The sequence below is a fragment of the Mesorhizobium erdmanii USDA 3471 genome (genome assembly GCF_000472705.1).
Lineage (GTDB): Bacteria > Pseudomonadota > Alphaproteobacteria > Rhizobiales > Rhizobiaceae > Mesorhizobium > Mesorhizobium erdmanii.
Map to the genome: position 1 here is coordinate 56,234 of NZ_AXAE01000026.1, position 53,201 is coordinate 109,434.

Sequence of the window (53,201 nt, forward strand, 5' to 3'; positions counted from 1 at the left end):
GTTTCGAGCACGCGTCGGCTGCGCCGGCCGCCGTCTCCGCGGCGGTGAGCAACAGGCCGCGCAGGCCACCAGGACAAGACTGGTGCCGAAGAACGTCGTGTCAATGTTCATCGTGTATTACGTATTGTTGCCGGGTGGGCGGGAGAAGCGGCGCGCCAGGCCAACGCGGCCAGGATGACAACCGCAATATGGGCGAGCGCCGTCAGTCCGGCGAGGCCCGCGACGGTTGCGTTGGCCCGATCGAGTTGCAGGAATATCTCCCGACCATCGAGAATTGCGGCGACGCCCGCAAGCAGGATGGCCAGCAAAAGCGTCGTATTGCCAAACGGTGCGACGACCCCGAAGCGCATCACGGCGACTGCCAGCAAGATTGAAACACCCACGAACCCCCACACCAGGCGAGAATCTTCGAGGTTGATGCCAAGAAGCGTCGGCTCGGCACGACTGCCCGTTTCGCTGGTCGCGGCGCTGTCCTGATGTTTGGAGGTCTCGCCAGCTTCATCGCCCTGCTCCTGGGACTCGGCCGCCTCGTCATGGGCGACGACGCTGGCGGACTCCCGATGCCCGCTGCCTTCCACCGACACGGCAGCGGCAAAGAGAAGCGCCGATATCGCCAGCATTGCCGACGTCCAACGGATCAGGGCGACGCGATTTCCGAAAAGGTCCATCGGCAGGATTTTCCTTCCACATGACTAAGGGGAAGCGTACTCCTTCAAGTAACTTGAGGTTCAAGGAGTGTTTTTGAGATGAACCTTCACATCCGCGTGTTCACCATTGGGGCGCTCGCCAAGGCTGCCGGCGTCTCGACGCCGACAATTCGCTACTATGAGGAGATCAGGCTGCTGCCTCCCGCGCCACGAACCGCCGGAGGTCAACGCACCTATGACGACGAGGATCTGGGCCGGCTGACGTTCATCAAGCAATGCCGCGACTTCGGCTTCGGCATCGATCAGGTACGCGTGCTGCTGGAGCTGTCGATCAGCACCAACCGCGATTGCGTCGAGACGCGCGACATCGCCCAGACGCATCTTGACGAAGTCCGCCAGAAGCTTGCCGAACTGCGCGTGCTCGAACGACGGCTGGAGAGCTTTGTCACCCGCTGCGACATCGCCTGCGCCGGCGGCCCCGGGCAAGACTGCGTGATTTTCAAGGATATGGCGGCGCCGGCCAAGGGCAGCTGCTGCGGTTGACGGTCAGCCGTCCAGGGACCTGGGTTCGCTGCGCTTGCGTGCCGGCACGAGCAGCGCGGTTGCCACCGCCACGAGGCTCATGGCTTTGTCGAGGATTACGGCTTCCAATGCCGCAAACCGAAACGTCCCTATGAGAAGCGGCAAGGCATGGGCCGCGCGAACTACGCTTCGGCGCGGTGTTCTTCCCGCGCCGCTTGCCACACCTCGCGTGCCGCATCGGCATTCATCGCGGCGATACCCAGCCCGACGATGAGGTCCGGCCACGCGGAACGCCAGAGAAAGGCCGTGGCCAACCCCGCCGCTATGATGGCTATGTTGGCGATGGCGTCATTGCGGGCCGACAGGAACGCGGCCTTCGTGAGGCTGCCGCCGTGGTGACGGTAGGCGGCGAGCATGTAGGCGCAGGAGAGGTTGACGGCGAGCGCGCCCAGTCCCGCCAAGGTCAAGGCGACAGGCTGCGGCGGCACGGGCATGTTGAACTTCTCCCATGCCGTCCAGAGCGTTGCCAGGCCCGGCACCAGCAGGATGAGCGCCAGCGCCATGCCGACTTGGGCTCGAGCGCGCAACGACCAGCCGAGCGCGAGCAGGATCAGGAGATTTACCGACGCATCCTCGAGAAAGTCGACACTGTCGGCGAACAGAGACACCGATCCGATGGTGAGCGCCACGGAGAACTCGATCCCGAAATAAGCGAGATTGAGCAGCGCGACGGTGAGGACGATGCGACGGAGCGGGAGATTCATCATCTGAAAGTAACCGAGACCGGTGTGTTGGGCCACCGGCTTTGCGGTCCGCGGTGGAGGTTCATTCAGGGCAGCACGACATGCTTTACCGCATTCGGTCGGGGCAGGGCGCCTCGAACTCATCTATCGATGCGATCAGATAGTCGTGATCGTGCGGTCAGGGCCCTCGATGCACAAACGCCGCCCGATGAGCATGTCATCGAAGGCGGCGCCGCGCACTTTCTGGACTCGCCTTACTGATTGATCTCGGGCTCGACCAGCTTTGCCAGGTTGCGGAGCGATTCCTGCCAGCCGAGATAGCAGGCCTCGACCGGGATGACGTCCGGGATACCGGCCTGGGTGATGTCGATCTCGGTGCCGCACGAGACTTTTTTCAGCTTGACGGTGACCTGGATTTCGCCGGGCAGGTTGGGATCGTCGAACCTGTCGGTGTAGCGCAGGCTTTCGCCGGGAACGAGTTCGAGATATTCGCCGCCGAAGGCATGGCTGCCGCCGGTGGTGAAGTTGCGGAACGACATCTTGAACGTGCCGCCGACCTTGGCCTCGAGGTGGTGGACGGTGCAGGTGAAGCCGTTCGGCGGCAGCCACTTGGCCAGCGCGTCGGCCTCGACGAAGGCGCGGTAGACCTTTTCCGGGCTGGTGGTGAGAACGCGGTGCAGACGTACGGTACCGGGCATATCCTGTCCTTTCATGATGCCTGTTCGATGTCCCAAGGACGAACGGGGCTTGACCAGTCCGACATTGGCTCGCAGATTTTTTGAGAACCCGCACTCGATTTCGTGGCGGCTGGACCAATCGTCGCAAATGACGAACCGGATAGCCATTATGAGGAGAGTGTTTATAACGGTCGCTGAAATCGCCATATCCAAGGGGAGACGATGCGCTACATACGTCCGCTTTCAATCGAAGATGCCGTCGGCCAACTGGCCGGATCGGCTGGCATGGCCGCCATTCTTGCCGGAGGCAGCGACCTTCTGGTTAGGATGAAGGGCGGCTTTGTCGAACCCGACCTGATCATCGACATCAAGTCGATCGCTGGTCTCGGCGAAATCCGCGAAACCGCCGAGGGCTTCAGCATCGGCGCCGCCGTTCCCTGCGCCGTGCTGGGCGAGAACGCGGCGCTGAAGAAGGCATGGCCCGGCGTCGTCGAGGCGGCCAAGCTGATCGGCTCCAAGCAGGTGCAGGGCCGCTGCACCATCGTGGGCAATCTGTGCAACGCCTCGCCGGCGGCGGACAGCGTGCCGGCGCTGGTGGCTGCCGGTGCCAGGGCCGTGGTTGCCGGCCCGTCGGGCAAGCGCACCATCCCCGTCGAGGCCGTGCCGACCGCGCCGGGCAGGACCTCGCTCGCCAAGGGCGAGATCATCGAGGCGATCCTGCTCGACAGCCAAGCCCCGCATTCGGGCGATGCGTACCTGCGCTTCATTCCGCGCACCGAGATGGACATCGCGGTGGTCAGCGCCGGCGTCAACCTGACGATCGACGCGGCCGGTGTCATCACGGCGGCCCGCGTGGCGCTGGGCGCGGCGGCCCCGACCGTGCTGCTGGTGGCGGAAGCCGCCGAGGCGCTTATCGGCCGGAAGCTGGACGAGGCGGCCCTCGAGCGGCTGGCAAAAGTCTGCGCCGGGGCCTGCCGCCCCATCGACGACAAGCGCGGTACCATCGAATTCAGACGCAAGGTTGCGGGTGTGCTGGCCAGACGTGCCGCCACGACCGCCTACGCACGTGCAGGAGGCAAGTGATGACTGGTATTGCAGTCTCGACGACAATCAACGGCGACACGATTGAATATCTCTGCCAGCCTGACGAGACGCTGCTCGACGTGCTGCGCGACCGGCTCGGCCTGACCGGCGCCAAGGAAGGCTGCGGCACCGGCGACTGCGGCGCCTGCAGCGTCATCGTCGACGACCGGCTGGTCTGCTCCTGCCTGGTTCTGGGCGCGGAGGCGGAAGGGCGGCGCATCGAGACCGTCGAAGGCATGGCGCATGGCGACCAGTTGCACACGCTGCAGCAGAAGTTCCTGGAGCATGCGGCGCTGCAATGCGGCATCTGCACGCCGGGTTTCCTGATCGCGGCCAAGGACCTTTTGGCGAAAAACCCCGACCCGAGCGAGGAGGAAATCCGCTTCGGCCTGGCCGGGAACCTGTGCCGCTGCACCGGCTATGACAAGATCGTGCGCGCCGTCCAGGACGCGGCACATGTGATGAAGGGAGCCTGACAATGAATTTCGATCCGCGTTTTTCCGGGCGTAAATTCACGTCCGTCGGCACACGCCCCGTCCGTCCCGACGGCGTCGACAAGGTGACGGGCCGCGCCCGCTACGGCGCCGACTTCAACATGGCCGGCCAACTGGTCGGCCGCGTGCTGCGCAGCCCGCACGCGCATGCGGTCATCCGCAAGATCGACACTTCGAAGGCGGAAAAGCTTTCGGGCGTCAAGGCGGTGATCACGGCGAAGGACCTGCCCGACCTCACCGATGGCGATGCCGCCATGTACGACATCCTCGACAATTGCATGGCGCGCACCAAGGCGCTCTATGACGGCCATGCGGTGGCCGCGGTCGCCGCTATCGACGCCCGCACCGCCAGGCAGGCGCTGAAGCTGATCGAGGTCGACTACGAGATCCTGCCGCATGTCACCGATGTCGACGAGGCAATGCAGCACCACGCCCCGCTGATCAACGACACGATCTTCACCGAGGGGCTGGAGCAGAAGCCGGTCAAGCCGTCCAACGTGACCAAGCGTTCGCAATTCGGCCATGGCGATGTCCACCAGGGCTTCGGCCATGCCGATTTCATCGTCGAGCGCTCGTTCAAGACCGAGCAGACGCACCAGGGCTATATCGAGCCGCATGCCTGCGTGGCGAGCGTCTCGTCCGACGGCACGGCGGAGCTGTGGGTCTGCACGCAGGGCCATTTCGTCTATCGCCAGCACTGCGCCCAGCTGCTCGGCATGGAAGCCTCGAAGCTGCGCGTCACCTCGTCGGAGATCGGCGGCGGTTTTGGCGGCAAGACCCATGTCTGGGCCGAGCCGGTGGCACTCGCTCTGTCGCGCAAGGCCGGCCGCCCGGTGAAACTGGTGATGACCCGCGACGAGGTGTTTCGCGCCTCGGGCCCGACAAGCGCCACCTCGATCGACGTCAAGATCGGCGCCCGCAAGGACGGCACCATCACCGCGGCCGAAGCGACGCTGCGCTACACCTGCGGCCCCTATGCCGGCTCCTGGGCCGAGATCGGCGCCATGACGGCGTTTGCCTGCTACAGGCTCGATAACGTCAAGACGGTCGGCTACGAAGTGCTGGTCAACCGGCCGAAGACGGCGGCCTATCGCGCGCCCTCGGCGCCGATGGCGGCCTTCGCGGTGGAAAGTGCCGTCGACGAGCTCGCCAAGGAGCTCGGCATGGACCCGGTCGAATTCCGCATCAAGAACGCCGCGCAGGAAGGCACGCGGTCCTCCTACGGCCCGGTCTACGGCCCGATCGGCATCGGCCCGACGCTGGAGGCGGTGAAGAACCACGCGCACATGAAGGCGCCGCTGAAGAAAAACCAGGGCAGGGGCATGGCCTGCGGCTTCTGGTTCAATTTCGGCGGCCAGACCTGCGTCGACCTGAACATCGGCATGGACGGCTCGGTTTCGCTCGCCGTCGGCACGGTCGATGTCGGCGGCTCCCGCGCCTCGCTGTCGCTGGTGGCGGCGGAGGAGCTCGGCATCGACTACAGCCAGCTCAAGGCCATCGTCGCCGACACTTCGTCCCTGGGTTACAACGACATGACCGACGGCAGCCGCGGCACCTTCTCGTCCTCCATGGCGACGATCTCGGCCGCCCGCAACGCGATCAAGATCCTGCGCGAGCGCGCCGCGCAGATGTGGGATATCCCGGTCGACGACGTCGTCTGGGAACACGGCCATGCGGTGGCCAAGGGCGACAAGCACGGCAATCTCGGCAAGCTGTCGCTGAAGGAGATCGCGGCTAAGTCGGGCACGACCGGCGGGCCGATCGCCGGCCACAGCGAGCTCGTCGCCGACGGCGCCGGCGTCTCCTTCGCCACCCATATATGCGACATCGAGGTGGACCCCGAGACGGGCGCCGCCAGGGTGATCCGCTACACGGTGGTGCAGGATGCCGGCAAGGCGGTGCACCCGACCTATGTCGAGGGCCAGTACCAGGGCGGTGCGGCGCAAGGCATCGGCTGGGCGCTCAACGAGGAGTATATTTACGGCAAGGACGGAAGGCTGCAGAACGCCGGCTTCCTCGACTACCGTATCCCGGTGTGCTCCGACCTGCCGATGATCGACACGCAGATCCTGGAAATCCCCAACCCCAACCACCCCTATGGCGTGCGCGGCGTCGGCGAAACCTCGATCGTGCCGCCGCTGGCGGCGATCGCCAACGCGGTGTCGAACGCGGCCGGCGTGCGCATGACCCACATCCCGATGTCGCCGCCGCGCATCCTGGCGGCGATCGAGGCGGAACGGGAAGGCTAGGCGGGGGCTGGCGAAAATGGTCGAAGTCACCCTCTGGGGTGCGCTGAGCCAGCTCGCCGGCGGCAAGAGCAAGGTCGAGGTCGAGGCCAAGGATATCAGGGAACTGTTCAGGAAGCTGGCTGAACAGTATCCCGGCTTCGAGCCTTGGATCGATCGCGGCATTGCCGTGGCGATCGACGGGGTGATTTATCGGGATACTTGGGGGAAGAAACTGCCGCCGGGGGCGGAGATTTTTTTGCTGCCGAGGCTGGCGGGGGGATGAGGGGACGGGGCGCCCTCGCTGCCAACGCTTAGCATCAGTGTCTCGAATGTCTTGGTGTGGGCCGGAAGCGGTCGATCAACTCTTGCCTCAAGTCATCAGCAAGTAACCATTCTGCCGCCGACCTCTCGTCGGTTACGATCAAGGTTAGTACTAGCTTCGTGAAACTGCGGTTCATTCGAAGGATGGCGTCCCCAACTCAATGCGGTTTGCGCCAAAGCGAGCCAGAACTGCCTCAAGGGCCACCAGTATGAAGCGACGATCATCATAGCACGAGCAATAGAAGTCTATCGATATTTAGCCGGGAGAGATGATTGAGGTGGGGTGTGACGCACACGCACAGACGCCTTCTTGGCGGGCGCGGCGTTTCTTCATGTAAGCGCTTTCGGCGCGTGGTTACCTCTTGCAACTTGATTGGAAACGCGATGGCTTTCAAAACGGCCGACCAGATTCTCAACGCCGATCCACGCTTTGGCAATCTGGTCGTCGCCGATGCCGCAGGAGTACGGCAGTTAACCCTCGCCGACCATCACGCCACCATCGAGAATATCTCACTGAAGAGCCAAGTGCCGGCAGCGGTTATGGCCGCCTTTGATCGCGCGCGTAACATTCTGCTCTATGCCTGGTTTGATTATGACCTGCTCGTCGTCGGCGAAAGCCAGGCATTCGGAGCCTTCGAATTCGCGCTCAAACATCAGCTGAATGCGGTTGGTCGCCCCGATCGGGGCGGTCTGGGGCAACTGATAGATCAAGCTCGCAAGCACGGCATCTTACCCACTGCAACGACGGTCGCTGCTGGGCAAATGGATCCGATCGATGCACTACGCCATATGCGCAACTCGCTTGCGCATGGAACAAGTGACATCCATACGCCGGCGATGGCGCTCGACGTTGCAATCTTTTGCGCCTCCGCGATCGATTTCGTTTTTGCAGCCAAGACGACCGTCGCGCCAAACCCCTAACTAAAGCTCCGCAACACTACATTCAATTCGCATGGTGCATCAGATGATCTCGCAAGCCGAGGCAAAGGCAGCAATCCTCGATCTCCTGCGAGGAGCAGTCCCCGAGCGCGACGACGAAATCTGCTCCATCTGGAGCCAATATGCTCCTATCGTGGAAATAGTGCCGGATCGACCAGGCGTCACCATGAGGGCCACCGACAAAAGGATTCAGTTCAGTTTAAAGACAATCGATCTCTATTGGCTGCTCGGATTCAGCGCCTGGAAGTCGATTGAGGCCTATTCACCAGCCATCTTAATAGCCTCAGACTCAGGAATTCCGATCCAAAAAGTCCTCGACCGTGACGAGGCTCTGGGAAAGTTCGAGCGCGACTACAAGGCGCGCTTCGCCGCAGCACAGGATCTCATCGAAGCAACCACGACAGGCGACATAGACTGGCCACCAGACGTGCCGCGACCGCAGGGAGACAGGGACGCGTTTTCGGATGATCAGGACAAGGCCGCGTTTGACCTCAGCCTCCTTGCACTCGCCTCCGCTCTTCTTCACGAACTCAAGCACGTCATCTATCTAAATGAAAAAAACAACCCAGCAACATTGCCTGAGGAAGAAATCGGCTGTGACGTCTGGGCTCGCGAATTCCTGACGGTAAAGCTTGCCGAATACGCTCAAGCTCATTCCCACGACTACGAGGATGTTTGCGCCAAGCGCGCGACATCAATAGCCTTGGCAGCCATCATAGTGTACGCGATAACGCCCTCGCATGGTCATTGGGGTACGTCGGATTATCCGCCGATCGCCGATCGCCTCGAAGCGCTCATAAACGGCTTTCCCCTTCCACCGAACTCGAAATTCTGGGTGTGGACGGCCTGTCTCGTTGTCGGCATTCTCCGAAAGCAACACCGCGCCGTGAACATCACGGGCGACTCACCTAAGGTTCTTGTAGAGAGGTTGCTGAGCGAGCTGCGATAATCGACCGTCCACAGGTCAGGCAAGCTTCGCGTCGACGAGCTTCATCGCACTGACGCGAGCCCCTAACGAATTCGAATCGTCTTGTAAGAAAGCACCGAGAGGTCGACTTGCAACTCATCTGTGAAGTGCATTTCATACGTGCTCGCGTCGAACCCGGCGAAACTCGCCCCTCTGGCTTTCAGGCTCTTGAATGTTCTGCAAACGGCCGAAATGAATATCGGTATGACGTTCAAATAAATCTGCCGAGTTGGGTAACGTTCGGCATTCGCCTTGGCGAGCAATTCGTTGAACCTGAGGTCTGCTCTCAACTGATCCGCAATCTTGCTCCGATTTTTCGGGCTCATTTTGCTTTCGAGAGCAGGCGAATTCAGCTCGCTGTCCACACGTAGAAGGAAGTCCTCTGCCTTGTAAAGTTGATTAGCTACATGTCCGCCACCGACAACATAGTGACTTGCTATCAGAAATTCGGCTCCCAAGAACCTCAATGGACCTCCTTCCTGGGCCATTGTCTCATTCCAACTCGAAAACAACTCATGATCTCTGTGGTGAATAGCGTTTCGCAATAGCAAAATTACCGACGTATCTGCGTTCTCAAAATAGTCAAAGGCCGCTTTGTCTATGTCGTACAGGCTGTGAAAAGCCTCCAATTTGGCCTCAAAACTGCGGTCCAGATTGTCGATAGCTTCCTGAAGGTCGACCTTCTTCAGCCCGTCGAACCTTGCGTTTGCCTCTGCATAAATGCGCATCGCGTTCGCCAGTTTGTCGATTGCTCGTTCCGCTATTTTCATGCTTTGGTTCGCTGTGTCTTCTAGATGATGGCGCCTACTGGACAAAATCCTTGCGGGACCTGAAGGCCGCCGGCTCGCCTCTGATGGTTGTTTGTTTATCGAATTCGCGGCACGAAGACTAGGAGTAGCATTCTTCGCGCTTTGCCGACGCTCCTGCGGGAGGTACTGTTCCCTTGGGAGTGGGAACAATGAAAATCGTAAGACTCGATATTGAAGGTTTTCGTGGCATTCAGAACGGTAAGGTTCTGTTCGGCGATTTCACTATTCTTATTGGTGCCAACAACTCCGGCAAAACGACCGTCGTCGAGGCGCTCGCCTTATTGCTGGGGCGCGATCGGCTGGTGCGTACCCTTACCGAGCATGACTTCTTCGGCTCCGATCCGCAGGCGGCGACGAGGATCAAGATCGTCGCCACCATTTCCGATTTCGCGCCCAACGACCCCGCCCATCAACACGAGTGGTTTCGACAAGGACGCGGCGTCGAGAAGTGGTTCGACCCCGCCAGCGGCGACCTTCATCCGGCGGCTACGGCGCAAGCAACTCAACTCGCCTGCCAGATCGCCTTCTGCGCCCGCTTTGGCCGCACCACCCTAGAAACCGAGACCGCTCGTTACTTCTACGACCATGCCCTCGACGACGATCCGTTTTCGGATGACTCGCCCGCTGTGCCGCTCCCGGTCAACCTAATTAAGGAACTCGGCCTTTTCCTCGTTCCAGCCAATCGGACTTGGGACAAGATGATGTCTTTCGGGTCCGACCTGTTCCGCAAGACGGTCGCCTATGTCGGTGGTAATCCTGCGGAAGCGGTTCTGGCAGAGCGTGATAGGCTTCGCGATCCGGAACAGCCGCTCGAAGAGGACGGTAGACTTTCGGTGCTCGTCGGAGAGGTGAACAACGATCTCAAAACTCTGTTCGGAAGACAGATCGATCTCAGCCTTCGCCTCACATCGACAGACAGCGAAGGTGTCCTAGATGCAGTGATGCCGCATTTTCAGGAGGCGGCTCGTCCGCCGCTTCCTGGCCGCAGGCATGGCAACGGCATAATCTCCCTTCAGACACTCGTGCTGCTGATGCGCTTTGGAAGCCTGCGAAAAGCGCGCGGCGATAACTTCATTATGCTGATCGAAGAACCGGAACTGCACGTTCCGCCGCCGCAGCAGCGAAAGTTGCTTCACTACCTTAAAAGGATGACGACGCAAACGATCATTACCAGCCATTCGCCCACCGTGTCGGCAGTTGCGGCCCCTCACCAACTTGTCCTGATGGTCAATCGCGCAGGGGCGCTGACCGCGAGCCCTCTGCTGACCGTTCCAATCGATCAGAATGCGACCGCTGTCAGGCGCTCACTGTTTCTCACCGAACGTGCGGCGACAGTTTCGGCAGTGATGCACCCTTCAGTTCTGATACCCGAAGGAAAGTTCGACGCGTCCTGGCTGCGATTGCTCGGACGCATCGCCGATCTGACAGAATTGCCCGCCGATCCGCAAGGCGCGACCTTTACGCACGAAGTCGGTGTGATCCCGACCAAGGACGCCCGCATCAATGAAACCTACCGCGACCTTGCACTCGTGCATCCCACGCTCAGCTGTCTCGTCGATGGAGACCCATCAGGCAACGACTACAAGAATGCGCTGTCCGGTGGAGCATCGCCTTGCTTGCGTATCATCCAGTGGCCGAACGGCTGGGAGATCGAAGATGTCGTCTCTTGGGTTTGCGCAGTGGACGCGAGTGTCATCGCGCACGCGGATTTAGTGCCGTTCAACCTTCCTGCCAACATTGCGGCGCTTGCAAATTATCTGAAATCGCCAGCGGCAAAGACGGACGAAATTCTGCACGGCACTCTTGCCGACCTGATTGTTGCAAAGCCAGCATGCAGCCGCCGCGTGCGGCATGTCCTAGCCGTGCTTGCGGCCATCGCGACAGGGAAGGCTCCTCCTGCGAATTCTGCCACACAAGTAGCACATGCCAACGGCATCACCGTCCACTGGTCGTTCAACGATGCCTTTCCGGGGATTTGAGGGACCGGCGGGTTCGGGCAAAACATACCGACTTATGGAATCGGTAGAAGAGCGGCTGGCCCAACACCCCTTGGAGCCGCACCAGAAGGTTTTGGCGCTGACGTTCATGCATGGCTCGCGCCGGCGCCTCGATGAGGAACTGCGATCAAATCTGCTTTTGCGTGGAAAGTCGATTGCCATGACGATCGATAGCTTCGCCCTGCAGGTCTGGACCCGCTGGCGATCGTTGGCTGCCTCCCTGAATCTCGAAACGGGTAATTTCAACGAGACCTGCGATGCATGCGGGCAACTGCTCGAACACCCACAGGTCGCGATGTGGGTAGCGCGGTCCTACCCGGTCATGGTGGTGGACGAAGCGCAGGAGTTGTCGCCGCCGAGACTGCGGATCATCAGCGCTTTGGCGCTGCATGCTTCGGTGTTCGTGGCAGCAGACGAGTTTCAGTGCCTCGACGAAGATTTGGATACAGGTCCGTTTTTGGCATGGTTCCAAGGTGGGGAGACCACACAGCTCAATCACATCCACCGCACGGCTGTCGCGGGTCTGCTGAACGCGGGCGCAAATCTCCGCCACTTGGCTGCGCCTGCAGCCGGACCGGGTCTAAGCATCAATTATTTTTTTCCGAACGTCGCGCCGTTCCGGATTGGCGCCGCGATAGCACAAGCGCAAGGGACCCGTGCCGTCCTCTTCCCACCGGCAGGGCGCGCCTGGGCGGATGCGATCGCTCAAAGGCTTGGCGAGGGATTGCAATCTCCCAACTACAACATTCCGCCGATCAGGCTGGTCCTTGAGCCCCGCGCTTCCGACGAGATCGAGGCGGTGATGACCGGTATTGCGGACGCTGACATTTTGAACCCTAGCCAGATCGCAGCACGATTTGGGCAACTGGAGAATCCGCCTCGCTGGATCCCGCATGTCACAGCAGCAGCGCTCCAGGCTCTGAACAGGCAAGGGAAGGCGGCGTGGTCGGCACCCGAATTGCGTGCGTTGGTCGAACGTAAGGCGGCGAACTTTCGCGCCTATACAAGCGACCGCGTTCGCGGCGTTCCATTACTCGGCATTCACCAAGCGAAAAACCGACAGTTCGACCACGTCATCATCCTCTGGCCGCACGGCGTTCCGGGAGGCGATCAGCTAAGGGCTAGATTACTTTATAACGGCATCACGCGCGCCCGCATCAGCTGCAGAGTATTTGTCCGCTCGGAAGGCTTGTTGCAGCAAGCACCCTTCGCGTTCAACGCCGCCTAAGGGCACCGCTCCTTCTCCGCCAAGGCCGCGAGCATGACCGCCTCCTGGCGGTAGCGTTGGGCCATGCGGTCGTTTTCCGGCTGGTGGCGGATCTGACCTTCCAGGGCGCCGATCTCGCGTCCAGCGATTGAAGCATTTAATCAGGCGGGCCGCCTTGCCGTAGTGCCAACCGCCGGGGCCGCGCGGAAACGCTCTGCGTCGGCCACGAAGCCAGCGAAGCGATGATCCCGGTCGCGATTTTCGATCCAATACAGCCCGCACCGAACCTTCCGGGCCTTCCCTACGCCCCAACCACCCCCGCCGCCTGCGCGCGCATATACACCAACCCCGCCACCGCCAAATCCCCCACCGCCAACCCTCGAAACACAAACGCCGTCGTCTCCTGCGCACTCTCTCGCCCGGCAAAATCCCCACACACCAGCCCCGTCAAATCGCCCGCGACCGTCGCCGGGTCGACCATCGGCCTGGCCATGTTTTTCTCCTGCTCCAGGTCGTCGACGATGATGCGGTCGAAGCGGGGCATGGTTTCGGGCAGCCAGGGCAGGGCCTGGTCGGTCATCACGGCGAAGCTGCCTGGCTTCAGCCAGTTGGCGTCGAGGAAGGGCAGGGGTTTGGGCACCAGGGTCACCGTCGTCACCACCATGTCGGCGCCTTCGATCGCTGCCCTTGCCGTGTCGCATGGGATTGCTTCCAGACCCCGCGATTGCGCCATTTCGCACAGCGCGTCGCGGTTGGCGGTGCCGCGGCCGAAGGCGCGGATCTCGCGCAAGGGAAAGAGGTCGGCGAAGGCTTCGAGGTGGCCGCGCGCTTGCACCCCGCAGCCGATGAAGGCGATCGACGACGCGTCGTCGCGCGCCATGCGCCTGGCGGCGACGGCGCTCAAGGCGGCCGTGCGCTTGGCCGTCACCCAGTTGCCGTCGACCAGGGCGAGCGGCAGGCCGGTTTCGGCGTCGAGCAGCGTGATCAGCGAATTCAGCGTCGGCAGTCCGCGCCCGGCGTTGCGCGGGTTGACGACCAGCGACTTGGTGGCGAGCACCGGCGGATTGGAGGCAACGCCCAGCGTCGCCATGATGTAGCGGTCGTCGCCCGGCCAGACGGCGGCCTTGGGCGCGCACCAGACTTCGCCGCGCCGCTGGCCTGATATCTGGCGTTCGATCTCGTCGACGATGTCGGGCGTGGAGATCGCCAGGCGATCGAGAACCGCCGACGACAGAAAGGGCAGCGTTTCGGCGGTGTTCATGCGGTCATTCTTCCCAAGTGGACCACCAGACTACACGATGTGCGCGGGGCCGAAAGCCTCGCGTCGGCGAGCGGCGCGGCCGCCGGAGTGGGCGTCTGGATGGCCTCGCCGGCATCGGCCGCGACCCGGGCGCGCTTGTCCGCCGCCCCTGTGTGCACGAGGCCAGGCGCTGCCGCGACAGCCTGCACGAAATTTCCCGGCCAACCCACGGATATTTAATCCGCTTCGCGCGTTATTGCGGCTATGGCGGAAGGGCGGATGACCATGGCATGGCCGCGAGGCGGGGGCGAAATCGCGGCACTGATGCGCGATTATCCCTGGCACACGAGCCCGCTCGGGCCGCCCGATGGGTGGACGCCCAGCCTTCGCACGACCGTCGACCTGTTGCTCGCCGCGCATGCCCAGATCGTGCTGTTTTGCGGGCCGGAATTCATCGCGCTCTACAATGACGCCTACGCGCCGACCATCGGCGACAAGCATCCGCGCGCGCTGGGGCGGCCGGCGCGGGAGAACTGGGCGGAGCTGTGGGATGACCTGGAGCCGCTGCTCGGCGGCGTGCTCGAAACAGGGGAAACGTTTTCGGCCAAAGACCGGCCATTCTACATCGAGCGCTCGGGCGGGGTGGGCGAGACGGTGTATTTCGACATCTCCTATTCGCCGGTGCGGGCGCGGGACGGCGGCGTCGAGGCTGTGCTGTGCATCGTTTCGGAAACCACGGCGCGGGTGCTGGCCGCGTCGCGCGTGCGCGAGAGCGAGCAGCGCTTCCGTGCGCTGGTCGAAGCCAGCTCCGACGTCATCTACCGGACGAGCCCGGACTGGCAGGAAATGCAAGAGATCGACGGTAGCGGTTTCCCGCTCAGCGTCGAGCGGCCGGCGATCCGCTGGCAGGACGAGTACCTGTTTCCCGAGGACCAGCCCGGCATCCAGTCGGCGATCGACCGGGCGATCGCCGAGCGCGGTGTGTTCGAACTGGAGCACCGCGTGCGGCGTGCCGACGGCAGCGCCGGCTGGACCCTGTCGCGGGCAATCCCGATCCTCGATGAGGACGGGGCGATCCAGGAATGGTTCGGCATGGCCGCCGATGTCACGGCAAGGCGGGCAAGCGACCAGCACATCCGGCTGCTCATGCGCGAGGTGAACCACCGCGTGAAGAACCAGTATGCGGTCATCCTGTCGATGATCCGCGAGACAGCCAAGCGGGCGACCGACCCGCGCGCGTTCGAGTTCCAGATCCGCGAGCGCATCATGGCGCTTTCGCGTTCCCACGACCTGCTCGTGGTCAACGATTGGCGCGGCGCGGGCCTGGCGGACCTCGTGCGCGAGCATCTCAAACCCTTCGCCCATGAGCAACGGCTGGAGCTTTCCGGGCCCGACGTCACGCTGCAGCTCAGCGCGGTGCAGAACATCGGCATGGCGCTGCACGAGCTCGCCACCAACGCGACGAAATACGGCGCCCTTGCGGGCGACGCGGGAACGGTGCGGATCAGCTGGCGGGTGCCGGCGAACGGCGAGGAGCGCGGCGATTTCGAACTGGTCTGGGAGGAGCACAAGCCTGGCGGCGCCGAACCGACCGAGGCGGAGCCGCACCGCGGCTTCGGCAATGTCGTGCTGCTGCGTGTCGTGCCCAGCAGCCTGTCCGGCAGCGCGTCGCTCGAACGGCAGCCCGGCTTTGTCCGTTGGACGCTTTCGGCACCGCTAGGCAATGTCGTCATGGACGGCAAGGCTGATCTCGACGATCAGGCCGAACGGCAGGTTCAAGGCTGAAGGCTGAAGGTTGGGGGGCCGGATGGTTGGCGGGCCTGTCGCCTTCATCGGTCGCCCACCCTCACAGCAAGAACGTCTGTCGCTCCCGCAGCGTCGCCGTGATCGCGCCAATCCCCACCTCGATCTCGCGCCTGCCGGCAAGGATCGCCTCCGCCTCCGCGGCCTCCAGCATCGAGCGCAACAGCTCCGCCTGGCCGACCAGCACCGCGTCCTTCTCCGCCAAGGCCGCGAGCGTGCCGGCTTCCGAGCGGTAGCGCTGGGTCATGCGGTCGTTTTCCGGCACTGGCTGGTGGCGGATCTGGCCTTCCAGCGCGCCGACCTCGCGGCCCAGGCGCTCGAGCGCCTGGGCGTTGGCGACGACGCCTGCGTCGGGGAAGGGGTTGGCGCGGGTGGGCGGGGCGATGTTGTCGCGGCGGTAGCGGGCCTCGGCCTCGTCGAGGCCGGCCCGCGCCCGGCCGAGCAGCGAGCACGCCATCTGGCGCACGCGCTGGTCGTCGGCCCTGAGCTGGTTTTCCTGCCGGTAGAAATTGTAGCCATAGCCATAGAACAGGTTGATCCCGACCTTGGCGAGCGGCCCGGCCTCGTAGAAACGGCTCATCTGGTGGCGCCCACCTCGTCGCCCAGCGGATAGAAGCCGGTCGGCTGGCCGCCAATGAAGAAGGGCACACCGGCAGCGGCGTTGGGGGCCGAGACCAGGCCCTTGTCGGCCATGCGCAGCGCCAGATAGTAGCGCACCGACTCGATCGGCGTGAGGCCGATCGCCTGCAGCGAGATCAGCTCGCGCATGCGCTCGTCACGCGGCATGATCAGCACCTTCAGATCGTTCAGCATGATGCCGTAGACCTTGAGGAAATCGGTGAGGTGCGCCTTCACCGCCTCGCGCACGTCGCTGATGCGCTCGTTGACGTTCTCCATCTTGGTGACCTGGATGATCTGGTTGATCGCCTGCTCGATCGCCGGCCCGGCATAGTCGGCGATCTCCTTGGTGTCGATCACGGCACCGGCGAAAGGCATGTGGGTGATGAGGTCGAGCGCCTCTTCCTTGCTGTCGATGTGGATGTAGTAGTCGACGACATAGGACATTTCCGCCATCTCGGCCGAGGTGGCGACGCCCTCGTTGCGCACCAGCAGCTTCGACCGGTTGATGTAGATGACCTCGTAGACCCAGGGCGAGGAGCCGCCGAAGAAGCCCTGGACGACCGAGCCGACCAGCGGCTTGTCCGGCGTCGTGAGCGCGTATTGGCCGGTCTCGTAGACGTTGAGCACCGCGCCACGCGACTTCAGGATGCAGAAATGGTTGCTCTCCACCGTCAGCAGCGAGCCCGAGACGATGCTCTCGTCGACGATCTTCATCGCCACGGTCCTGGTGCCGAGCGCGTCCGTGCCGTCGCGCTGCAGCGACGTGATGACCTGTCTGGTGATTGCCATGTTTTCCCTCCTGGTTGCCGATGGGCCGTGTGCCCGATGCCTGTGTTGACGTCTGGACTGGCTAGCGCGGCGAGCAGAGGCCCTTGCCGCGGAATGATTGCTGAAGCCGCGCGGTGCGGTCGGTGCGCTGCCGGAAGCCGCCGTCGCCATCGAGCAGATATTCTACCCTCCGCTTGTCGCGCGGCGGCGCGGCTGCTTTCTGTGCCGCTTGCCGGGCTGGCTTTGTCGCCGCGGCCGCCCTGCGCTCGATCTCGCCGGCGACGCCGGTTTCCTGCAAGGCGCGGCTGACAGCCTGGCCGAGCAGTTCGCGCCCGGTCTCGCCGAGCAGGGTTTCGCCAAGGAAGCCTTTTTCGCCGAGGAAACCGGAGACCACTTTCGCGACATTGGCGATACCGTCGCCATCGGCGACATCGTCGCCGTCATCATCGTCGCTGGATCGCGGCAACGCGGAGCGGCCGGCATCCGGCCTGATGTCCTTTGTCCGGCGCTTGGCCTTGCTCAGCCACCGCCAGGCCATGAAGGCAAGGACGAGCAGGAACAGAAGATGCGACATGCCAAAGCCCCCACCAAAATCGAAGGTCGGGACAAGCAACGGCCCGCTACGGAACCCGGGAAGGGTTTCCATGGTGTCGCGGATTGCCGTTTCGACCGGCCTCCGCTCAGTGGCTCGCGTTGATTGCCAGATCTGAAGACACAAGCCGCCGCCCGTTCGGGCGCGCGTGCCGGCCTGGAACGCCGTCCAGCACCAGCAGCCACGCCGCCTGTCGGATCAACAGCTGAATGTCCCTCGAACCCCCTCCATCCCTTGCCTCATTTACAAAGACGTTTTCCTCGCCGGGCGGGGCTGCCCGGAAATCATGGATGGCATGCTGCATCGTTGATAAGCGAAGACTGAAACATCGGCCATACACATTGTCGCGAGCGGCTTGCGGCGACGGAAGTTGCGTCGGTGAGTGAAGCAGGAGCGTGGCCGGCCGGAGGAGGGCAATCACGTAGGCTGGCGCTGCCCCCGCTCAAGGTGCCGCGCCTGGAGACAAAGCGCACGCAACTCGGCTAGAGTCGCTCCGAAACAATGGATCATCGGGGAGGGAGCATCGCGATGAACGAGGTCAGGCCGCTTGGCGAGATCGCCAGCTATCACGCCCATATCTATTTCGACGGGCAGGCCGAGCGGCAGCGTGCCGAATGGCTGCGGCTTCGCATCGGCGAACGTTTTCGCGTGCGGCTGGGCAATTGGCACGAGGGGAAGGTCGGCCCGCATGACCAGGCCATGTACCAGGTCTCCTTCGCCAGCGAGATTTTCGGCTCGCTGGTGCCGTGGCTGATGCTGAACCACAGCGGCCTCAGCATCCTCATCCACCCCAACACCAGCAACCCCAAGCGCGACCATCTCGTCGATCCGGTGTGGATCGGCCGGCCGCTCGATGTGCACGGCGATGTCCTGCCCGACGAGCATGAGGCGGAAGAGGCGCTGGAGGTCAACACCGAGCCGACGCTGCCGGCGTAGCTTTCCTGGTGCGCCACCGCTTTCGCAGTGCCCGCGGCGCCACATGACATCGCTCTCCATCTCGATATAGCGATATCCTTGAAACCATTCGTTAATCATTCCAACACGGTAAATATTTTATGCCGAACCCATCGGGTTGCAGCAGGTTGTGCACGGGTCTGCAACAAAGAGGCCCGACTTTCCCATGCACCGTTTATCCGTCCTGACCGCCCTGCTGATCTCTTTCGTGGTGGCCTATGGTATGTGTGTGTGGGCATTCGCCGCCGACCCGGTCGGCTTGTTCCAGGCTCAGGCGTCGCCTTTGGAAATTCGTGGCTCCGAATAGCCGCAGTCGACAGAACGACGGTTCCCGGGCGCTAGGAGCGCCAGCGTCGATGGAATCGCCTATCCCAGCAAGCCGTGAATGGTCGCCGCCACCGCGGCCGGAGCGTAGGGCTTGGACAGGAAGACACCGCCACTCGGCATTGCGTCCGCCGCCGGCTGGCGCTTTCCCGAGGTGATGATGATCTTCACCGGAGGCCAGCGGTCGCGGACGGCGGCCGACAGTCGCAGCCCGTCCATCGAGCCTGGCATGTCGATGTCCGTGAACAGGATGGTGATGTCTGGCCGGTTCTCCAGCAGGCGGATCGCCTGGTCGGCGTTGCTGGCCTCCAGCACTTCGAAACCCAGCTCGCGCAATTCATCCGCTATGGCGAACAGCAGAAATGCTTCGTCTTCGACGACGAGGACTGTGACAAGGGACGGAGCGGTCATGGCATGCCCTATGTAGTCAGTAAGGTGCTGTCGGCAACTGCGGTGCCGGTGCGTTCAACACGCATTCGACCCCGTCAGGATAGTAATCGATCCGCACCGACCCGCCGAAGTCGGTGCCAAGCACGCGCTCGATCAGGAAGCGGCCGAAGCCGCGGCGGGTCGGCGGCGTCACCGGCGGGCCGCCGCTTTCGCGCCAGCGCCAAAGCAGCCGCTTTTCGCCTGATGCCTCGTCCGACGCCTGCAGCGACCAGTCGATGGCCACCTTGCCTTCCGGCGTCGACAGCGCGCCGTATTTCAGCGCGTTGGTGGCCAGCTCGTTGACGGCGAGCGCCAGCGTCAATGCCATCTTGGGATTGATCGGCAGCGCCGGGCCGGAAATCGAAATCTGCTCCAGCGGGAAGGTGGCGATGGTGTTGTCGACGACCTCGCGGATCGAGGCGCTGGTCCAGCGCGTCTTGTTCAGGATGTCGTGCGCTTTGGCCAGCGCCCGCAGGCGCTCGTTGAAGGTGGCGCCGGCGGTCGCGATATCGGTATTGCGCAATGTCTGCGAAGCGATGGCCGAGACCATCGCCAGGATATTCTTGATGCGATGTTCGAGCTCGTGAGTCAGCAGTTCCTGTCTGGCCTGCGCCTCGCGACGGTCGGTGACGTCCTGCATGACGCCGAACATCTTGACCGGCTTGCCGTTCTCGTCATGGACGAAATCGATATGACGCGACAGCCAGCGCAATTCGCCGGTGTCGGGGCGGCGGATGCGGTATTCGACGGCGGGCACGGCGGTGCCTTGCTCGCGCGTCCGTGGATTGGAGCGGACATCCTTGTCTTCGGGAATGACGATGTTTTCCAGCACGGAGATATGCACGCTGTCGCGTGGCGATAGCCCCCAGAGGCCCCAGAATCCCTCGGAGCCGACCACGGTTCCACTAGCGATGTCGAGTTCGAGTGCGGCAATGCCGGCGGCACTTTGCGACAGTTGCAGGCGGCGTTCGCTCTGCAGCAGGGCCTGCGCCACCTGTTTCTGGTCATCGATATCGGTGTTGGTGCCGATCCAGAGCACGATGGCGCCGTCGGTGTCGCGGATCGGAACGGCGCGCGCGATAAACCAGCGATAGACGCCGTCCTGCCGACGCAACCGGAACTCGGTCTCGTAAAACGTGCCGGCGGCCAGCGCCTGGTGCCACTTTTCCGCCGCTGCGGCAATGTCGTCGGGGTGCACGATATCGCCCCAGCCCTGGCCATCAAGGTCACCCGGTTTGGCGCCGGAATAATCGTAGACGCGCGGGTTGAACCAGTCGAGCATCCCTTCCGGCGTCGCCGTCCAGACGTGGTTGGGCATCGCCTCGGCGAAGGTGCGGAACTGTGTCTCGCTCTGGCGCAGCGCCTGTTCGGCCAGCAGCCGGTCGGTGACGTCGACGCCTTGCACGAAGATGCCGAACACCTCGCCCGCCGGATTGCGCACCGGCTGGTAGACGAGATCGATGAAACGGTCCTCGATCGCCGCACCCGGTTTGCGCTGCAACTCGGCTTTCAAGGCATAGCCGACGAATGCCTCGCCGGAGGTGAACACACGGTCGAGCAGCTCGAAGAAACCCTGGCCCTCTATCTCCGGCAAAGCCTGGCGGATCGGCAGGCCGATGATGTCGCGATGGCCGACAAGCTGCATGTAGGCGGCATTGGTCAGTTCGACGACATGCTGCGGGCCGGACAGCATCGCCATGAAGCCCGGCGCCTGCTCGAACATCTGGCGCTGCCTGTCGCGCTCGCCTACCTGCCAGCGCTCGGCGGCGACCTTGGCCGTTGTCTCGATGACGATGGCGATGACGCCCGCCGGTTCGCCGCTTTCGTCGAGCACCGGCGAATAGTCGAGATCGAGCCACACCTGCTCGGGCTTGCCGGTGCGGTTCAGCGTCAGCACCTGCTCGCGATAGGCGAGCGTGCCGCCGCCAAGGCATACCTTCATGATGTTGTCGTTGAAGTCGGCCACTTCGGGCCAGCCTTCGCGCACTTTCGAACCGAGCAATTGCGGATGGCGACCGCCGGCAAATTCCGAATAGGCGTCATTGTAGATCATGACGCCGTCCTCGCCCCACAGCATGACGATCGGCACCCTGGAGCGCAGGATCAGCGAGGTCGCCGTCTTCAGGCTCTGCGGCCAACCGGAGATCGGCCCGATCGAGGTCGAGGACCAGTTGAAGGCGGCGATCAGGCAGCCGAGCTCGCCTCCACCCGAGAGGAAGGCGAGCTGCGGGTTGCCTACGGTCGCTGTGATGGTTTGCGGCATGAAGTCCCGGATGGATCGGCGTTGTTCGAAACTGGATTAGTGCTGGCTAACGTGTCAGATTCTGTAATGGCGCACGATCGTGTCGGCGCGCGCGGCATCGCGGAGGGCGTGGATCGCGCTAGGACCGATTGCATTTGGCGAGACGTGAACAGACTCTTCTCCCCCAAGCGCCACAACCCCCGGACACACCATTCGGTTCCCGGTGCCTGCCGCTTTTCCTTCGGCAGGGTTGTCGGATTGATGAGGGAAAGCCGGCTATTCGATCGAATTTCTTTGTAACCCGTTAATGCGGCCATGCTGTTAATCAGCGTCTTCTAATGCATGTCGACCGGGATCGCTTCGCGGTTTGGGGATAAGGGCATGCGCGGAACGACTGGTTTGGCGCGGGGTACGCAATGACCAAGAATCTCGGCAACGCACGTTATGTGCCGCCCAAAGACACAAAAGTGTCCTTCTTCAGCAAGGCTGCGCCGGCGCTGTTTCCGCTCGTCGTGGCGGCGCTGGGATACATGATCGGGCGACAGTTTTTCGGCATCTAGGGTCCGATAGCCGAACCGAAGGCGTCAGGCGCCGATGTCGGCCGCCGTCTGCTCGGCGGCGTCGGTCTGCTTGACGCGCTCGGTGGCCAGAAGCACGACCGGGCAGGCGACCGCCGCGAGCACTGCCGTCGCGGTGTCGCCGAAGAACAGTTCATCACCTGGCCGTTGGGTGACCCCCATCACCACCATTGCTGCCCCTTTGGCCGCTTCCCTGGCGATCGCTTTGTCTGGTGTGGCGCGGGCGCGGATCGCGGTGTCGACGGTGACGCCATAGCGGTCCGCGAGATCGGCGACATCCTTGAGCACGGCTTCCTCGCGACGGTGCGAAACCGAGCCCGGCTGACTGCCTTGCCTGGCTTGAGAGACATAGAGCACTTTGACGCGGGCACGGTGCGGCCGCGCCAGCGCTAGCGCGAAATCGGCTGCGCGGCGGGCAATTTCCGTGCCGTTGACCGGAACCAGTATCGTGGTGCCGGCGCGCAGCACCGGCATCTTGCCGGTGGATCTGGCGCCGTTCAGCGCCAGGCACAGCGGACCATCGAAACCGCTGGTGATGTCGTTCAGCATCGGGCTGAACGAGCCCTTTTCGGTGAGCGCTTTTTCCAGCCCGACAAACAGCAGGCCATAGCCCTTGCGCGCCTCCGCGGCGATCGTCTCGGCGGTGGCCTCGAGTTCGGTGCGGGTGGTCAGATGGACCTTGTCGACGGGGGTGTCCTCGGCCTTGCTGACGACCCTGGCGCTTTTGGCGGCGCCCTTCTTGACCTCTTTCGATGTCCGCTGCGGACCCGTGTCGCGGCCGGCAAGCTTGCCCTCGTTGAGGTGGAGCAGCGTGGTCGGCATGCCGCTGCCGCCGCCGACCAGGCCGGCGAGATAGGCGGTGAACTTGCCGGCCGGGCTGTCGTCGACCAGCAGCAGCAGGCGTTCCAGCCTGGAGACGAAGCCGCGCTCGTCGAGCAGTTCGCGGTCGACGCGCTGTTTCTCGGCGTTGCCGATCGGCAGCCGGCCAAGCGCCCAGCGCAGCATGGGTGGCATGGCAAGCGTGGTGATGACGGCCATGGTGACGATCATCGTGAACAGATTGTGGGACAGGATGTTCATCGACAAGCCGATCGAGGCGACGATGACTTCGGTCGAGCCGCGTGCATTCATGGCGCTGCCGACGGCGATCGCTTCCTTCCGCGACATGCCGGCCATCCGGCCGCCAATGAACGCGCCGCCGAACTTGCCGATGCTGGCGATGGCGACCAGCGCCAGAGTGAGCAAGGCGAGCGTCGGATCGGCAAGCACGGTGAGGTCGGCCGACAGGCCGGCCATGCCGAAGAAGACTGGCATGAACAGCGCGGTGATGACGCCGCGCAACTGGCCCTCGATATGATCCGACAGGATCGGCGATTCCCCGACCAGTATGCCGGCGACGAAGGCGCCGAGCACGGTGTGGACGCCGATCAGATTGGTGATCAGCGCCATCACGCCCATGATGATCAGAATGACCGTGATGACGGCGTATTCGCTGCGGAAGGAATCGTTGCTCCAGCGGATCAGCGTGAACACCAGGCGGCGGCCGATGGTGAAGGAGAACGCCATGAAGAGCGCCACCTCGACCACGGTCGTGACGAGCGGCAGCAGTTGCAGGCTGCCATTGGTGGCGATGCCGAAGGTGACGGCGATGATCAGCCAGCCGATCGTGTCCTCGATGATGGCCGAGGAAATGATGATCTGGCCGAGATTGCGGCGCATGAAGTTCATCTCGCGCACCACCATGGCGACGATCTTGACCGAAGAGATCGACAGCGCGGTGCCGAGGAACAGCCCGGCGACGACGCGCTGCGTGGGATCGGGCAGCAGCGTGCCGGGCAGGAACTGCGCCAGCGCGAAGCCGAGGACGAACGGCACGACAACACCGGTGATCGAGATCGAGAAGCAGGCGGCGCCGACACGGCGCACCAGGCGCAAATCCGTCTCCATGCCGGTCAAAAGCAGGAGCAGCAGGATGCCGAGCTGCGAGACGGCGTCGATCATGCCTTTCTGCGCCGGGTCGGTCGAGAAGATCAGATGCTGGGCGCCAGGCCATATCCAGCCGAACAGCGATGGCCCAAGCAGGATGCCGCCGATCAACTGGCCCATGATCGCCGGCTGGCCATAGCGCTGGAAGAGTTCGCCAAGGCCGCGCCCGACCAGAAGCAGAAGCACGATCTCGGCGATGAAAAGACCTTCCGCCGACCCGCCCATGCCCGACGCATGGCCGGCCGGCTGTGCGGCCAGGACATGGCTTGCCGGAACCAAAGCAAGGGCTGTCAGCAGAATGGCAGCCACAAATTTTCGTGGCTTGGTTGCCGGTTGCCGGTTCATGGGTTCCCTCAAGGCGTCGCCGCATGCTGCCCATCACGCGGGCTGACCATCACAACGCGCGGCCCGCGTTTGCGTTGCAGCCAGCGGTTGCTGGATGCTGATGCCAGAGCTCAGACATGCCAAAGCCCAGATATTCCAGAGCCTAGACATGGCCAGAGATTAGACATGGACGTCGCCGAAGGAGAGTTCGCCGTCGTCGCCGGACAACAGGAAGGCGGTCGCCAGCAGGCCGGCATAGAGCAGCGTCACCAGCGTGACGATGACCCCGCCGGGGACAGGCCCCAGGGCAGCGGCGCCGATCGCTTCTCGCAAGGTGCCGACAAAGCCGACCGGCACGTGCTGATCGATCAGGCTCGGTGTCGACAATTTCAGGATCCAGGCAAGCAGCAGGATCAGCATGAGATATATGTAGTTGCGGCGCAGGCGGCGTGCCAATGCAACGCGCTGCGAGACCAAGAACCGTGGCGTGCGCAGGCTCTCGCCGACGACCAGCAGCCAGTCGGAGGCGAAGTCTGGCTGCGGCGAAAAGATCTGTGCGAAATAATGGCGCTCGAACTGGCGCACGCGCGCACGGTAGACATCGAAGAAGCGATAGCGGCGCGCCTCGATCCAAAGCAACAGCAGCACCAGCAGCATGGCGAAGAGCAGCACGCCGTGATGGGCGCTGGCCGTCGACAGGGACACCGACAGCATGGCCGCGACGACCGTGATCGCCCAGTTGCTGGTCCGGTCGAGACGGTCGCGCCAGCCGGCCATGCGGGCAATCTCGGCGCGATGGAAGTGCGACATCACGGTAACCAGTTCGCTTGGCGAAAGCGTCCTGCCGATGGGCGTTGCCGGCGCATCGTTCATGACTTCCTCCCAGCCGGATGAAACGCCTTGAAGGCGTAGTCGTTCCGCTGCCATGCCGCGCCTGTGTGAAAAAGACCGCCGGTTCGTTCACCAGTCGCGCGTCGGCCGGTTCGGCAATGACGAATATGTCCTCAATGCCGTCGAGCCGGTGATCCCCGGCCAGTGCGCGAACACGCGGTTGACCGGCGAGATCAAGCTCAAGGCGTCGGGCGAGCTCCATGCTATGTGAACGATGCCGTGGTCGGTCTGCCCGGCGTCTCACGCTTTTCCTGGAACTGCCCTAGCCGACCGGGCCGTCATTCCGGTCCGCCGATCCAGTCGACCAGAAGTGCGACGAGCCCAAAGGCGCCGCCGATGCCACAGACACAAGTCCACCCGCCCCAGGTCCAGGCAACACCGGCCAGCAATGAACCGATGGCGCCGCCGATGAAGAAGATGCCGACGAACAGGCCGTTGAGGCGGCCGCGTGCCTCGGGCCGCAAGAGATTGACGGCGCGGCGGCCAAGAGTCTGGTCGCCGGTGACGCCGATGTCGAGCAGCACCGCGCTTGCGCCCATCAGCACCAGCGGTTGCCACGACACGCCGGACCGGAAAGAGCCGGCCCAGGCGGCCAGCGCCATCGCGCCGATCAGCACGAGATGGCAGGCGATGGTGGCGGATCTTGTCCAGCCCTGGTCGCCGGCGCGGCCGAACAGCGGCGTGACCACGGCACCGCCCGCGCCGACGAGCGCGAACAGCGCAATGCCGCGCTGGCCGAGGCTGAAAGGCGGCTCGGCGAGGCGCAGGGCCACCGCCGTCCAGAACAGGCTGAACGCCGCCATCACCAGCGCCGCCGTCAACGCCCGGCGGCACAGCACCGGCTCGTCGCGCAGCAGGCCGAACAATGAGGCGAGCAGCGCGCCATAGGACGATTTCGTTTCGGGGCGCCGATCGGGCAAGGTGAAGCCGAGCACGCAGCCGAGCAGCACGAGCGCGGTGGCGCTGAGGCCATAGAAAGCGCGCCAGCCCCAGGCATCGGCGATGAGGCTAGCCAGTGGCCGCGCCAGCAGGATGCCGATCATCAGTCCGCTCATGACATCGCCGATGACCCGTCCGGCCTCGCCGGGCGGCGCCATCGAGGCGGCGATGGGCACCAGGATCTGGATCGCCGAACAGGCAGCACCCAGCACGAACAGGACGATCAGCAGCGAGGCGATGGTGGGCGCCAAGGCGGCGACGCCGGCCGCAAGGGCGGCCATCACGAGCATGCGCAGGATCAGGGCACGGTTTTCGGCAAGGTCGGCCATCGGCACCAGGAAGAACAGGCCGGCGGCATAGCCGAGCAGCGTGACCATGGCGACGAGGCCGACGCTCGCCGCACCGCCGCCGAGCGATGGGCCGATCAGGCCGACCAGCGTCTGCGGCGCGAACAGATTGGTGACGATGATGCCGGTAGAGGCGGCAAACAACAGCGTCTGCGGGCCGGTGATGGTCGCGGCCGGCAGCCGCTCGCGCAATTGACCGTCATGGATATCGGGCATGGAGTCCTCACGATGTCGCATATTGTGTGGGGACTTTATGCCGAAGCATTATCATGCTACAATTCAATCAATTCGATAATGATTATGCGAGATACGCATGAATATCCATGACCTCGAAGCCTTCATCGCCGTGGTGGAAACCGGCTCGATCGTTGGCGCCTCGGCTAGGCTCAACCTGACCCAGCCGGGCGTCACCCGCCGCATCCAGAACCTCGAGGATGGGCTGGCGACAGCTTTGCTCGACCGCCAGTCAAAGCCGCTGAAGCCAACCGCCAGCGGGCGCGAGGCCTATGAGCATGGCAGGCGCGTGCTGCGCTCGCTGGAGGATCTCAAGGCGGGCGTGTCGCCGCAAGGCGAGGTCAAGGGCGAGTTCCGGCTGGGCGTCATGCCCTATCTTTCCGACGCGGCGTTGGCGCTGCCGCTCGACAGCCTGCGCGCCGCCTTTCCGCACCTGACGCTGCGCATCAGTTCGGGCTGGTCGCCGAGGCTGGTGGAGCAGGTGGCACGCAGTGAACTCGACGCGGTGGCGGTGTGCCTTGCCGAAGGCCTGGCGCCACCGGACGAACTGGTCAGCGACGATCTCGGCGCGCAGTCGGTGCTGCTCGTCGCGTCGCCCAGCCTTGGTGTGCCGAAGCCGGCGGACCTTGCCGAACTGTCGCGCTTTTCCTGGGTGATGAACGAAAATGGCTGCGGCTTTCGCGCCTTCATCCGCCAGAGTTTCGAGGCCGCGCGGCTGCCGTTCCAGGTCGGGGTGGAAGCGCTCAGCGTCGATCTCAGAATGTCGCTGGTGGCGCGCGGCCACGGCATCGGCATCGTCACGCCGGGCGCCTTCGCCGACAGCCGCTGGCGCGACAAAGTGGAGGTCATCGACTGCCCCGACTTCAAGCCGCAAGTGCGCGCCTGGCTGCTGCACCGTCCGCCGGCAGGACGGCTCAGCCGGCCGATCGCGCTTTTCCGCGACACGCTGATCGACGGGCTGAAGGTGCCGATGCCGCTGGTGTCTTGATTGGCGACTCGGACGGATGGCCGAGCCGGCACAACAATACAGGTCAGGCCAAGTCCTTCAGCCGTAAGCGGACGCCGCAGCTTTTCTCAATTCAATCAGGTGTTTGGCAGCTGACATTCGCGTCATGAAAGTATAATTTTTAGATAAACCTTAGGAAAAATATCAGCTTATACATAAAATCGGAGCGCGTAGCCTCGAACGGATCACTGTCCGATTTATCCAATGTAACGCATAATCGCTTCTTGACACTTGGCTATGCGAAAGAGCTAGATGATTTTCGATCGCAATTCTTTGCGCGGAGGGAATCTGTACATGGATTTCATCGAAAGGTGGTTAGGTATCTCACCTGACAGCGGCGACGGATCGACCGAGGCTCTCTATCTGCTTGCCGTTGTCGCAATATTGGCGCTCGTTTTCCACAAGCGCATCATGCAGTTCGCGCGCGGCTTTTTCGCGCGGAAGTAGCCAGACAGAGTTCCAGGCGGCACCGGTTGTCGATCAGCCCAGGCGCTGTTGCCGCGCGAATCCCGTTGTTAATCAGACCCTTGCCTGCGTTAACTTCAGAGAGGGAGTCGATGCGCGGATTAGTGGCAGTCCTGCGAGCACTGTTCTCCGCCTGGATCCCGGCGCTGATCGAGATGGCTCGGCGTTTCTGCCGCCGCTGGCGGTTGCACGGCGACCGCCGGGTCGACCAGAAGGGGTCCAGGGCGCATTGCGTGCCGATCGACCACCCGGCATTCTGCCGGCCCGACCCGCTGATCTACGACCAGTACTATCTGATCGGCCTTGGTCTCGCGGTCACCTGGGACAATCCCGACATCGAAGTGCTCAAGGGTGGCGTGCCGGTGCCCGCCGGCAAGTTGCAGGCGGATACCGGCTACGAGGTGCGCGTGCGCGTCTGGAACGCCTCGATGGATGCCGTCGTCGTCAAGATGCCGGTTCACCTGTCCTATCTGTCGTTCGGCATGGGAACCGTATCGCATCCGATCGACACCAGGCCGGTCTCGGTCGGGGTGATCGGATCGGCCAGCCAGCCTGGGTTCGTCTCCTTCGACTGGCATACGCCTCAGGAAGCGGGCCACTATTGCCTGCAGGCTTTGCTCGACCCGGCCGACGACGCCAACTTCGCCAACAATCTCGGACAGAAGAACACCGATGTCGGGCTGGCGCAGTCGCCGGCGACATTCCGGTTCGAACTGCGCAACGCGACCCGCCGGCCGCATCGGTATCGGTTCAGCGTCGACGCCTACACCATTCCGCCGCTCAGCCCTTGCCGCGATGAGCGGCGACCGACCGAGGAGGCCGCCAAGGCCGAGCAGAAGCGGCGGCTGGCCGCGCATTTGGCGGCCGCGCATCCGCTGCCGCCCGGCTGGACGGTCGAGATCTCGCCCGACCAGCCGCCGCTGACACCGGGCGAACAGGTGACGATCACGGCGATCGCCACGCCGCCGGCCGGCTGGACCGGCCGGCAAGCTCTCAACCTGAATGCGTTCGACGAAGGTGGCCACGCCAGCGGCGGCGTCACCCTGACCGTCCTCAGCAGCGTGGAGGCGTGATGGCCACCGACGACAAATCCTGGACCAAATGCACGACCGCGGACAAAGTCATCTCGGTCAACCAGTATATCAGCGCAGCGATCACCAGCGGTATATTCGCGGCGGTGATGGCCGTGGTTATCGTGGCCATGGGCGAGCCGTGGTGCCTGCCGATCGCGCTGGTGGTTACAGGGATCGTGTGGATTCTCGCCTATTGCGACTGGTGGCTCAACAATCGGCTGGTCTGTCTCGGCAACCAGGAGCCGGTAAGCATCGTCGGCATGGTCATCAGCATCGAGCCGCCGTCGGAGAAGACATGGCCTGGAAGCCTGGACTCCGACTACAGCCTCAATCTCTTGCTGCCGAACAACCCGGTGGGCGTGAGCCAGGCGGATGCCGACGCCAGTGTCCCGTTCGGCTACCTCATGGCGGAAACCACCACCACCTCCTCGCACGGCCTGCTGTTCACCGGCAATCAGGCGGAAGACAAGGCGACCAGCTTGAAGTCCGAAGCGCTGCATGTGGAATTCGAGGGGGCTTCGATCCATGATCTGCAGACCGTCAACATCCTGGCGCTGATCGCGGCCTTGACGGCGTTGGCGATATGCATGTCGGGCGTCGGCGTGGTCGTTGCCTATATCCTGGCGTTCCTGGCCTTTCTCGCCGCGCTCTTCGGCGCCGCCTTCAGCAGTTCGGACACCGCCAGCCCAAGCGACGCCGGCCTGCCCAGCATCGAAACGAACAAGGGCGATGGAACCGGAGCGACGATCCTGGGTGTGACCGGCCGCTGGGTCTATGATGCCGGCCATATCCACGACAGCTTCAATGAAGCCCACAACGAACTGCATCCTGTCCAGCAGGCACAGATTCTGGGAGGGCCGTGGGATGGCGACTGGCCTCCCGATATCGACGGGATCATTCGCGGCTACCAGGACGGCTATGCGCAATCGCAAGATCCGCTCACCAAGGAGCAGCAGGCCAAGCCCGGCTCGCGCTGGTCGGTCCACCCTTATATCGACGGCTGCGACGACACGGTCTGGCGTCCTCCGCACTAGGAGGTCAGAGCCGCATTCGATTCGTGGCGGCGCAGCGAACCGAGTGCGGCGCCGGGACGGCGGGCAGGGAGGTCTTTTCAAGGGCTTGGGCTAGACACCTCAGAGTCTGAGTCGGCTAGATTGGCGATTTCGCTGTTGTAACTCGCCGATTGCCAGCGTCGGCGCTGCCCCTCACTGTCCTGCCGGACGTCTCTCCCCGTAGAACGGGGCGAGAGGGGCTGGCTGCAACGCCGGCGCCTTTCTATCGGCACTGGATATTGGCGAAAGCGCCGATGACATCGTCCCTCGGCCCGTCACTATACGGGGAGAGGATGCCGGCAGGCACGTGAGGGGCGGAGCAAACGCTTGCGGGAAAGCACTCGGCACCTGAAGTGATTGCCCTGGCGTCCAGCGCCCCTTGAGAATCTTCGAGCCCTCGGCAACATGACGAACATGAAGAAGCCGATCTCCACCGCACCACGCAAACCAGCGATGGCGCTGACCGAGGAACTGGTCGCGCGCACCCTGCGCGCGGTCGAGGATGCCGGGCCGACGCCGGGCATGGTGCATATGACCGACGCCGACTACGCACGGTTCCGCGACGAGATCCTAGCCTCGGCGTCGGCGGGGCCGCTGAAACTGTTCGCCTATGGCTCGCTGCTGTGGAAGCCGGCCGGCGAGGTGAGGGGCGGTGAGCGGGCCGTGGCGCGGGGCTGGCATCGTTCTTTCTGCTTCACGGTGCAGCGCTTTCGCGGCACGCTCGAACAGCCCGGCCTGATGATGGCGCTCGATCGTGGCGGCCAGTGCCAGGGCATGATGTTCGAGATCGCCGAGCCCGTCGCGGAAAATCTCGAAGCGCTGCTGCGCCGCGAGATGACCATCCTGCCCGCCGTCAACGTGCCGCGCTGGCTGCAGGTCAGCACCGACAGCGGCGCAAGTCAGGCGCTCGGTTTCGTCGTCAATCCCGCGAGCCCGCGCTATTCCGGCAAGCTCGACAAGCAGGTGGTCGCCGCGACACTGGCGAGGGCCGTCGGCCATTGGGGCTCCGGCGCGCAATATCTGTTCGAAACGATCCGGCACCTCGACGCCTGCGGCATACGCGACCGCAATCTGTGGCAGCTGCAGGACCTGGTGGCGCGGGAGATCGGCCGCGCTCATGCTGCAACGTAGTGGCTTTGCGTGGCACCGGTTGCCCGCGTTGACGGATCGCCTGCGTTGGTGATGGGTGGCGTCACCCATGACTTCGTCATCCACGGGCGGAGCAAGGAGCGAAGCGACGCGGCGCAGACCCGAGGATCCCTGCCGGGACGTCTGAACGCCGCGACGGTGCAGAATTCTGCTCCGCTGCACTCTACGTCCAAGGTCACGGGATGGATCCCAGGGTCTTCGCGGCCTTCACTCGTGCTTCGCCCATTCCAATCTTGCGCTTGACGAACATATATCTGTGTGGTTATACGTCAACCAATAGCCAACGGGTTATCGATTTGCCATGCCTGATACCCAAGACCTGCTCTTCAGAACGCTCGCCGACCCGACCAGACGGGCGATCTTCGAACGGCTGTGCCGCCAGGGCGAGCAGACGGTGGGGGCGCTTACCAGCCAGTCCGGCGTCTCGCAACCGGCGGTGTCGAAGCATCTCGGCCTGCTCAAGCAGGCCGGGCTGGTGCGCGACCGCCATGAGGGGCGGCAGACGCACTACAGCGCGCAGCTCGGCGCGCTGGCGCCGCTGATGGACTGGACACGCGAGATGGCAGGGTTTTGGGAAAGCCGGTTCGACGATCTCGAGGATTTGCTCAAAAGGATGGACCAGTGAACGATAGTGCCAGCCAGAGCCGCACTGTCGTCGTCGAGCGGCAAATTTCCCATCCGCCGGAAAAGCTCTGGCGCGCGCTGACGCAACCGCACCTGATCGAGGAGTGGCTGATGAAGAACGATTTCAAGCCCGATATCGGCCACCGCTTCAACATCAGCGCCGATTGGGGCGGCGTGCTCGATTGCGAGGTGCTGGCCGTCGAGCCGAACAAGACGCTGTCCTACACTTGGAACCTCGCGCACCCGGATCCGGCTTTCGATCTCAGGAGCGTGGTGACCTTCACGCTCACCCCGACGCCAACCGGAACGCATCTGCGCATGGAGCAATCCGGCTTCCGGCCCGACCAGCGGCGCGCCTATGGCGGCGCCAGAACCGGCTGGCCGCAATTCCTCGAGAAGCTGGAACAGCTTCTCGACCGGACGGACTGAGATCCGTCGATAAAAACCACAGCTGATTTCACCGGGCGGCCTGGCCGCCAGCAAAACCTATGGAGAAAGACGATGAAGATCAAACTGACCAGCATCCATGTCGACGACCAGGAGAAAGCGCTTGCCTTCTACACCGGTGTGCTCGGCCTGACCAAGAAGGCCGATTTCAGCAACGGGCCGTTCCGCTGGCTGACGGTCGCCTCGCCTGACGAGCCCGAGGGCACCGAGCTGCAACTGGCGCTCAACGACAATCCGGCGGCCAAGGCCTACCAGCAGGCGATGTTCGCGCAGGGCCAGCCGGCGGTGATGTTCTTCACCGACGATGTCAGGGGCGATCACCAGCGCATCGCGGCCAATGGCGGCACGTTCGCCATGGCGCCGACCGAAGTGACCGGCTCGACCATCGCCAAGCTCGACGATGGTTGCGGCAATCTCATCCAGATCACGGAGCTGGCGCGCTGGTAGCGCGCCCGGTTTCACGCGAATTTCAAAGGGAGGTCATCTTGGACTGGAGCAAATGGATCAGGCAAGGGCATCGCTGGCTGTCGATCATCTTCACGGCGACCGTCGTCGCCAATTTCGTCACCATGGCGTTTGGGCAGCCGCCCGCCTGGGTGGTCTATTCGCCACTGCCGCCGCTCTTCCTTATGCTGTTCAGCGGCCTCTATATGTTCGTGCTGCCCTATGTCGGAAAGGACGCGGGATAGGAAAGGAAGGGTATGGCCAAGGCTGAGCCAAAACTGCTTTCCGGCGGCAATCCGCAGATCGCCAAGGGATATGGCGACGCGTCGGTGCAGGCCTATATCGCGGCGATGCCGGGCTGGAAGCGCGAGATGGGCGGGCGGCTCGACGCGCTCATCGAGCGCGCCGTGCCTGGCGTGCACAAGGCGGTGAAATGGAATTCGCCGTTCTATGGCATTGAAGGCGAGGGCTGGTTCCTCAGCTTCCATTGCTTCACCAGGTATATCAAGGTGGCTTTCTTTCGCGGCATGTCGCTGAATCCAGTGCCGCCGGGAGAATCCCGGAGCAAGGACACACGCTACCTCGACATCCATGAGGACGACCCGTTCGACGAGGCGCAATTCAGCGCCTGGGTGAAGCAGGCCAGCCAATTGCCTGGCGAGCGCATGTGAATGTTCTGTTTATCGAAGCCCAAGGGAGAAACCACATGACGACCACCGGATCGCAGGAGAGCAAATCTCCCTCCGAACTGATCGACGGCAGGATCAGAGAACTCGGCGACTGGCGCGGCGACATGCTGGCCCGGCTGCGCGCGCTCATCCATCAGGCCGATCCCGCTGTGGTCGAGACATGGAAATGGCGCGGCGTGCCGGTGTGGGAGCATGACGGCATGATCTGCACCGGCGAGACCTACAAGAGCGTCGTCAAGCTGACTTTCGCCAAGGGAGCAGCGCTGCCCGATCCATCGGCGCTGTTCAACTCCAGCCTCGAGGGCAATACGCGGCGGGCCATCGATTTCCAGCGGGGCGAGGAGATCAACGAAGAGGCTTTCAAGGCGCTGGTGCTTGCCGCCATCGCTTTGAACACGTCGAAGGGCCGGAAGTAATTCTCGTGCGTCATTTCCAATACGCATAAATGTCAACGTCGGCGCCGCCCCTCACTGTCCTGCCGGACATCTCTCCCCGTAAACGGGGCGAGAGGGGCTGGCGGCGCCGTCGGCGCATTGTTTGCGACTTTGGCGATTGGCGAAATCGGCGATGGGGGCGTCCCTCGCCCCGTTTACGGGGAGAGGATGCCGGCAGGCAGGTGAGGGGCAGCGCTGGCGGTGGAGATTGCCGGCAACTTTGACGCCGCAGCGATCGACCCAGCACAGCCGTGTTTACGATCTGGGAAGCTTGATGGTGCTAGACATCTCGGAATGATGGCTGGCCGGATTGGCTGGCTCCAGATGGATTCGCCATGAACAGCCCGATGCGCATGCCGTGGGTGGACACGGCCAAAGGTCTCTCGATCATCCTCGTGGTCATGATGTACTCGGCCTACAACACCGGCGAGTACACGGGCGGCGTCGGCTTCCTGCATTATGTCATCGGCTTCGCGACACCGTTCCGCATGCCGGAATTCTTCCTGATCTCCGGACTGTTCCTGTCGCAGGTGATCGACCGGCCGTGGCGGCGTTATGTCGACCGGCGCGTCGTCCACTATCTCTATTTCTACGTGCTGTGGGCGATCATCTCGATCGGTCTGAAGATCGGCATTTTCAGCCGGGACCCGGGCGGCATGCTGCACGACCTCGCAATGGCCGTCGTCCAGCCTTACGGTGTGCTGTGGTTCATCTACATGCTGGCGGTGTTCGGCCTTGTCGCCAAGCTTTTGCGGCAGTTCCGCGTGCCGGCCTGGATCGTCATCCCGATCGCTGCCGCCCTGCAGATGTGGGCGCCGCATCCCGACAGCTACGCGGTCGAACAATTCGCGGCCTATTTCGTGTTCTTCTACCTTGGCTTCGTGCTGGCGCCGCTGGTGTTCAGGCTCGTCGAATGGACGCAGCCCCGCCCGATGCTGGCCGTCGCCGGCCTGGCTTTGTGGGCTGTCGTCAATGGCCTGCTCGTCTATTCGCCGGGTTATGCCATGCATCCGGTCGGCATGCAGATGGGGCTGGCCGCATGGCCGCCGCTGCATCTCACTTTGGCCGTCGCCGGTGCGGTTGCACTGTGCGTGCTTGGCGGTTTCCTGTCGCAATTCGCCGCCATGGAATGGCTGCGCTGGCTCGGCGAACATTCGCTGGTCGTCTATGTCGCCTTCACCATCCCGATGTCGCTCTTCCGTGGCGCGGCACTGGCAAGCGGCCTTTTGACCGACACCGGCATGCTCAGCCTGGCGGTGCTGCTGGTCTCGATCATCAGCCCGGTGGTGCTCTACCTCATCATCCAACGCGTCGGCTTCGGAATGTTCCTGTTCGAACGGCCGGCCTGGGCGCATGTCGACACAAACGCGCCGCAGGCGGCAGCGAAGACGGCGATGCCTGCCACCGCCGTCCAATCAAGCCGGACATAATCAGGCTGCGGCCTCAGCCGTCGCGCAGCCATACCAGCATCTCGCCGGGCTCGCGGTTGTCCCAGGCGAAATAGGGGATGGCGGTCAGCCGTGTCTCGACGCTGGCCGGCGGTTCGGAGCGGTAGAGCCCGTCCTGCCAGCCGTCGCCGGCATCGGCCCGCGCCGCGGCTGAAAGCGTCACCACGCCGCCCAGCAGCCCGGGCGCCTCATGCGCCTCTATCTCAGCCGTGCGCGGCAGCGTCAGGCAATGCAGCCGGCTGTCATTGTCCGAGGCCTCGACGCAGTAGATCAGCGGCCCGCGCGACAGCGCGACACGGCCGGCATCCTGCCGGACTTCGGGATTGGCGTAGAGCCGCTCGATCGGCATTTCGAGGTCGAGGCGGACGCTGTCGCCCTTTTTCCACGTCCGCCGGATCGCGGCATAGCCGTCGCTGGTCATCTCTCCGAGGTCGACCGCTTCGCCATTGACCTGGAGCGTCGCGCTGCTGCTCCATGCCGGGATGCGCAGATGCAGCGTGAACTCCACCGGCGTTCGCGGTTCGACCGTGATCTCGACGGCGCCATCCCAGGGATAGCGGCTCGCCTGCGTCAGGCTCACCGCCGTGCCCGCAATGTCGAAGCGGGCGGTGGAGTCGCCGTAGAGGTGCACAGCCAGCGCATCGTCCGCCAGGCTGTAGAAATAACTGCCGATGGAGGCGACCATGCGCCCGATATTGGGCGGGCAGCAGGGGCAGCGGTGCCATTTCCACCTGACGTGCCGGCCCCGGCTTTCCAGCGGGTTCTCGTAGAAGAACAGCGAGCCGTCGAGCGACAGGCCGGAGATCGAGCCATTGTAGAGCGCGCGCTCCATCATGTCGGCGTAGCGGGCGTTCGGCCCCATGCCGAGCATGCGGCTTGCCCAGAACACCAGGCCGACGGCGGCGCAGGTCTCGGCATAGGCGCTCTGATTGGGCAGGTCGTAATCGCTGGTGAAACCCTCATTGTGCGCCGACGGACCGAGCCCGCCGGTGATGTAGAGGTTTTTGGTGGTGAGGTCGTCCCACAACCGGTCGAGCGCGACGCGCAATGAGTCGTCGCCATATTCGGTGGCGATGTCGGCCATGCCCGAATAGAGGTACATGGCCCTGACCGCATGGCCGACGACCTTGTCCTGGTCGCGCACCGGGATGTGCGACTGGCTGTATTCGTAGGTCTTGAAATGATAGGCCTTCGGGTCGGCGCCGCGGGCGCGCGCCTCCTCGTCGAAATAATGCGGCTGCTGGCCGCGCTGGTCGATGAAGTACTTCGCCAGCTCCATGTATTTCTGCTCGCCGGTCACCCGCGCCAGCTTGACCAGCGCCAGCTCGATCTCCTCATGGCCGCAATAGCCTTTCTTCTTGCCGGGCTCCGGCCCCAGCACCGAAGCGATGTGGTCGGCGTAGCGGCACATGATGTCGAGCAGCTTGCGCTTGCCGGTCGCCTGGTAATAGGCGACCGCGCCCTCGATCAGATGGCCGGCGCAGTAGAGCTCGTGGCAGTCGCGCAGGTTTGTCCAGCGCTTGCCGGGCTGGATGCGCTGGTACCAGCTGGAGAGATAGCCGTCCTCCTGCTGCAATTTGCCGTACATGTCGATGACGGCGTCGATCTTGGCTTCCAGCTCGGGGTTCTTGCGCCGGTAGAGCGAATAGGCCGCGGTCTCGATCGTCTTGCCGAGATCGGAATCCCAGAACATCTGCGTGGTCACCGTCGAGCCGGTGAATTCGGCGCCCTGGCGGTCGGCTTCATCAGGCGAGGGCGAGTGGAAGGGAATGACCACGCCGGGCGAGGGGCGGTCCGGGTCGATCTGCTCCAGCATGCGGGCTTCGACGCAGCGGTCGTAAAGGATGTCGGCGGTGCGCGTGGCGACCGCGTCGGCGCGGTCGCCCCAGAAGCCGTGCACGTCGACCTGCGGCACCGGCAACGGGCGGAAGGCGAGCTTCGGCTTTCCGGTCTTGGCGGATGGCGATGCGGTCATGAATTCACTCCATTCGATCTATTATTTGACGGCCCCGGCCATCAGGCCGCGGATGTAGAAGCGCTGCAAAGCGAGGAACAGGATCAGGCATGGCACCATCATCACGGTGACGCCGGCCTGCACGGCGCCCCAGTCGATGGCGCCGAAGCGGCCCGATTGCAGGGCCGTCATCATCACCGGCAGCGTGAATTTGGACTGGTCGGTCATCAGTACCAAAGCGGCGAGGAATTCGTTCCAGGCGCCGAGGAAGGCAAACAGCGCGATGGTGACGACACCGGGCCAGACCAGCGGCAGCATCACCTTGACCAGCATGGTGGCGTTGCCGGCGCCGTCCATGCGTGCGGCCTCCTCGATCTCGCGCGGCACCGCGTCGAAGGCGTTGCGCATCATGAAGATCGAGAACGGCAATTGCAGCGTCACATAGACGCCGACCAGGCCGGTCAGCGTGTTGTGCAGGCCAAGCTTGGTCAGGACCAGGAAGATCGGCGTCAGGATCGACTGGAACGGGATCATGATCGTCGACAGGATGAGGACGAAGAACAGGTCCTTGAACGGGAAGCGGAAGCGCGAAAAGCCGTAGCCGGCCAGCACGCTGACGATCACCGACAGCACGACGGTCATCACCGAGACGTAGATGCTGTTCTGCGCCGAGACCCACAGACCGTCGCCGAAGGAATTGAGCGTGGCGTAGTTCTCCAGCGAGAAGCCGGTGGTCGGCCAGGGCGGCAGCGGCGGCAGCCGCGCTTCGGCCGCCGGCTTGAAGGCCGACAGCGCCGTCCACACGATCGGCGCGACGAACAGCACCGAGGCGATGATGCCGGTGGAGTGCCTGGCCAGGCGCGCGGCGAGCTTGCCCCTGGCTGAAATCGCCTGGGCCATCAGTCGAGCCCCTCCGGCTTGCGCAGCAGCCACAACTGGATGAGGCTGAGCGCCACCAGGATGACCAGCAGCACCATCGAGAGTGCGGCGCCATAGCCGAGCTTGAACGAGACGAAGGACTGGTTGAAGATCCAGTAGACCGCCGTCAGCGTCTGGTTGCGCGGACCGCCGCGCAGGATGATGTAGAACTGGTCGAAGGCGAGGATGGAGCCGGCGACCGACAGGATCAGCGCCAGCGCCAGCGTGCGGCGCATCAGCGGCAGGGTGATCGCCCGGAAGCGCGCGAACGGTCCGGCGCCGTCGATGAGGGCCGCCTCCTGCAGGTCCTGCGGGATCGATTGCAAGCCGGTCATCAGGATGATCATGGTGAAGCCGGCGACCTTCCACACCACCATGGCGATGATCGACCAGAAGGCCGGCTGGAAGGTGGCGAGCAGGTTGAACCTCCTGTCGATCAGGCCGAGGTCGTAGGCGGCGGGGCTGAACAGGCCGGAATCGACGTTCAAGAGCCATGACCAGAGCAGGCTCGCCGAGGCGAAGCCGACCACCGCCGGCATGAAGAAGAAGGTGCGGTAGAGGTTGGTGAACGGACGCGGCCGCTCGATGAATATCGCCAGCGGGAAGGCAACGGCGAAGATCGCGATGGTGACGACGACGGTGTAGTAGCCCGTGAACTTGAGCGCGTTCCAGAACCTGGTGTCGCGCAGGATCGCCCAGTAATTGTCGAGGCCAATATAGCTGTGGTCGCCCATCAGCGGCCAGTTGTGCAGCGACATCCACGCCGTCATACCGAGCGGGATGACGAAGAAGACGGTGACCAGCGCCACGGCCGGTAGGACATAGAGCAGCCCGATCCATTGCCGACGCCCGGCGCCGACGAGTTTGCGGGCGCGGGGCGGGACGGCGGTTGTGGGGATCGAGGTCATGGCTGGGCGCTCGCCTTGCCTTCTCCCCTTGGGGGAGAAGGTGGATCGGCGCGCGGCCGGCGCCCCGAACCTTTGTTCCAGGTGAGGATATGCTTTCCCAACGGTATCGTCCTGCCATCTAGAGATGCATCATCCGGCCACCCGCCCAGGGAGGCAGGCGGATGGCCGGTAGGCTCCCGCTACTTCTGCGGCGCCTGGTCGATGATCGACTGCATGGTCTCCTGCGCGTTCGCGATCGCGCCGTCGACATCGTCGCCGAAGAACACCTCGTTGATCATCTGCGTCCACGGGCCGTTGGCGGAGTTGATCAGATCGTTGAACACCACCGAATAGGGCGTCTTGCCCTTGGCCATGGCTTCGGCGGCGATCTGGTAGCGCGGGTCGAGATCCTTGAGCGCATCCTTGGCGATGTCGCCGCGCACCGGGAGGCTGCCGTATTTAGCGAGGATGGTCTGGCCTTCCAGCGAATAGGCGAAGTCCAAGAACTCCTTCACCACGGCGAGCTTCTTGGTGCCCTTGGTGACGACGAAATTGTCACCGCCGGCAAAGGACGACCAGCCGCCATCCTTGCCCGGCAGGAAGGTGACGCCGTAGTCGACATTGGGATACTGGGTGTTGAGCGCGCCGATGGCGAAGGCGCCGGAGGGCGAGATGCCGATATTGCCGGCGGCGAATGCGGCGAAGAAATTGGCACCGGTGTCGGTCTGGGCGCCGGCCGGCACCAGGTCCTTCTTGACCATCGAGCGGTAGAGGTCGATGGCGCCGCGCAATTGCGGGCTGTCCAGCGTCGCCTTGGAGCCGTCCTCACTGAGGATATCGCCGCCCGAGGCCCAGATCAGCGGCGTGAAGGTGAAGATGTTGCAGCCGCCGCAATTGCCCGAGAAATAAAAGCCCTTGATGTTGCCGCCAAGCGCGTTGACCTTCTCTGCATCGGCGGCGATCTCGGCCCAGTTGGTGGGGCCTTTTTCAGGGTCGAGGCCTGCCTGCTTGAACAGCTTCTTGTTCCAGATCAGCACCGAGGCGTCGGCCGAAAAGGGCAGGCCGTAAATGTGGTCCTTGTAGGTGCCGGTCTTGACATGCGCCGGCGACAGGCTGGCGAAATAGGGCAGGGACTTGGCCCAGTCGGTGATGTCCTCCAGCTGGCCGGCGGCGGCGAAGGAGGGCGTATAGATCAGGTCGAGCGACAGCGCGTCGGGCGCCGTGCCGCCGGCGGCGGCCGCACCGTATTTCGGGATGATCTCGGCATTGGGGATGATATCGAGCTTGATCTGGTCCTTGTGCGCCTTGTTGTAGGCGTCGACGATCCTCGGCATAAAGTTCGAGCCGTCGGCGCGCACCCAGATGTTGGCGGTGTCTGCGGCGGCAGCGCCAAGACCGCTGCCCAGCACGGCAGCAGTCAGGGCCAGTCTGGCAATCAAAGTCCTCATGTTCTCCTCCTCCACATTTGGCCGCACTGCGCGGCTTGCCGCCGATTGCGGCACTTCGTTTTTCAGCCGTCCGGCAGGCGGCCGCATGACTGACGCACCACCAGCCGGCACGGCAGTTGTCTTATGCCCGGCGCGGCGGGCTGGCCGCCGACAAGCGACAGCAGGGTCAACCCGGCCTCGCGCCCGAGGGCGACGAGGTTCATGTCGACGGAGGTCAGCGGCGGGCGCGTTGCCTCGGCGACAATCTCCCAATTGTCGAAACCGATGACGCCGACATCGCCGGGAACGTCGAGGCCGCGCTCGCGCAACGCATCGATGACGCCGCGCGCGATCTGGTCGTTGCCGCAGAAGACGGCGTCCGGCCTGTCGCGCTTGCCGTCGAAGAGGTGTGCTACCGCCTCGTGGCCCCAGGCTTCCGACCAGGAGCCGAGCAGCGGTTCCGTCACCGGCAGGCCGTTTTCGGCGAGTACGTCGCGGTAGGCCTGGGCGCGGGCGTGCACCACGGCGAAGCTCGCCGGCCCGCTGACATGGGCGATGCGCCGGCGGCCGAGCCGGCAGAAATGTTCCACCGCCAGCCGAGCGCCGCCGGCGTCGTCCGAGACGAAGGCGACGGCGTCGGGATCGGGCTGGGTGAAGGCATAGATCACGGGCACGCGCAGATCGGCGAGGTCGACGGGCAGATGGCGGTCGATGCGTTTTCCCGTGGCGATAATGCCGTCGACGCGCTTGTCGAGCATCGCCTCGACATGCAACTGGCCCAGCCGCGGATCCTCCTCGACATTGCACAGGAAGACCGAGACGCCATTGTCGACCAGCGCGTCTGAAATGCCCGACATCAGCGGCAGCGAGAAGCGGCCATATGTATCGTTGGTGAGCAGGCCGACAGTGAAGGAGCGGCGTCGAAGCAAACTCTGCGCCAGGCTGTTCGGCCGGAAGCCGAGGCTGCGCGCCGTCTCGCGGATGCGCTCGCGCGTCTCCGCGGTCATGCGCCCCTGATCGTTCAGCGCCTTCGAGGCGGTGGCAACGCTGACGCCGGCCCGCGCCGCCACGTCACGCAAGGTGACGGGCTTGGGAAAGACCGGGACAGGCTGATCGTCCGATGCCATCGTGCCGAGGTATCCTTAGCTGGGAAAAGGTTTTCTCAAATAGGCCGGAACAAGGCCCGGCCAATGGCCGAGCCCGATTGGAAATGTTTGGAAAAACCTTTTCTCAGTTCAGGCTAAGCCAGTTTTGGGGAGCGTTCAAGGGGAAAAGTGGGTTGGCGGGGATCGGTCGTGGCATCACCCCATTCCAACCGCTGGCGCTGCCCCTCATCGCCCTGCCGGGCACTTCTCCCAATATAGCGACGGGGAGAAGAAGGCTGGCCGCAACGCTGGCGCCCCTCTTGCAAGGCAGGTGATTGGCGAAACCGGCGACGTGAGCGTCCCTCTCCCCGACACTATACGGGGAGAGGATGCCGGTTCCCCCTCCGGAGCAGCAGCGCCAGCTGCAGCGAAGGACGGGCAGGCAGGTGAGGGGCGGCGCCGACGTAACCATCAGTTTCCGCCAAATCCGAGCTCCCTGTCAGCGAAGTTTTAATCGCTTTCGCGCCAAGGTGATTCCCCGCCAGGAGCTGCTCCATGCCCGACACATCCTACACTCCGAAAGGCCCGGCTTCGCAGCCCGGCAAGCGGGCCGGGCAGGACAGTGGCGGTGAGCAGCGCCGCGACGCTTCCACCATCTCCAAGCTCAAGGTCGAACTTGCCGCGCAGGCAGCGCTCATCGCCAGGCAGGAGGTTTCGCTGGCGCACAGCCGCAAGATCTTCGACCGCGCCTCGGCCGCCGCGCGCATCGGCGTGTGGGAATGCAGCCTGCCCGGCGAAGAATTGCACTGGACCGATGTGGTCTATGATTTGTTCGACCTGCCGCGCGGCGTTGCGCTCGACCGCTCGGAGATCGTCAAGTGCTACCCGCAGGAATCGCGCATGGCGCTGGACAGTTTGCGCGGCCGGGCGATCGCCGAGCGCAGCGGCTTCACGCTCGACGCCGAGATCACCACTTTCGCCGGACACAGTCGCTGGATCCGCATCACCGCGAGCGTCGAGTGCGAGGCCGATGTGCCGGTGCGCATCTTCGGCATGAAGCAGGACATCACCGAGGAAAAGATCCTGTCGGACCGGATGCGCTACATGGCCGAGTTCGATGCCATGACCGGGCTTGCCAACCGCGCCCGCTTCCAGTCGCGGCTGGCGCAGGCGGATGCCAGCCGCCCGCTCGGCGCGCTGCTGTTGATCGACCTCGACGGCTTCAAGGCAGTCAATGATACGTTCGGCCATGTCGTCGGCGACGAATGCCTGAAGGCGGCGGCCGAGCGCCTTGCCGGCGGCTGCGGCGAGGCGGACTTGGTGGCGCGCGTCGGCGGCGACGAGTTCGCGGTGCTGCTCGGGCCGCATCTCGACCGGGGCGCGGTTTCGGGCGTTGCCCGCGATATCATCGAGAGGATGGGCAAGCCGGTCGCGGTGCGTGGCCAGTCGCTGAGGCTGGGCGCCTCGGTCGGCATTGCGTTTGCCGGGACAGGCTCGCCCTGCGATCTGTTCGCGCAAGCCGACACCGCGCTCTATGCCGCCAAGGCGGCGGGCCGCAACACGTTCCGCATCTTCAAGGCGCAAGCCGGTACGAAAGGCCGCAGCGCCGCGGCTTGAGCGCCTGCCGGCAAGAGCCGGCGCGCCGTGCAGCTCCCGGCCGGTCCGGAAGACGTTTCCATTCCAATTGCTCCGCAACCGCGGCGCCGAGGCTCGGAAAAGGGCTCCACACTTGAGGCGATTGCCCTAAGGCCATGCACCTGAGCTCTTGAATAGGGTAGGGGGCTATGCTAGCCAGCTGGTATGACACATACGATCCGGGAGAAGCAGAAGCTTCTGGCGCGCGTACGCCGTATCAGAGGGCAGGTCGAGGCCATCGAGCGGGCACTCGACAGCGAGGCCGGCTGCGAGGCCATCATGCATCTCATCGCCGGCGCGCGTGGCGCGATGACCGGGTTGATGGGCGAGGTGGTTGAGGATCACGTGCGCACGCATCTCGTCGATTCCGAGCGCCACCCCGGCGCGCTCAACGGCGAGGCGGTCGAGCAGTTGCTCGATGTCATCCGCACCTATGTAAAGTGAGCTCCGCCATGACCAACAGCGCCTTCCACAACCATATGTTCCTCGGCGAGGAGCACCAGAGGAGCGAGCGCAAGACCTGGGCCGTGATCTGGCTCTGCGCGGTCATGATGGTGGCCGAGATTGTCGGCGGCCTTTTGTTCGGCTCGATCGCCCTTGTCGCCGACGGGCTGCATATGAGCACGCATGCTGGTGCGCTCTTGCTGGCGGCACTTGCCTATACCTACGCGCGCCGCCATGCCGGCGACCTGCGTTTCACCTTCGGCACGGGCAAGCTCGGCGACCTCGCCGGATTCACCAGCGCCATCATCCTGGCCATGATCGCGCTGCTGATCGGCTATGAATCCGTCATGCGCCTCTATGCGCCCGTGCCGATCCATTTTGCCGAGGCCATCCCGGTCGCCTGTCTTGGCCTTGCCGTCAACATTGCCAGCGCATGGCTGCTCAGCGGCGGCGATCATCATGGTCATAGTCACGGTCATGCTCATGGCCACGCGACCGCCCACGGACATGACGAGACGCATCGGATCGCCACGGCGGGTGGCGAGGTCATGTTGGAGGTGTTCGAGGACGGAGTGCCCCCGCGGTTCCGGCTCCACTCAGAGGTCGGGGCGGCGCTCGCTTCGTCCTCAATCTCGATAGAGACGGTGCGGCCGGATGGTGTCCGGCAGAGCTTCTCATTCAGGGATTTGGGCAATGGCCTGGAGTCCATCGAGGAAATTCCGGAGCCGCACGAGTTCGAGGCCAATGTCAGGATCGGCGGAGAGACCTATCCGGTTCTGTTCGAGGAGCATCATCATGCGCACGGCAAGGCCACGCATGACAACAATATGCGCGCCGCCGTTGTCCATGTCATCGCCGACGCGGCTGTGTCCGTACTGGTCATCATTGGGCTTGTTCTGGCCCGCGCCTTCGGCTGGCTATGGATGGACCCGCTCGCCGGTATTGTCGGGGCGGTGGTCATTGCCAGCTGGGCGCTCGGGCTGATCCGCGATACCGGCGCTGTCCTGCTCGACATGAATCCTGACCGTGGCATGGCGGAAAGCCTGCGCCGGACCATAGAGAGCGAAGGCGATGAGATCGCCGACCTGCATTTGTGGCGGCTCGGGCCTGGACATCTCGGCGCCATCGTCTCGATTTCGACACCTACACTCCGGCAACAGGATTATTATCGCAGCCGGCTGGCGCGGTTCAGGTCCTTGTCGCATCTGACGATCGAAGTCAGACAGGCGGCGTAGACACCCTGCCAGGCCGGCTCGGCGTGCGACCTGTTGGCTCAGGCGACATCGCGCCGTTTGCCGCCAAGATTGTTGGCTGCAACATAAGCGCGCTGACAGGGGTCAGCTATCTCGCCGGCGGGCTGATCACGCTGCCGGTGCTTGCGCTCGCGCTAGTCACGGGACCGTTTTACGGGCTTGGCCTCTATATCGGCTCGCACCTGTTCGGACGCACCAGCGAGCGCGGCTATCGCTGGGCCTGCTATGGCCTCATCGCCATGGCGTCGATCGTCAGCCTTCCGGCACTGGATACAATGCTGGGCCGCTGAAAATGGCTCCACTCGACCTGGCGGAACTCCTTGGCTGGGCTCACGGCCGTTTGCAGGAAGACCGGCGGCTTTCACTTGCCGACGGTGGCGCATCCTAGCGGCCGCATGGCGACAAAACACTGCGCAAGCCGATGACCCTGTGGACAAACTCGCGGGCTTAACCTTTCAGCAATTATTTGCCCGTTAATTCGACAGCGATGGCCTCGTGGCGGAGCGGCGACGCTGGAGACGGCAAATCTCTGAAGCCTCGGTTCGATCCCGAGGCGAGGCCTCCACAAATTCCCAAACAGACGTTGAGCCGGCTTGGCCGGCTCAACGTTGCTCGAAACGCCGAAGCAGGAGTTTGGCCTACGCCTTTTTCGCCGCCCGCTTCTTCGCCGGCGGCGGGTTCTGGGCGGCCGCTATCCGGTCCGCCTCTTCCTTGGCCAGCCGCAATTCCCTCAACTTTGCCGTCTTGATTTCCCTGGCCCGCGCCTCGGACACATATTCGGCGGTCGCCCTGTTGCGCTCCGCCGTCTTCTTCTGCTTGTCAACGAAGCGGGCTTCGGCTTTCGCCATCAGTGTCTGATTGCCATCGGCCATCGAAAATTCTCCTTCATGCTCAAATCGTGAAAACGAACTTGTCGCATAGATAGGCGCTCAGCCGATAAAATTCAAATTTTTGAAATATTTGGCTCCCGGATGACATCATGGAATCGGACGGCGGAATAATACTTTTGAATATTTATTCGAGCCCTGGACAGATTTCAGCACTCCTGTCCGCCGAGTGCCAATGCACCTGCGGCAACGGTCCGGCCAAACGATGCCACCTCGATCAGGGCATACCGGGCAAACCGCAAGATCGGTCGAGCGCAACATGGCCGGTAGCGCCTAACTGGTGTTGCCACGGAGGACTGGACGTTGAAGGCGGCGCTTGAAAACTACCATGCCAGGATGCAGCGGGTGCTGGACCATATAGACCGGCATCTGGATGGCGATCTGGATCTGGAAGTATTGAGCGGCGTCGCGGCGTTCTCGAAATTCCATTTCCACCGGCAGTTCACGTCAACCTTCGGGGTTTCCGTGCATCGCTATGTCCAGCTCGCCCGCTTGAAGCGCGCTTCGTACAGGCTCGCCGGAAGCGACGCCGAAAGCGTCACCGACATAGCGATGGATGCCGGTTACGACGCACCGGATGCCTTCGCCCGCGCCTTTCGGCAACGGTTCGGACAATCGCCTTCGTCGTTCCGGAAATCTCCCGACTGGGGGGCGTGGCTCATGGCCTTCGGGCCTTTCGACAAAGCAAGGAACACGCTCATGCAGATAATCTTCGACCAAGACGACGTGACGATCCGCGAAGTGCCGCCAACACCGGTGGCGATCATGGAGCATCGGGGCGCCCGGGCAACGCTCGGCGCCACCATCCAGCGGTTCATCGCCTGGCGCAAGGCCGCCGGCCTGTCGCCCGCGACCAGCCCGACCTTCAACATCTTCCGCTCCGAAAGGGAGCCCGCGGTCGCTGCCGAATACAGCATGGATATCTGTGTCGGGACCGACCGGCCGATCGATGAGAGCGACGGGCAGATGAAGGCTGGCGTGATTCCCGGCGGCCGCTGCGCGGTGCTGCGCTACCCCGGCAACACCAACAATCTCGAACCCGCCGCACTCTACCTTTATCGCGAATGGCTTCCGGCCAGCGGCGAGGAAGTGCGCGACTTTCCGGTCTATTGCCAGCGCCGGCTGTCCCCCATCGCGGAGGTGCCGGCACACGAGGTGGTCACGGAACTGTTCTTGCCTCTGAAATAGCGCCGATGCCGCGCTTGATGACCAGGAGCAGGCTGGCCGCCGGTGCCGGCGACGATGGCGGCGGCGGGGCCTGATCCCGCGGCTATCGCCAGGGATGGAATTCACGCTATATGGTCCGCTCCGCGGGGTGCCACCCGGGCGCCGTTTCGAAGCAGCCGCGATTGTCAAGTTCGGAGACAAGCCATGTTTGCCGCCAAGGCCATCGACAGTACGGACAAGGCCGCGTTCTACAGCGACCTTGCCGCTCAACTGAAAGCGCTGCTCGACGGCGAAAGCGACTCGATCGCCAATGCCGCCAACACCGCGGCGCTGATCTTCCAGATGGTGCCCGACCTCAACTGGGCCGGCTTCTATTTCCTGGCTTCGGACGAGGAACTGGTTCTGGGACCCTTCCAGGGCAAGCCGGCCTGCGTGCGCATCGCGGTCGGCAAGGGTGTGTGCGGAACGGCGGTCGAACTCGGCACCTCGATGCTGATCAAGGACGTGCACGATTTTGCCGGCCACATCGCCTGCGACGCCGATTCGCGCTCGGAACTCGTCGTGCTGCTCGAAGACGATGAAGGCGTCTTCGGCGTGCTCGATCTCGATAGCCCGCTGCCCGGGCGCTTCGACAAGGCTGACCAGGCCGGTATCGAAAAGCTCGCCGCGATCTATGCCGCATCGAGCTCGTTCGAGGACTGATCAGCCTATAAGCTTCACCAGCATCAGGCTGAAGCAGCCGATGAACAGGAAGGCGCAGAAGGCGAGCGCCAGTGGGCGCAGGCCGCGCGAGCGCAGTTGCGAAATGTCGGCCTGAAGGCCCATGGCTGCCAGCCCCATGGTCAGCATGATGGTGGTGGCGAGCACGATTGCCGCCTTCACTTCGGCCGGCACGGTGACCAGGCTGTTCAACGCCACGACGGCGACGAAGGCTGCAACGAACCACGGCATGGGCGGTCGCGCTGCCGAGCGATCGTCGCTCGACTTCCAACGCGCCGTCAGGCCGAGTGCGACGACCATCGGCGCCAGCATGGCAACGCGCGTCAGCTTGGCCACGGTGGCGATCTCGCCGGACTGGGCGCCGTTCTGGAAACCAGCGCCGATGACCTGCGCCACCTCATGGATGGAGGCGCCGGCCCACAGGCCGAATGCATGCTGGTCGAGGCCGAGCACGGGCGCCAGCAGCGGGAAGCCGAGCATGGCTACGGTGCCGAACAGTGTGATCGAGGCGACGGCATAGGTGACGTCCTCGTCGCGGGCATCGGTGACGATGTTGGTGGCGACGATGGCCGAGGCACCGCAGATCGAGGTGCCGGCGGCGATCAGCCGCGCCAGCTTGGCGTCGACGCCGATCAGCCGGCCGAGCGTGATGGTGAAGAGGAAGGTCGCGCCAAGCGTCGCCGCCACAATGCCGACGCCGCCGGCGCCGATCGAGACGACCTGGCCGAGCGTCAGCTGGAAGCCGAGCAGCACGATGGCGAAGCGCAGCAGGCGCTTTTGCGAGAAGGCGATGCCGGCCTTGGCGTGGGCGGGCGTGCCGAGCACGTTGGAATAGACCATGCCGGCGACGACGGCCAGAATCATCGGACTGAACAGGGCAAAGCCGGAGACATTGTGCGCCGAGAAGGCGACGGCCGTGATCATCGCCACCAGCACGATGCCGGGGATGACGCCGCTCCACACCGAATCGAGCCGCTTGCGGCCCGCGGCCAGATCGGCCTGTATCAGGGTTTTCGGAATATCGTTCGTGATGTGGGTGAAGGACGACAATGCAATTCTCCAGGCGAGTACCCCTGGAGAATGCCATTCCCGAAACGATCTTTCCAACGAATTGTTATGGTTGGAATGATCGATTTTTACGAACGATTGGCGCCAATCGAGCGTACGCAGTGGCGCCACCCTTGGTGCATGCATCATGCTGTTCGTTGGCCTTCGATCGCCAATCATCGAAAGTCAGCGCCGCCCCTCACTGTCCTGCCGGACATCTCTCCCCGTAAACGGGGCGAGAGGGGCTGGCCGCAATGCCGGCGACCTTCTTGCAACGCCGATGATTGGCGAAATCGCCGATGACAGCCTCCCTCTCCCGTCGCTATACGAGGAGAGGATGCCGCCAGGCAGGTAAGGGGCGGCGCCGACGTCTGCAAAATGGTACTTCAAGAAGCGCGGCGGCATGCCGTCAAAGCTGCGCCTCGATCGCCGCCTTGTCGATCACCGACCAGACGTTCCTGATCCGGTCGTTCAGAAATTCATAAAACACGTTCTCGCTGAACGAGATTTTTTTGCCGTTGATGGGCAGGCCGAAGAAGGTTGCCTTGGGCGTGCAGTTGAATTGCAGGCGGCTGGCGATAAAGGGCGGATCGGCAATCAGCAGCTGGACGTCGAAATACAGATCCGGAATTTCGCGGAAATCCCGCTCCAGCATGGCGCGGTAGCCTGACAGGCCGACGCGGTCGCCGTTGTAGTGCACCTCGTCATGGACGAAGCGATGCAGCCTTTGCCAATCCTGGTTGTTGAGGCAGTCGATATAGGCTCGATAGAGGTCGGTCACGGTCACGGCGATGGCTCCGTAAAGATCTGGCTGCGAAAATAGAGCGACTGTCGGCGCAGTTCCACTTTTCGGACCATGCTCTAGCCGCGACAGCGCATCGACCAGCAGCGAAAAGCCGGCGTCGCCTGGCGGCGGCTGGGATAATCGAGGTGGTGGCCGGGGAAGGGCGGCGCCAGTCGGCCAGCACCCGCACGCCATCATCAGGGATCATTTGCGTCGAGGGACCATAATGCAATCGGCGATTGGTGCAGACGTCCTTGACACCGGCGCCCGTCCTGCGCCAGCTTGGCGCCATGTTCGTTTTCGCGCCCGCCAGCACCCAGCGACGCCGCCCACCGCGGAGCGGCAGGCTGATTGCGCGACGATAATCCGGCCTCATCGATCCGGTTCGTTCGTTTCCCGCCCCGCCCGCCGCGCAAGCCGGCGGGTTTTTCATGCCTGGAGCATTGTGATGACAAAGAATTCCATCCGGTTTCGGCCGGCCGAACCCGCCGACGCCGCCGCCATCAGGGACATCGTGCGCGCGGCCTATGCCAAATGGGTGCCGGTGATCGGCCGCGAGCCGCTGCCGATGCGCGCAGATTACGAGAAGGCCGTCGCCGAACATCCGTTCGAGCTCGCTGTCGAGGACGGCCGCATCGTCGGGATGATCGAAACCATGCTGGCAGACGACCATCTGTGGATCGAGAATGTCTGCGTCGCGCCGCAGACGCAGGGCAGGGGCATCGGCCGGCTGTTGCTGGAGCGAGCCGAGCAAAAGGCGTTCGAAGCAGGCCGCCCGGAGCTTCGCCTGCTGACCAATGGCGCCTTCGAGGCCAATGTGTTGTTGTACAAAAGCCATGGCTATACGGTCGACCGGGAGGAGCCGTTCATGGGTGGCATGACGGTCTATATGAGCAAGAAATTGACGGTGACGGTTGCCGCTCAGGGCTAGTTGGGAGCGCGAACGACGGCAGAAGTAGCGCCCTACGGCGCCCCCCCCCTGTCCTGCCGGACATCTCCCCCACGAGGGGGGAGATTGGCAGCTTTGACGCTGGCTTTCCTCCTGCAACGCTGGAGATTGGCGAAGGCAGCGGTTGTAGCCAATCTCCCCCCAAGTGGGGGAGATGTCCGGCAGGACAGAGGGGGGCGCGAAGGAACTCGGCGGCGGCTTTTCAGCGGACGTCGATATTGCACATTCTGGCTCAATTACTGGCGCGCTGGATCAACCAGTTCGGGGGTTGCGTTTGACAGCACGGCTCGTGCATCGTTATTTCTAACCGGATATCACGGCCGAAACGGCCATGCGGCACTCCCGAGGAGGCAACCATGTCACACAATCTGCAGTTCTATATCGATGGCGCGTGGGTCGATCCTGTTGTGCCCAACACGCTCGATGTCATCGATCCGTCGAACGAGGATGCCTTCGCGCAGATCTCGCTCGGCTCCAAGGCCGATGTCGACAAGGCGGTGGCCGCCGCCAAGCGCGCCTTCAACACCTACGGTTTCACCTCGGTGGAAGAACGCCTCGATATCCTCAACCGCATCATCGAAGTCTACAAGAAACGCTCCACGGATCTGGCGCTCGCCGTGTCGCGCGAGATGGGTGCGCCGCGCCAGATGGCGCTCGACAGCCAGGTCGGCGTTGGTCTTGCGCATCTGCAGAAGATGGCGGAGGTGCTGAAGACGTTCCAGTTCCGCCACGTCAAGGGTAGTTCGCTGATCGTCAAGGATCCGATCGGCGTCGTCGGCCTGATCACGCCGTGGAACTGGCCGCTGAACCAGATCACCTGCAAGGTCGGTCCCGCGCTCGCCGCCGGCTGCACCATGGTGCTGAAGCCGTCGGAGATCGCGCCGCTCGACGCCATCATCTTCGCCGAGATCATCGACGAGGCTGATGTGCCGAAGGGCGTGTTCAACCTCGTCAACGGCGATGGCCCTGGCGTCGGCCAGGCGCTGTCCAGCCACCCCGACATCGACATGATGTCGTTCACCGGCTCGACCCGCGCCGGCATATTGGTGGCCAAGGCGGCGGCCGACACGGTCAAGCGCGTGCACCAGGAACTGGGCGGCAAGTCGGCCAACATCCTGTTCCCGGATGTCGACCTTGCCAAGGCCGTCACCAAGGGTGTCGCCGGCTGCTTCAGCAACTCAGGCCAGTCCTGCAATGCGCCGACCCGCATGTTCGTGCCGCGCGACCGTCATGACGAGGCCGCCGGCTATGCCAAGGCGGCGGCGGAGAAGTTCGTGGTCGGCCCGGCCGACGGCGCCAACACCAAGCTCGGCCCCGTTGTCAGCCAGATCCAGTTCGACAAGATCCAGGACCTGATCCAGGCCGGCATCGATGAAGGCGCGACGCTGGTGGCGGGTGGCCCCGGCCGCCCGGCCGAACTCAACCGCGGCTACTATGTCAGGCCGACCGTGTTCGCCGACGTCACCCACGACATGCGCATCGCGCGCGAGGAGATCTTCGGGCCGGTGCTGGCGATCCTGCCCTACGACACGGTCGAACAGGCGGTCGAGCAGGCCAACGACACGGTCTACGGCCTTGCCTCCTACATCCAGGCCAAGGACATCCAGAAGGCCCGCGACGTGGCGGCGCGCATGCGCTCCGGCAATGTCTACATCAACTACCCGACCTGGGACGCCGGCCTGCCCTTCGGCGGCTACAAGCAGTCGGGCAACGGCCGCGAATACGCTGAATACGGGCTGGAGGATTTCCTGGAGATCAAGGGCATCGCCGGATATGAGGCGGCTGAGTAAGGAGCAATACGGCGCGCCGTGACGAGCGGCGCGCGACGTAGGCTGTTTCTGCTCGTGGCCAGGCTTTCTGGCGCTGGCGCCGCCCCTCATCTGGCTGCCGCCATCTTCTCCCCGTAAACGGGGCGAAGGACGCTGTCATTACCGCTTTCGCCAATCACCGGCGTCAAACGAAGAGCGCCGACGGTGCGGCCAGTGGTCTTCTCCCCGTTTGCGGGGAGAAGGTGCCGGCAGTGTCCGAACCGGATAGATAGGTAACAGAATGGACTGATTAGATGGGTGACAGTTTTCTTGTCCGCCGGGAGGACCGGCGATGGTTTGGCGAGAGACTGGCATCATGGATGAGCGGCTCCGGTTTGTTGTGGACTGCCTTTCTGGCGAGGAGACGATGACGCAGCTGTGTGCGGCCTACGGCATCTCGCGCAAGAGCGGCTACAAATGGCTAGGGCGTTATCGGGAGTTTGGTCCGGAAGGTTTGCACGATCGGCCGCGAGCGCCGCTCAATCACGGCCGGGCGACG

55 protein-coding genes, 1 tRNA gene and 1 pseudogene are annotated in these 53,201 nt (G+C 63.7%); 35 read left to right on the plus strand and 22 right to left on the minus strand.

Translation table 11 applies throughout. From position 1 onward, the window contains the following. Nucleotides 1-107 precede the first annotated feature (107 nt). Nucleotides 108-668: a hypothetical protein gene (locus A3AU_RS01000000135840; RefSeq protein ID WP_032917855.1), complete on the minus strand. Its 561-nt coding sequence runs from the start codon at nt 666-668 to the stop codon at nt 108-110. A gap of 78 nt (nt 669-746) precedes the next feature. On the opposite strand from A3AU_RS01000000135840, the gene A3AU_RS0121455 reads away from it, so the two are divergent. Beyond that, nucleotides 747-1,190 (plus strand): MerR family transcriptional regulator, encoded by a 444-nt coding sequence (locus A3AU_RS0121455; RefSeq protein ID WP_027054695.1) that lies wholly within the window; start codon nt 747-749, stop codon nt 1,188-1,190. A 21-nt stretch (nt 1,191-1,211) separates the two neighbouring features. Here the strand turns inward: A3AU_RS0121455 and A3AU_RS1000000140460 are convergent. The 3 genes and pseudogenes from A3AU_RS1000000140460 to A3AU_RS0121475 all read right to left on the minus strand — a co-directional run. After that, nucleotides 1,212-1,346 (minus strand): annotated as a pseudogene (locus tag A3AU_RS1000000140460) (sulfite exporter TauE/SafE family protein); the annotation flags it as partial. 5 nt (nt 1,347-1,351) lie between these two features. Beyond that, the gene (locus tag A3AU_RS0121465) at nt 1,352-1,936 is read right to left on the minus strand and encodes a cation efflux transmembrane domain-containing protein (protein ID WP_027054696.1); all 585 of its coding nucleotides are present in this window, start codon (nt 1,934-1,936) and stop codon (nt 1,352-1,354) included. Between the two features lie 230 nt (nt 1,937-2,166). After that, complete coding sequence (locus tag A3AU_RS0121475) at nt 2,167-2,610, minus strand: SRPBCC family protein (protein ID WP_027054697.1); 444 nt, start codon at nt 2,608-2,610, stop codon at nt 2,167-2,169. A gap of 201 nt (nt 2,611-2,811) precedes the next feature. Here A3AU_RS0121475 and A3AU_RS0121480 point away from each other — a divergent pair, with 201 nt between their 5' ends. The 6 genes from A3AU_RS0121480 (at nt 2,812) to A3AU_RS0121505 (ending at nt 8,603) form a co-directional block, all read left to right on the plus strand. After that, entirely contained in the window at nt 2,812-3,672 is an 861-nt protein-coding gene (locus A3AU_RS0121480) for an FAD binding domain-containing protein (protein ID WP_027054698.1), read from the plus strand. Next, nucleotides 3,672-4,148: a (2Fe-2S)-binding protein gene (locus tag A3AU_RS0121485; protein ID WP_027054699.1), complete on the plus strand. Its 477-nt coding sequence runs from the start codon at nt 3,672-3,674 to the stop codon at nt 4,146-4,148. Before A3AU_RS0121480 ends, A3AU_RS0121485 begins: the two co-directional genes overlap by 1 nt. Before the next feature lie 2 nt (nt 4,149-4,150). Then, nucleotides 4,151-6,415, plus strand: coding sequence for a xanthine dehydrogenase family protein molybdopterin-binding subunit (locus tag A3AU_RS0121490; RefSeq protein WP_027054700.1), 2,265 nt, complete (start codon nt 4,151-4,153; stop codon nt 6,413-6,415). Nucleotides 6,416-6,431: 16 nt separating this feature from the next. Then, entirely contained in the window at nt 6,432-6,677 is a 246-nt protein-coding gene (locus tag A3AU_RS0121495) for a MoaD/ThiS family protein (RefSeq protein WP_027054701.1), read from the plus strand. A 422-nt stretch (nt 6,678-7,099) separates the two neighbouring features. Further along, on the plus strand, nt 7,100-7,636 hold the full coding sequence (locus A3AU_RS0121500; RefSeq protein ID WP_027054702.1) for a hypothetical protein: 537 nt from the start codon (nt 7,100-7,102) through the stop codon (nt 7,634-7,636). Between the two features lie 43 nt (nt 7,637-7,679). Beyond that, nucleotides 7,680-8,603, plus strand: a complete 924-nt coding sequence (locus A3AU_RS0121505; RefSeq protein ID WP_032917870.1) for a phage exclusion protein Lit family protein — start codon at nt 7,680-7,682, stop codon at nt 8,601-8,603. Nucleotides 8,604-8,665: 62 nt separating this feature from the next. Here A3AU_RS0121505 and A3AU_RS0121510 read toward each other — a convergent pair whose 3' ends face one another. Further along, nucleotides 8,666-9,391, minus strand: a complete 726-nt coding sequence (locus A3AU_RS0121510) for a hypothetical protein (RefSeq protein ID WP_027054704.1) — start codon at nt 9,389-9,391, stop codon at nt 8,666-8,668. A gap of 188 nt (nt 9,392-9,579) precedes the next feature. Here A3AU_RS0121510 and A3AU_RS0121515 point away from each other — a divergent pair, with 188 nt between their 5' ends. After that, entirely contained in the window at nt 9,580-11,409 is a 1,830-nt protein-coding gene (locus tag A3AU_RS0121515; protein ID WP_027054705.1) for an ATP-dependent nuclease, read from the plus strand. Nucleotides 11,410-11,443: 34 nt separating this feature from the next. Beyond that, nucleotides 11,444-12,655, plus strand: coding sequence for an ATP-binding domain-containing protein (locus tag A3AU_RS0121520; protein WP_027054706.1), 1,212 nt, complete (start codon nt 11,444-11,446; stop codon nt 12,653-12,655). A 280-nt stretch (nt 12,656-12,935) separates the two neighbouring features. Here A3AU_RS0121520 and A3AU_RS0121525 read toward each other — a convergent pair whose 3' ends face one another. Further along, nucleotides 12,936-13,895, minus strand: coding sequence for an ornithine cyclodeaminase family protein (locus tag A3AU_RS0121525; RefSeq protein WP_027054707.1), 960 nt, complete (start codon nt 13,893-13,895; stop codon nt 12,936-12,938). A 258-nt stretch (nt 13,896-14,153) separates the two neighbouring features. Here A3AU_RS0121525 and A3AU_RS01000000135845 point away from each other — a divergent pair, with 258 nt between their 5' ends. Continuing rightward, nucleotides 14,154-15,659 carry a sensor histidine kinase gene (locus A3AU_RS01000000135845; protein ID WP_209444667.1) on the plus strand — a complete coding sequence of 502 codons (1,506 nt, stop codon included), beginning with the start codon at nt 14,154-14,156 and terminating at the stop codon, nt 15,657-15,659. 61 nt (nt 15,660-15,720) lie between these two features. Here A3AU_RS01000000135845 and A3AU_RS0121540 read toward each other — a convergent pair whose 3' ends face one another. From A3AU_RS0121540 to A3AU_RS0121550, 3 genes are all read right to left on the minus strand, one after another. Beyond that, complete coding sequence (locus A3AU_RS0121540) at nt 15,721-16,257, minus strand: hypothetical protein (protein ID WP_027054709.1); 537 nt, start codon at nt 16,255-16,257, stop codon at nt 15,721-15,723. Further along, entirely contained in the window at nt 16,254-17,087 is an 834-nt protein-coding gene (locus A3AU_RS0121545) for an SPFH domain-containing protein (protein WP_027054710.1), read from the minus strand. The genes A3AU_RS0121540 and A3AU_RS0121545 overlap by 4 nt, the downstream gene beginning before the upstream one ends. Nucleotides 17,088-17,148: 61 nt before the next feature. Next, complete coding sequence (locus A3AU_RS0121550) at nt 17,149-17,640, minus strand: hypothetical protein (RefSeq protein ID WP_027054711.1); 492 nt, start codon at nt 17,638-17,640, stop codon at nt 17,149-17,151. A 546-nt stretch (nt 17,641-18,186) separates the two neighbouring features. On the opposite strand from A3AU_RS0121550, the gene A3AU_RS0121560 reads away from it, so the two are divergent. Next, nucleotides 18,187-18,594 carry a DOPA 4,5-dioxygenase family protein gene (locus A3AU_RS0121560; RefSeq protein ID WP_032917858.1) on the plus strand — a complete coding sequence of 136 codons (408 nt, stop codon included), beginning with the start codon at nt 18,187-18,189 and terminating at the stop codon, nt 18,592-18,594. Between the two features lie 384 nt (nt 18,595-18,978). Here the strand turns inward: A3AU_RS0121560 and A3AU_RS0121570 are convergent, their stop codons facing one another. After that, nucleotides 18,979-19,347 (minus strand): response regulator, encoded by a 369-nt coding sequence (locus A3AU_RS0121570; protein WP_027054714.1) that lies wholly within the window; start codon nt 19,345-19,347, stop codon nt 18,979-18,981. 16 nt (nt 19,348-19,363) lie between these two features. Then, the gene (locus tag A3AU_RS1000000137320; protein WP_051355433.1) at nt 19,364-21,628 is read right to left on the minus strand and encodes a PAS domain S-box protein; all 2,265 of its coding nucleotides are present in this window, start codon (nt 21,626-21,628) and stop codon (nt 19,364-19,366) included. 395 nt (nt 21,629-22,023) lie between these two features. Here A3AU_RS1000000137320 and A3AU_RS1000000139930 point away from each other — a divergent pair, with 395 nt between their 5' ends. Further along, the gene (locus tag A3AU_RS1000000139930) at nt 22,024-22,167 is read left to right on the plus strand and encodes a hypothetical protein (RefSeq protein WP_081709623.1); all 144 of its coding nucleotides are present in this window, start codon (nt 22,024-22,026) and stop codon (nt 22,165-22,167) included. A 24-nt stretch (nt 22,168-22,191) separates the two neighbouring features. Here the strand turns inward: A3AU_RS1000000139930 and A3AU_RS0121585 are convergent, their stop codons facing one another. Continuing rightward, complete coding sequence (locus A3AU_RS0121585; RefSeq protein WP_032917875.1) at nt 22,192-24,396, minus strand: cation:proton antiporter domain-containing protein; 2,205 nt, start codon at nt 24,394-24,396, stop codon at nt 22,192-22,194. A 279-nt stretch (nt 24,397-24,675) separates the two neighbouring features. Then, complete coding sequence (locus A3AU_RS0121590) at nt 24,676-25,368, minus strand: DUF2270 domain-containing protein (RefSeq protein ID WP_027054716.1); 693 nt, start codon at nt 25,366-25,368, stop codon at nt 24,676-24,678. Nucleotides 25,369-25,420: 52 nt separating this feature from the next. Between A3AU_RS0121590 and A3AU_RS1000000139025 the strand changes: the two genes are divergently transcribed. Next, nucleotides 25,421-25,597, plus strand: a complete 177-nt coding sequence (locus A3AU_RS1000000139025) for a hypothetical protein (protein ID WP_154674631.1) — start codon at nt 25,421-25,423, stop codon at nt 25,595-25,597. 67 nt (nt 25,598-25,664) lie between these two features. Here A3AU_RS1000000139025 and A3AU_RS0121600 read toward each other — a convergent pair whose 3' ends face one another. Next, on the minus strand, nt 25,665-26,888 hold the full coding sequence (locus tag A3AU_RS0121600) for an MFS transporter (RefSeq protein WP_027054717.1): 1,224 nt from the start codon (nt 26,886-26,888) through the stop codon (nt 25,665-25,667). 97 nt (nt 26,889-26,985) lie between these two features. Between A3AU_RS0121600 and A3AU_RS0121605 the strand changes: the two genes are divergently transcribed. From A3AU_RS0121605 to A3AU_RS0121660, 12 genes are all read left to right on the plus strand, one after another. Further along, entirely contained in the window at nt 26,986-27,894 is a 909-nt protein-coding gene (locus A3AU_RS0121605; protein WP_027054718.1) for a LysR family transcriptional regulator, read from the plus strand. Nucleotides 27,895-28,206: 312 nt separating this feature from the next. Further along, nucleotides 28,207-28,359, plus strand: coding sequence for a hypothetical protein (locus tag A3AU_RS0121610; RefSeq protein ID WP_154674632.1), 153 nt, complete (start codon nt 28,207-28,209; stop codon nt 28,357-28,359). 110 nt (nt 28,360-28,469) lie between these two features. Next, on the plus strand, nt 28,470-29,450 hold the full coding sequence (locus A3AU_RS0121615; RefSeq protein WP_154674633.1) for a hypothetical protein: 981 nt from the start codon (nt 28,470-28,472) through the stop codon (nt 29,448-29,450). Further along, nucleotides 29,450-30,484, plus strand: a complete 1,035-nt coding sequence (locus A3AU_RS0121620; protein ID WP_027054721.1) for a hypothetical protein — start codon at nt 29,450-29,452, stop codon at nt 30,482-30,484. Before A3AU_RS0121615 ends, A3AU_RS0121620 begins: the two co-directional genes overlap by 1 nt. A gap of 432 nt (nt 30,485-30,916) precedes the next feature. Next, nucleotides 30,917-31,633, plus strand: a complete 717-nt coding sequence (locus A3AU_RS0121625) for a gamma-glutamylcyclotransferase (protein WP_027054722.1) — start codon at nt 30,917-30,919, stop codon at nt 31,631-31,633. Nucleotides 31,634-31,952: 319 nt separating this feature from the next. Next, nucleotides 31,953-32,276, plus strand: coding sequence for an ArsR/SmtB family transcription factor (locus A3AU_RS0121630; protein WP_027054723.1), 324 nt, complete (start codon nt 31,953-31,955; stop codon nt 32,274-32,276). Next, nucleotides 32,273-32,704 (plus strand): SRPBCC family protein, encoded by a 432-nt coding sequence (locus tag A3AU_RS0121635; RefSeq protein ID WP_027054724.1) that lies wholly within the window; start codon nt 32,273-32,275, stop codon nt 32,702-32,704. Before A3AU_RS0121630 ends, A3AU_RS0121635 begins: the two co-directional genes overlap by 4 nt. 72 nt (nt 32,705-32,776) lie before the next feature. Next, the gene (locus A3AU_RS0121640) at nt 32,777-33,169 is read left to right on the plus strand and encodes a VOC family protein (protein ID WP_027054725.1); all 393 of its coding nucleotides are present in this window, start codon (nt 32,777-32,779) and stop codon (nt 33,167-33,169) included. 38 nt (nt 33,170-33,207) lie between these two features. Further along, entirely contained in the window at nt 33,208-33,411 is a 204-nt protein-coding gene (locus tag A3AU_RS0121645) for a hypothetical protein (protein WP_027054726.1), read from the plus strand. 12 nt (nt 33,412-33,423) lie between these two features. Beyond that, nucleotides 33,424-33,837: a DUF1801 domain-containing protein gene (locus A3AU_RS0121650; protein WP_027054727.1), complete on the plus strand. Its 414-nt coding sequence runs from the start codon at nt 33,424-33,426 to the stop codon at nt 33,835-33,837. A 35-nt stretch (nt 33,838-33,872) separates the two neighbouring features. Beyond that, a complete protein-coding gene (locus A3AU_RS0121655) occupies nt 33,873-34,271 on the plus strand; it encodes a DUF1801 domain-containing protein (protein WP_027054728.1) in 399 nt (132 codons plus the stop codon). A 353-nt stretch (nt 34,272-34,624) separates the two neighbouring features. Continuing rightward, the gene (locus A3AU_RS0121660; RefSeq protein ID WP_032917861.1) at nt 34,625-35,719 is read left to right on the plus strand and encodes an acyltransferase family protein; all 1,095 of its coding nucleotides are present in this window, start codon (nt 34,625-34,627) and stop codon (nt 35,717-35,719) included. Between the two features lie 13 nt (nt 35,720-35,732). Here the strand turns inward: A3AU_RS0121660 and A3AU_RS0121665 are convergent, their stop codons facing one another. The 5 genes from A3AU_RS0121665 to A3AU_RS0121685 all read right to left on the minus strand — a co-directional run bounded on the left by A3AU_RS0121665 (nt 35,733) and on the right by A3AU_RS0121685 (nt 42,050). After that, the gene (locus A3AU_RS0121665; RefSeq protein ID WP_027054730.1) at nt 35,733-37,712 is read right to left on the minus strand and encodes a glycoside hydrolase family 127 protein; all 1,980 of its coding nucleotides are present in this window, start codon (nt 37,710-37,712) and stop codon (nt 35,733-35,735) included. 21 nt (nt 37,713-37,733) lie between these two features. Then, the gene (locus A3AU_RS0121670; protein WP_027054731.1) at nt 37,734-38,591 is read right to left on the minus strand and encodes a carbohydrate ABC transporter permease; all 858 of its coding nucleotides are present in this window, start codon (nt 38,589-38,591) and stop codon (nt 37,734-37,736) included. Next, nucleotides 38,591-39,517, minus strand: coding sequence for a carbohydrate ABC transporter permease (locus A3AU_RS0121675; protein ID WP_027054732.1), 927 nt, complete (start codon nt 39,515-39,517; stop codon nt 38,591-38,593). Before A3AU_RS0121675 ends, A3AU_RS0121670 begins: the two co-directional genes overlap by 1 nt. A 179-nt stretch (nt 39,518-39,696) precedes the next feature. Then, complete coding sequence (locus A3AU_RS0121680) at nt 39,697-40,944, minus strand: ABC transporter substrate-binding protein (RefSeq protein WP_027054733.1); 1,248 nt, start codon at nt 40,942-40,944, stop codon at nt 39,697-39,699. Between the two features lie 62 nt (nt 40,945-41,006). Next, nucleotides 41,007-42,050, minus strand: coding sequence for a LacI family DNA-binding transcriptional regulator (locus A3AU_RS0121685; protein ID WP_027054734.1), 1,044 nt, complete (start codon nt 42,048-42,050; stop codon nt 41,007-41,009). A gap of 513 nt (nt 42,051-42,563) precedes the next feature. Here A3AU_RS0121685 and A3AU_RS0121695 point away from each other — a divergent pair. The 5 genes from A3AU_RS0121695 (at nt 42,564) to A3AU_RS0121715 (ending at nt 45,905) form a co-directional block, all read left to right on the plus strand. Continuing rightward, nucleotides 42,564-43,625: a diguanylate cyclase domain-containing protein gene (locus tag A3AU_RS0121695; RefSeq protein ID WP_027054736.1), complete on the plus strand. Its 1,062-nt coding sequence runs from the start codon at nt 42,564-42,566 to the stop codon at nt 43,623-43,625. 183 nt (nt 43,626-43,808) lie between these two features. Then, nucleotides 43,809-44,087, plus strand: coding sequence for a metal/formaldehyde-sensitive transcriptional repressor (locus tag A3AU_RS0121700; protein WP_027054737.1), 279 nt, complete (start codon nt 43,809-43,811; stop codon nt 44,085-44,087). An 8-nt stretch (nt 44,088-44,095) separates the two neighbouring features. Continuing rightward, complete coding sequence (dmeF, locus tag A3AU_RS0121705; RefSeq protein WP_027054738.1) at nt 44,096-45,322, plus strand: CDF family Co(II)/Ni(II) efflux transporter DmeF; 1,227 nt, start codon at nt 44,096-44,098, stop codon at nt 45,320-45,322. 23 nt (nt 45,323-45,345) lie between these two features. Further along, on the plus strand, nt 45,346-45,630 hold the full coding sequence (locus A3AU_RS0121710) for a hypothetical protein (RefSeq protein ID WP_027054739.1): 285 nt from the start codon (nt 45,346-45,348) through the stop codon (nt 45,628-45,630). Between the two features lie 199 nt (nt 45,631-45,829). Next, a tRNA-Cys gene (locus tag A3AU_RS0121715) sits at nt 45,830-45,905 on the plus strand. A 73-nt stretch (nt 45,906-45,978) separates the two neighbouring features. Here the strand turns inward: A3AU_RS0121715 and A3AU_RS0121720 are convergent. After that, nucleotides 45,979-46,212, minus strand: coding sequence for a hypothetical protein (locus A3AU_RS0121720; RefSeq protein ID WP_027054740.1), 234 nt, complete (start codon nt 46,210-46,212; stop codon nt 45,979-45,981). A 318-nt stretch (nt 46,213-46,530) separates the two neighbouring features. Between A3AU_RS0121720 and A3AU_RS0121725 the strand changes: the two genes are divergently transcribed. Together A3AU_RS0121725 and A3AU_RS0121730 are read left to right on the plus strand one after the other, a co-directional pair. Further along, nucleotides 46,531-47,415, plus strand: a complete 885-nt coding sequence (locus A3AU_RS0121725) for an AraC family transcriptional regulator (protein ID WP_027054741.1) — start codon at nt 46,531-46,533, stop codon at nt 47,413-47,415. Nucleotides 47,416-47,598: 183 nt separating this feature from the next. Further along, nucleotides 47,599-48,096, plus strand: a complete 498-nt coding sequence (locus tag A3AU_RS0121730; protein WP_027054742.1) for a GAF domain-containing protein — start codon at nt 47,599-47,601, stop codon at nt 48,094-48,096. On the opposite strand, the gene A3AU_RS0121735 is transcribed toward A3AU_RS0121730, so the two are convergent. Then, a complete protein-coding gene (locus A3AU_RS0121735) occupies nt 48,097-49,164 on the minus strand; it encodes a YeiH family protein (protein ID WP_027054743.1) in 1,068 nt (355 codons plus the stop codon). It lies immediately after the preceding gene. 406 nt (nt 49,165-49,570) lie between these two features. Next, nucleotides 49,571-49,948 carry an ester cyclase gene (locus A3AU_RS0121740; RefSeq protein ID WP_027054744.1) on the minus strand — a complete coding sequence of 126 codons (378 nt, stop codon included), beginning with the start codon at nt 49,946-49,948 and terminating at the stop codon, nt 49,571-49,573. A 445-nt stretch (nt 49,949-50,393) separates the two neighbouring features. Here A3AU_RS0121740 and A3AU_RS0121745 point away from each other — a divergent pair, with 445 nt between their 5' ends. The 3 genes from A3AU_RS0121745 to A3AU_RS1000000138180 form a co-directional block, all read left to right on the plus strand. Continuing rightward, nucleotides 50,394-50,876, plus strand: coding sequence for a GNAT family N-acetyltransferase (locus A3AU_RS0121745; RefSeq protein ID WP_027054745.1), 483 nt, complete (start codon nt 50,394-50,396; stop codon nt 50,874-50,876). A 374-nt stretch (nt 50,877-51,250) separates the two neighbouring features. After that, entirely contained in the window at nt 51,251-52,684 is a 1,434-nt protein-coding gene (locus tag A3AU_RS0121750; RefSeq protein ID WP_027054746.1) for an aldehyde dehydrogenase family protein, read from the plus strand. Between the two features lie 310 nt (nt 52,685-52,994). Further along, nucleotides 52,995-53,201: helix-turn-helix domain-containing protein (locus A3AU_RS1000000138180; RefSeq protein WP_027054747.1), on the plus strand; the 207-nt coding region annotated here is incomplete at its 3' end.

Excerpts from the sequence above, each read along its gene's own strand:
- A3AU_RS01000000135840 (WP_032917855.1), bottom strand. The coding sequence starts at position 668 with ATGGACCTTTTCGGAAATCGCGTCGCCCTGATCCGTTGGACGTCGGCA.
- A3AU_RS0121455 (WP_027054695.1), top strand. The coding sequence starts at position 747 with ATGAACCTTCACATCCGCGTGTTCACCATTGGGGCGCTCGCCAAGGCT.
- A3AU_RS0121465 (WP_027054696.1), bottom strand. The coding sequence starts at position 1,936 with ATGATGAATCTCCCGCTCCGTCGCATCGTCCTCACCGTCGCGCTGCTC.
- A3AU_RS0121475 (WP_027054697.1), bottom strand. The coding sequence starts at position 2,610 with ATGCCCGGTACCGTACGTCTGCACCGCGTTCTCACCACCAGCCCGGAA.
- A3AU_RS0121480 (WP_027054698.1), top strand. The coding sequence starts at position 2,812 with ATGCGCTACATACGTCCGCTTTCAATCGAAGATGCCGTCGGCCAACTG.
- A3AU_RS0121485 (WP_027054699.1), top strand. The coding sequence starts at position 3,672 with ATGACTGGTATTGCAGTCTCGACGACAATCAACGGCGACACGATTGAA.
- A3AU_RS0121490 (WP_027054700.1), top strand. The coding sequence starts at position 4,151 with ATGAATTTCGATCCGCGTTTTTCCGGGCGTAAATTCACGTCCGTCGGC.
- A3AU_RS0121495 (WP_027054701.1), top strand. The coding sequence starts at position 6,432 with ATGGTCGAAGTCACCCTCTGGGGTGCGCTGAGCCAGCTCGCCGGCGGC.
- A3AU_RS0121500 (WP_027054702.1), top strand. The coding sequence starts at position 7,100 with ATGGCTTTCAAAACGGCCGACCAGATTCTCAACGCCGATCCACGCTTT.
- A3AU_RS0121505 (WP_032917870.1), top strand. The coding sequence starts at position 7,680 with ATGATCTCGCAAGCCGAGGCAAAGGCAGCAATCCTCGATCTCCTGCGA.
- A3AU_RS0121510 (WP_027054704.1), bottom strand. The coding sequence starts at position 9,391 with ATGAAAATAGCGGAACGAGCAATCGACAAACTGGCGAACGCGATGCGC.
- A3AU_RS0121515 (WP_027054705.1), top strand. The coding sequence starts at position 9,580 with ATGAAAATCGTAAGACTCGATATTGAAGGTTTTCGTGGCATTCAGAAC.
- A3AU_RS0121520 (WP_027054706.1), top strand. The coding sequence starts at position 11,444 with ATGGAATCGGTAGAAGAGCGGCTGGCCCAACACCCCTTGGAGCCGCAC.
- A3AU_RS0121525 (WP_027054707.1), bottom strand. The coding sequence starts at position 13,895 with ATGAACACCGCCGAAACGCTGCCCTTTCTGTCGTCGGCGGTTCTCGAT.
- A3AU_RS01000000135845 (WP_209444667.1), top strand. The coding sequence starts at position 14,154 with ATGACCATGGCATGGCCGCGAGGCGGGGGCGAAATCGCGGCACTGATG.
- A3AU_RS0121540 (WP_027054709.1), bottom strand. The coding sequence starts at position 16,257 with ATGAGCCGTTTCTACGAGGCCGGGCCGCTCGCCAAGGTCGGGATCAAC.
- A3AU_RS0121545 (WP_027054710.1), bottom strand. The coding sequence starts at position 17,087 with ATGGCAATCACCAGACAGGTCATCACGTCGCTGCAGCGCGACGGCACG.
- A3AU_RS0121550 (WP_027054711.1), bottom strand. The coding sequence starts at position 17,640 with ATGTCGCATCTTCTGTTCCTGCTCGTCCTTGCCTTCATGGCCTGGCGG.
- A3AU_RS0121560 (WP_032917858.1), top strand. The coding sequence starts at position 18,187 with ATGAACGAGGTCAGGCCGCTTGGCGAGATCGCCAGCTATCACGCCCAT.
- A3AU_RS0121570 (WP_027054714.1), bottom strand. The coding sequence starts at position 19,347 with ATGACCGCTCCGTCCCTTGTCACAGTCCTCGTCGTCGAAGACGAAGCA.
- A3AU_RS1000000137320 (WP_051355433.1), bottom strand. The coding sequence starts at position 21,628 with ATGCCGCAAACCATCACAGCGACCGTAGGCAACCCGCAGCTCGCCTTC.
- A3AU_RS1000000139930 (WP_081709623.1), top strand. The coding sequence starts at position 22,024 with ATGACCAAGAATCTCGGCAACGCACGTTATGTGCCGCCCAAAGACACA.
- A3AU_RS0121585 (WP_032917875.1), bottom strand. The coding sequence starts at position 24,396 with ATGGGCGGGTCGGCGGAAGGTCTTTTCATCGCCGAGATCGTGCTTCTG.
- A3AU_RS0121590 (WP_027054716.1), bottom strand. The coding sequence starts at position 25,368 with ATGAACGATGCGCCGGCAACGCCCATCGGCAGGACGCTTTCGCCAAGC.
- A3AU_RS1000000139025 (WP_154674631.1), top strand. The coding sequence starts at position 25,421 with ATGCCGCGCCTGTGTGAAAAAGACCGCCGGTTCGTTCACCAGTCGCGC.
- A3AU_RS0121600 (WP_027054717.1), bottom strand. The coding sequence starts at position 26,888 with ATGCCCGATATCCATGACGGTCAATTGCGCGAGCGGCTGCCGGCCGCG.
- A3AU_RS0121605 (WP_027054718.1), top strand. The coding sequence starts at position 26,986 with ATGAATATCCATGACCTCGAAGCCTTCATCGCCGTGGTGGAAACCGGC.
- A3AU_RS0121610 (WP_154674632.1), top strand. The coding sequence starts at position 28,207 with ATGGATTTCATCGAAAGGTGGTTAGGTATCTCACCTGACAGCGGCGAC.
- A3AU_RS0121615 (WP_154674633.1), top strand. The coding sequence starts at position 28,470 with ATGCGCGGATTAGTGGCAGTCCTGCGAGCACTGTTCTCCGCCTGGATC.
- A3AU_RS0121620 (WP_027054721.1), top strand. The coding sequence starts at position 29,450 with ATGGCCACCGACGACAAATCCTGGACCAAATGCACGACCGCGGACAAA.
- A3AU_RS0121625 (WP_027054722.1), top strand. The coding sequence starts at position 30,917 with ATGAAGAAGCCGATCTCCACCGCACCACGCAAACCAGCGATGGCGCTG.
- A3AU_RS0121630 (WP_027054723.1), top strand. The coding sequence starts at position 31,953 with ATGCCTGATACCCAAGACCTGCTCTTCAGAACGCTCGCCGACCCGACC.
- A3AU_RS0121640 (WP_027054725.1), top strand. The coding sequence starts at position 32,777 with ATGAAGATCAAACTGACCAGCATCCATGTCGACGACCAGGAGAAAGCG.
- A3AU_RS0121650 (WP_027054727.1), top strand. The coding sequence starts at position 33,424 with ATGGCCAAGGCTGAGCCAAAACTGCTTTCCGGCGGCAATCCGCAGATC.
- A3AU_RS0121655 (WP_027054728.1), top strand. The coding sequence starts at position 33,873 with ATGACGACCACCGGATCGCAGGAGAGCAAATCTCCCTCCGAACTGATC.
- A3AU_RS0121660 (WP_032917861.1), top strand. The coding sequence starts at position 34,625 with ATGAACAGCCCGATGCGCATGCCGTGGGTGGACACGGCCAAAGGTCTC.
- A3AU_RS0121665 (WP_027054730.1), bottom strand. The coding sequence starts at position 37,712 with ATGACCGCATCGCCATCCGCCAAGACCGGAAAGCCGAAGCTCGCCTTC.
- A3AU_RS0121670 (WP_027054731.1), bottom strand. The coding sequence starts at position 38,591 with ATGGCCCAGGCGATTTCAGCCAGGGGCAAGCTCGCCGCGCGCCTGGCC.
- A3AU_RS0121675 (WP_027054732.1), bottom strand. The coding sequence starts at position 39,517 with ATGACCTCGATCCCCACAACCGCCGTCCCGCCCCGCGCCCGCAAACTC.
- A3AU_RS0121680 (WP_027054733.1), bottom strand. The coding sequence starts at position 40,944 with ATGAGGACTTTGATTGCCAGACTGGCCCTGACTGCTGCCGTGCTGGGC.
- A3AU_RS0121685 (WP_027054734.1), bottom strand. The coding sequence starts at position 42,050 with ATGGCATCGGACGATCAGCCTGTCCCGGTCTTTCCCAAGCCCGTCACC.
- A3AU_RS0121695 (WP_027054736.1), top strand. The coding sequence starts at position 42,564 with ATGCCCGACACATCCTACACTCCGAAAGGCCCGGCTTCGCAGCCCGGC.
- A3AU_RS0121700 (WP_027054737.1), top strand. The coding sequence starts at position 43,809 with ATGACACATACGATCCGGGAGAAGCAGAAGCTTCTGGCGCGCGTACGC.
- dmeF (WP_027054738.1), top strand. The coding sequence starts at position 44,096 with ATGACCAACAGCGCCTTCCACAACCATATGTTCCTCGGCGAGGAGCAC.
- A3AU_RS0121720 (WP_027054740.1), bottom strand. The coding sequence starts at position 46,212 with ATGGCCGATGGCAATCAGACACTGATGGCGAAAGCCGAAGCCCGCTTC.
- A3AU_RS0121730 (WP_027054742.1), top strand. The coding sequence starts at position 47,599 with ATGTTTGCCGCCAAGGCCATCGACAGTACGGACAAGGCCGCGTTCTAC.
- A3AU_RS0121745 (WP_027054745.1), top strand. The coding sequence starts at position 50,394 with ATGACAAAGAATTCCATCCGGTTTCGGCCGGCCGAACCCGCCGACGCC.
- A3AU_RS0121750 (WP_027054746.1), top strand. The coding sequence starts at position 51,251 with ATGTCACACAATCTGCAGTTCTATATCGATGGCGCGTGGGTCGATCCT.